Origin of the sequence: Vibrio aquimaris, assembly GCF_009363415.1 — a bacterium.
Classification (GTDB): Bacteria; Pseudomonadota; Gammaproteobacteria; order Enterobacterales; family Vibrionaceae; genus Vibrio; species Vibrio aquimaris.
Genome location: NZ_CP045350.1, coordinates 288,358 through 346,028 on the forward strand (window position 1 = coordinate 288,358; position 57,671 = coordinate 346,028).

Below are 57,671 nucleotides of genomic sequence, written 5' to 3' on the forward strand. Positions count from 1 at the left end.
GAAATGTTCTTCTTGATATTACTCAGAGTCCCCTTCCGTTTCGATTGCTCTTTGGTAAGGCGTCTGCGAGTTTGCTCTTGTTCATCGAGTAAACTGGTAATTTGTTGCTGCTCAAGTTTTAGCTGTGTTTCGCTTTTGGTCAGCTCACTGACGGTTTTTTCTATCTGGGCAATGGTTACAGCTCGTTTCTTGGCTAAGTATTGAAAGTATTGACTTATCCTGTCTTCCTCGACACTTTGATTAAGCATGTTAGCTGATGATTTCGCTCTTTGTGTTGCATAATAGGTTTGCAAAAGCTCTGCAAGAACTTCAGTTTGTTGTCGTTTTTGCTTTTCTAATGAAGCGATACGCTTTTCCAGCGCAGAGATACTTTGATTGGTTTTATGCAGCGATGCTTTGGCTTTCTTGATCTCTTTTTCTAAGCGGACAATACTGAGTTCTTGCCTTTTTAGAGATTTATTAAGAGTGTCGAGCTTTTTCTGTTGAGAGCTGAGCGACTGCCTCTGCCTTGAAATTTCATTGCTGACCCCTTTAAGCTCATTGGGTGAGGCAGACCATGTTGGAAAGGCGAGTGAGACCAAAATGAGACATACCAATCCAGCAAGTATAGGTAAGGCTAGTGTTTGTCTTGATTGCCGTATTGCCATGCGAAAGGGGAAATCCTCAGTCCTTGTTTGACAGTCAGTATAACCAAACACGTTCCCACGAAGAAAGAGTAATGTCAAAACTTGTTTATCGGCAGATAAAAACGAGATATTGGTGAGATATAAAGTGCTTCTTCGGGCATTTAAATATTGAATTTTGGTCAAAAAAGAGTGCTAACTCACTCAGCACTGCACGATGGGCAGTATGGCGCAAAGGCCTGCATCCGGCATGAATAATATTTAGGTCAGCAGGCCTTTGTTTTGAGTCTTAAAGGTTATTTGATTAACACTTCACCTGTCATTTCTTGAGGAATAGAAAGGCCAGCAAGTGACAGCATAGTTGGAGCTAGATCAGAGAGTTTACCTCCCTGTTTAAACTCAATCTGTTTGTCGCCAACATAAATCAGTGGTACAGGAAGATTGGTATGCGCAGTGTGGGTCCCGCCTGTCTCTGGATCTACCATCATCTCGGCGTTGCCATGGTCTGCGGTGATGAGCATTTGTCCACCGACTTTTTGTATCGCTTCAACAACTTTACCTAAGCTGCTATCAAGCGCTTCAATAGCTGATTTAGCTGCTTCATATACACCTGTGTGGCCAACCATATCTGCATTTGGGTAATTGCATATGATGGTATCGTAGTTCCCAGAATTAATAGCCGCGACCATTTTCTCTGTCAATTCTGCTGAGCTCATTTCAGGTTGTAAGTCGTAGGTTGCGACCTTAGGAGAAGCGACTAGTTGTCGTTCTTCACCTTCAAATTCTGTTTCAACACCACCGTTGAAGAAAAAAGTAACGTGAGCGTATTTTTCTGTTTCTGATATGCGCAATTGAGTATGACGTTGCTTCGATAGCCACTCACCATAGGTGTTTTCCAAAGATGCTGGTGGGAAGGCGATAGAAAGTGGAATATCCGCTGCGTATTGTGTAAGCATCACAAAGTGGATGTTAGGGAAAACGTTGCGAGTGAAACCTTCAAACTCTGGAACAAAAGCACGGGTAATTTGACGGGCTCGGTCGGCTCTGTAGTTCATAAAGATGACCGCATCTCCCTCTTGCATCAGTGCTTCTTCTTGCTCTGCTGTTTTGATTGATGTTGCTTTAACAAACTCGTCATTCTCGCCACGTTCATACGCAGCTTGTAACCCTGCAACAGCCGAACTGGATTGGAATTCAGCTTTCGCTTGTGTTAATAGATCGTAAGCTACCTCAACACGTTCCCAGTTGTTGTCACGATCCATAGCGTAGTATCGGCCAACGAGAGAAGCGATTCTCCCTTTGCCGAGGCGTTCGAATAGTTCGTCAAAACGCTTAAGTGAGTTTTCTGCACTTCTTGGCGGGGTATCACGGCCATCTAAGAAACAATGTAGGTAAATTTTATTTGCGCCTTGTTTGGCAGCCATTTCTACTGCGGCATAGATGTGATCTTCGTGAGAATGGACACCGCCAGGAGACATGAGTCCCATAATATGAACCGCTTTATCCGCTTTTACCGCTGCATTGATGACTTCAACGAGTGCTGGAGTGTGCTCAAATTCACCATCAGCGATAGATTTTGAGATTCGGGTGAGATCTTGATACACAACTCGTCCAGCGCCAATATTGGTATGGCCCACTTCAGAGTTCCCCATCTGTCCATCAGGTAGGCCGACATCAAGGCCAGACGCTGAAATCAAGGTGTTAGGGTTGTTAGCGAGTAGGCTATCGATTACCGGTGTATGAGCATTCGCAATAGCGTTGCTGGCCGTATCTTCTCGGTGTCCATACCCATCAAGAATTACAAGAGCCAATGGTTTCTTAGCTGACATAGTGATGTCCTCGTCAAATTCAAAGTAACTTAGGAAACAAAATTAGCGTAATTTTACTACACTTTTTAGCCAAAACTGTAGGTAAAGATCAAAGATTATTGGGGAAGTTATGTTGTTATCTTTCACCTATTCTTTTGCTGTGACTTTGGTGAGTTAAGGTTTCCTATCTATAAGGCTATTGTCGCTGAAAAAAAAGAAAGTTAAAGCGGTTATTATCGATTACTCTAATAGAGCTTAACTAATGATACCCATATGATTGAATTTGACTATTAATCAACGTTCTCTGCTTGAGTTTATCATCCTCCCAGTAAGATGACGCCAGTATAAGTGATGAGCAAGCCTAGAATACCCAATATCGCCCCAACTTTTGCCATATCTTTACTTTCGATTAATCCCGTTGAATAAGCGAGTGAATTAGGCGGAGTCGAAACTGGTAGAATCATGCCAAGAGACGCGGAGAAGGCAACTACCACCATAAGCCCTTGTAGACCGCCAATAGAAGTAAGGTTATCCATTGAAGTGCCAATAGCAGCTGCAATTGGCATGAGTAGGTTTGCTGTTGCTGTATTCGACATAAAATTCGCCATTAACCAACAAATGATGGATAAAGTGATCACTAGGCTTATTGGCGCAAGAGACGGGTAATCAACCGCATTGGCAAGCACTTCAGCTAGTCCTGTTTTATCGAGTGCCATACCGATGGCGATGCCTCCGGCCACTAACCAAAGTACATCCCAGTTTATTTGTTGGAGCTCTGTCTTACCTATGATGCCTGTTAATGTAAATATCACCAGAGGAACCATAGCAACCACATACGTATTCATACCGTGAACTTGGGTGGTCATCCAGAGTAAAACAGTGCTGGCGAAGGTTATGTAGACGACAATGGCTTGCCAGCTGCGTTGAAACTGTCCATCGAGTTCTAAAATCAGAAAGTTAACTTGAGACGGAAATAATTTTTGTAATAGAAACCAAGCAGCAATTAGTTGAACAATAACAAAAGGCAGCCCTATCATCATCCAACTGAGGAAATCGATACTGTGTTCTTCAGTTAGGTATTGGAGGGCAATTGCATTTGGAGGTGAGCCAATGGGGGTAGCGATTCCTCCCGTATTTGCTGCGACTGGAATACACAGAATTAACGCCTTGATCCCTACTTGCTCTTTTTGAGCATGGGCAATAATTGGGCCGACGAGAGCGAGCATCATTACTGTGGTTGCAGTATTGGACATAAACATCGAAAAAACGGCAGTAATTAACATTAGACCCAACATTATGAATTTGGGTTGGGCGCCAAAAGGTCGCAGCAGAACACGCGCTAAGTTTTTATCTAAATCGTATTTTGAGGCGGCGATGGCAAGGGTGAATCCGCCCATGAAGAGGATAATAATTGGTGAGGAAAAGGTATTTAAAATATCGCTATATGGGATTAACTCTCCCAAGCTTTGCTCTGGTTTAGTAATACGAAAAAATTGTAATCCTTTGTCTGAAAGCATGATAAGTTCAAGAGCAATAATAAGCACTGAGGTCGCAAATACAGGTACTGGTTCTAGAATCCAAAGAAGCGCTGCTAATAAAAATATACCTAAAAGTCGGTGTTGTACGAGAGTGAGATCCTCGATAGGCATGTGCTCTGTTGGTAAAAGTAAAACAAATAGTGGTAATGCAAAGCAAAATATTAGTTTAGCGGTGAGTATTCGGGCGTGTTTAGGCATGCAGATTTAACCAAGCTAGGTCAACATGTTTCCTAGGATAAAGAATCTTAATGTTAAGGTATTAGACTTGGATAAAAGTTTGCACGTGTGAGCACGCTGTTTGTAGTGACTTTGCCCTAGATCAAAAAACGCCCTGCAAATCAGAGCGTTAATTGTATAGAACTGAGATTACTTATTTGATGTGATTGACGCGTAGGGTGTTCCCATCACGGTAGAGTGGCCGTTGGCCATCGAGTCATCGAACTTAACACTATCTTTTGCGAAGAGATTAATCACAGTCGAGCCTAGTTTAAAGCGTCCCATTTCTTGGCCTTTCTTTAACACAATAGAGCGAGCACCTTCGCTTGGGTAATCCCACTTGTAGACGGTATTGCCGCGAGGAGGAGTGATAGTTCCTGCCCATGTTTGCTCAATACTGCCAACAATGGTAGCACCGACTAAAACTTGAGCCAGAGGACCGAATTCGGTATCAAAAATACACACTACGCGCTCATTACGGGCGAACAAGTTAGGAACATTTTCAGCGGTGAGGGGGTTAACTGAAAATAGGTCACCAGGTACATAAATCATTTGGCGCAGAGTTGCGTCGCATGGCATATGGACTCTGTGATAATCACGCGGCGAAAGATAAATGGTAGCAAAGTTACCATCGGTAAATTCTGTTGCCAGTTTAGCATCTCCACCTAGCAATTCCTGAGTGGTGTAATTGTGTCCTTTGGCTTGAATCAATTTTCCATCGAGGATAGGTCCAAACTGACTTACACAGCCATCAGCAGGATGAGTAAGAATATCTTTTTGAGAACAAATCGGGCGGGCATCTTCCTTTAACTCACGAACAAAAAATTCATTGAAGGTCTTGAAGTGTTTAGGGTCTGAGTACTTCGCCTCATCCATATTGACATTGTATTGTTTGATAAACCAGCGAATAACTGCGGTTGTTAGACCACCAGCTTCGGCCGATGCGAGTTTGCCGACTAAACGCGTCAAAGCGTGTTTAGGGATCCAATACTGTAGTCCAACTTTGATTTTATCCATTGTCATGTATTCCAATGTTAACCGAATGATTACTTGCTTTTGGGCGTGAGATACTACTCAACTTTACTAGTAAAGTCAGCACTCCCAGTCGTTTATTTCGTTTTAGAGGTCTGCTTTTTTGTTCCTTGAATACTGACGATTAGCTTTCACCTCTACCATGCTATCGAGAATTCGATGATAGTTCTCAAATCGTGTTTCACTGATTTCGTTATTATCGACACCTTCTCTCAGTGCGCATCCAGGATCATCTTTATGCTTACAATCTCGAAACTTACATCCACCTAAATAAGGCCTGAACTCAATAAATGCTTTGGTAACTTCTTCTGCTGCTAAATGCCAAAGACCGAACTCTCGAACGCCTGGGGAATCGATCAAATCGCCGCCAGTTGGGATGTGGTACAAACGAGAAGCTGTCGTTGTATGCTGACCTAAACCAGAGTTTTGCGAAATCTCGCCCTCCTCGACATTGAAGTCGGGCATTAATGCATTGACTAAGCTTGATTTACCGACACCTGATTGACCAACGAAAATATTTACTTTATTTTTTAGTTCAGTTTCGAGTTCGGTAATGCCGTCTCCAGTTTGTTTACTTACTAGTAGTACTTTATAGCCAATGCGTTGATATCCTTCTAACCATTGCTGGTATTGAATGCGCTGCTTGGTTTCCAAAAGGTCGATTTTGTTGAGTACCAATAACGGGACTATTTTGAGTGTTTCTGCTGCAACTAAGTAGCGGTCGATGATATTAAGAGACAGCTCTGGAAGCACAGAGGAGACAATTATCATCTGTTCTACATTGGCAGCGACGGGTTTTAAACCATCATAGTAATCCGGACGAGTTAAAACCGAGCTACGTGGTTCCACAGCTTCTACCACACCATTTATGCCTTCCATAGATTCAAGACCTGGCCTCCAGATAACTTTATCCCCCGATACGAGAGTTTCAATGCCGCGTCGTAAATTACAGCGATGCACTTGTCCACTATCAAGATCTTCAATATCGGCGTGTTGACCGAAGCGAGTAATTACCAATCCTTTTTGTGCGGGACACAGCATAGACTCTTCCCACTGAAAGGTCTCTTCTTTGGTCAGTTTGCGTTTTTGATTGTTTCGTACTCGTCGGACTTGACCTTTGGTCAGCTTTTTCTTTTTTGCCACAATTGTCTACTTAACTATATTGAACTAGATGACCCCTAGGTTATCTATCCTGAGGATCAGAATTTGGGTATAGTACCTTTTTTAGCATAAAACCAATAGGCAACGATTTATGTCCTTTAGCGATCAAAATTTAATTTGGATTGATCTAGAAATGACTGGTTTAGACCCTGACACACATAAAGTCATTGAAATTGCTACCATAGTTACTGATAGCGAATTAAACATTCTAGCTCAAGGGCCAGTACTTGCTATCCATCAACCCGAAGAAGAACTTGCCAAAATGGATGAGTGGTGCGTTAGAACACACACAGGTAGTGGGTTAGTGGCGAGAGTCAAAGCGAGTAAAGTCACTGAGCAAGAAGCCAGTGAACAAACTATAAAATTCCTAGAGAAATGGGTTCCTAAAGGCGCTTCCCCTATCTGTGGTAACAGTGTTGGACAAGACAGACGCTTTCTTTACCAACACATGCCACAACTCGAAGAGTATTTTCATTATCGCTATATCGACGTCAGCACCATAAAAGAACTAACACGTCGTTGGGATTCACAAATACTGACCGGCTTTTCTAAATCGGGAAGTCACTTGGCCTTGGATGATATACGTGAGTCAATCGCTGAACTGAAATATTATCGACAAACGGTTTTCAAAATATAACAGACTGTTATTTCACGCTGTTGCAAGTCATTAAACAATCTTTATAGAATTAGATTTACTTAGTTTTGTGTTCTTTTTCATCAAACGGAAAAAAAAACAGTTTTTTTTACTGTAAGGACTTGCATCACAAAAAAATGCTCTTATAATTCGCAGCCCTACACGACGTAAACGTTGTGAATGCGACACTCGCTCAGTTGATAGAGCGCAACCTTGTCAAGGTTGAGGCCACGCCTTTTTATTATGAATAGGGAACCTCGTGTGTCGCTCCAAACTACAGCTGTCATCATGCTTTAATGGTGAAAATACGGACGCGGGGTGGAGCAGCTTGGTAGCTCGTCGGGCTCATAACCCGAAGGTCGTCGGTTCAAATCCGGCCCCCGCAACCAAATTAAGATGTTGTGAATCGCTTACTCTTAGGAGTTTGTAATTCATAAAATCTGCGACACTAGCTCAGTTGGTAGAGCGCAACCTTGCCAAGGTTGAGGTCACGAGTTCGAACCTCGTGTGTCGCTCCAAATTTGTAGTTGTCATCATACTTAATGGTGAAGCAAGCGACACTCGCTCAGTTATTAGAGCGCAACCTTGCCAAGGTTGAGGTCACGCCTTTTTATTATGAATAGGGAACCTCGTGTGTCGCTCCAAACTACAGCTGTCATCATGCTTTAATGGTGAAAATACGGACGCGGGGTGGAGCAGCTTGGTAGCTCGTCGGGCTCATAACCCGAAGGTCGTCGGTTCAAATCCGGCCCCCGCAACCAAATTAAGATGTTGTGAATCGCTTACTCTTAGGAGTTTGTAATTCATAAAATCTGCGACACTAGCTCAGTTGGTAGAGCGCAACCTTGCCAAGGTTGAGGTCACGAGTTCGAACCTCGTGTGTCGCTCCAAATTTGTAGTTGTCATCATACTTAATGGTGAAGCAAGCGACACTCGCTCAGTTATTAGAGCGCAACCTTGCCAAGGTTGAGGTCACGCCTTTTTATTATGAATAGGGAACCTCGTGTGTCGCTCCAAACTACAGCTGTCATCATGCTTTAATGGTGAAAATACGGACGCGGGGTGGAGCAGCTTGGTAGCTCGTCGGGCTCATAACCCGAAGGTCGTCGGTTCAAATCCGGCCCCCGCAACCAAATTAAGATGTTGTGAATCGCTTACTCTTAGGAGTTTGTAATTCATAAAATCTGCGACACTAGCTCAGTTGGTAGAGCGCAACCTTGCCAAGGTTGAGGTCACGAGTTCGAACCTCGTGTGTCGCTCCAAATTTGTAGTTGTCATCATACTTAATGGTGAAGCAAGCGACAGTCGCTCAGTTATTAGAGCGCAACCTTGCCAAGGTTGAGGTCACGCCTTTTTATTATGAATAGGGAACCTCGTGTGTCGCTCCAAATTTGTAGTTGTCATCATACTTAATAGTGAAGCAAGCGACACTCGCTCAGTTATTAGAGCGCAACCTTGCCAAGGTTGAGGTCACGCCTTTTTATTATGAATAGGGAACCTCGTGTGTCGCTCCAAATTTGTAGTTGTCATCATACTTAATGGTGAAGCAAGCGACACTCGCTCAGTTATTAGAGCGCAACCTTGTCAAGGTTGAGGTCACGCCTTTTTATTATGAATAGGGAACCTCGTGTGTCGCTCCAAATTGTAGCTGTCATAATGCTTTAATGGTGAAAATACGGACGCGGGGTGGAGCAGCTTGGTAGCTCGTCGGGCTCATAACCCGAAGGTCGTCGGTTCAAATCCGGCCCCCGCAACCAAATTTCAGGCAAAAATTTTAATAGTAATTTCCTTAGTAGAATGCACTGTTCATTAATAAATGAGCCTGTATTTCTATCAAAATTCTTCTTAGACTCTGAACTCAATGTGGCAGAGTTAGCTGCTCTTTTTCCATGCTGAGAAGCATAAACCCATCAGTGTAATAATTCGTTGAGATTAAAATTAGCGCTTTTCCTATGTGTTAAAGCTCAACAAGATCGGCATATTTTTGTTTTAGTTTAGGCCTTATTTGGACTGGATTTGCTCAAAAGATTAACAGACTTATCCACAGGTTGTTTTTTGTGGATAATCTGGTGAATAACCTGATTATTTACTGATATTTGTAGAGATTTTTGACGATCATTTGTGTTGTGTTTTTTTTCTTTGAGTTCTTAAATCTTTTTTAAATCTATGTATATAAAGGGCTTTGTGGTTTTTTAGGCTGTTTTTGAAGTCTGTTTGCTTGATCAATAATTGCATGTTTCTTGATCTTGGTCATTTGCGGTAAATGTGATTAACTTCTGTATATGAGAGAAAACAATCATTCAAATTTTGCTTTTTCCACATTTCATATCTTTAGACCTAGGTCAAGTTATTACCATTGAAAAAATGAAACATTTACGCGTCTCTTGGTAATCCTTTCTGCACTATTCGTATCAGCCTATCAATCTTAGTCGAAGATATAGGGATTTGTGTGATTTGTTGCTCAATTGCCCAATTAATATGTTCATCCAATATTGTGCTCATCCCGAGCCGTTGTTTGAGGGCATGAATAATATCTGCCGAATACGGAGCATTACCCATAGCAATTGATAAATTCCGTAGCCACTGCATATGACCTATCCTTCTTATTGCTGACCCCTCCATATTTTTTAGGAAGGTTTGCTCGTCCCAATTAAAAAGATTTACTAGATCAGGCGATAACAGAGCTTCTCTGCGATGAAAATCCTCCTCATTAGTCAAGTTAGCAAAACGATTCCATGGGCATACGAGCTGGCAGTCATCACAACCGTATATACGATTACCCATTGGTTTGCGAAATTCCTCTGGAATGACGCCATCATGTTCGATTGTCAGATAAGAAATACAGCGCCTAGCGTCAACGACGCCCTCTGCTACGATAGCTTGGGTAGGGCAGGAGCTGATACAAGAAGAGCATTTACCACAGTCCCCTTTGTGGGGCAGGTCTACTGGTAATGGTAAGTCGACAAGCAGTTCCCCTAAGAAGAACCAAGAGCCACAGTCTTTGTCGAGAAGAAGAGAGTGTTTACCAGTCCAACCTAAACCTGCTTTTTGAGCTAGCGGACGCTCTAGTATCGGAGCTGAGTCGACAAAGGGACGATAGCCGTATTGTCCAACCTCATGCTCTATCTTTTGCCCAAGCTTCTTTAACTGATTTCGCAACAGTTTATGATAGTCTCGCCCAAGTGCGTAACGGCTGATATATGCATGATTTGGTTGTGCTAGATTTGCTGCAAATTGAGCTTCAGGCGGGAGATAATCCATACGAACACTGATCACTCGCAAGGTGCCTGGAACGAGCTCATGAGGGCGAGCTCGCTTCATACCATGGCGAGCCATCCAGTCCATTTCTCCGTGGTATCCTGCATCTAACCAGCTTTGCAAGTTAGATTCATGGTCTTTCAAGTCAACATCACAAATTCCCGCTTTTTGAAAACCAAGCTCTTTTGCCCAGATTTTGATCTTGTTTGCTAGCTCGTGATAGTTCATTCTAATAGCTCTGTGAAACGGGAGGCGGATCTTATCGGATCTTTTTTATTGAATCTAGCAGTCAAAATAGATAATTCATGCCAAAATAACAGGAATTTGTTTTTTACTTACACAATAGACCTTGTCTGACAATTCCAACCCAGTTTACTATTCTTAGTCTTTTATTTTTATACCGTCACCAAGTAGAGATTGACCTTCATGACCACGAAACAGTTTGCCCTCAAAGATGAACATGCCACCATTGCTCTGGGGGCATTAATGGCAAATCTATGTACCAAGCAAACTACCATTTATTTACATGGGGATTTAGGGGCAGGTAAAACCACCTTTAGTCGAGGTTTTGTGTGCGCTCTTGGTCATAAAGGTAATGTGAAAAGCCCGACTTATACCCTAGTTGAGCCCTATGAATTAGGACAATGGCAGGTTTATCATCTTGATCTTTATCGCTTAGCGGATCCTGAAGAATTAGAGTTTATGGGTATTCGTGATTATTTTACCTCAGATGCCATCTGTCTTGTCGAGTGGCCCGAAAAAGGTGAAGGGTTACTTCCATGTGCTGATTTGGATATTGAACTCAGTTACTCCGGTGAGCAGAGAAGGGTAAATGTGATCGCCAACAGTGTTTATGGTTCTCAATTAATTGAACAGTTAGATTTATGACATTGAATAGATTTTCAAAGTTTGCTTACGCTTTTTGGCTTTTGGTCTTGCCTATCTCTGCTTGGGCAAATGCTTTGCAGGGGATACGTGTTTGGCCATCCCCAGATGAAACACGAGTGGTTATTGATCTCGCCTCAGAAGCTGAATATAGCTACTTTTCACTCACGAGTCCGCGAAGGCTGGTGGTTGACCTCAAACAAACGAGCCTAAGCACTCAATTACCCATTAATGTTTCAGATAGTCCTGTTCTAAAGAAAATTCGGCGAAGTTCTCCGCCAGAAAAGGGCACCTACCGATTAGTGCTTGAGTTAAAAAGTCGTGTTGATCCTCAGTTGTTCAAGCTCGCACCGACTCCCGGTGGACAGTATGGACATAGATTGGTCATTGATATGCCTCATACTCGATCATCTTCTGTGCCCAATACTTCCAAATCTAGTGTGCCACGAGTTAGTCGCGACGCCTCACAGTTGTTGGGAACGGCTGATATTATAGTGGCGATTGATGCTGGTCATGGCGGTGAAGATCCAGGCTCAATAGGCCCTTCTCGAAAGTATGAAAAGCACGCGACCCTAGCAATTTCCAAGAAAATTGCGGATCAGATCAACGCTGTACCTGGAATGAAAGCGGTTTTGACTCGACATGGAGACTACTTTGTTAACCTGAATAAGCGTTCTGAAATTGCTCGGACTAATAAAGCACATTTGTTAGTTTCTGTGCATGCTGATGCGTTCAGCTCTCCTCAACCACGTGGTGGTTCTGTATTTGTGCTTAATACTCGTCGTGCTAACTCAGAAATCGCCCGTTGGGTGGAAAACCACGAAGAGCAGTCTCAGTTATTAGGCGGAGCAGGAGAAGTGCTGGCTAAAAATAATAGCGATAAAAATATCAGCCAGACCTTGTTAGATTTGCAGTTCAGCCACTCCCAGAAAGAAGGGTATAAGGTTGCTACCCAAATCTTGCAACAAATGGGAAGAGAAGGCATTAAGTTACACAAAAAGAACCCTGTTAATGCCAGCTTAGCTGTGTTGAAGTCACCAGATATACCTTCTGTGCTCGTCGAAACAGGCTTTATTTCTAATCCGACAGAGGAAAGGTTGCTATTTCAGCGTAGTCACCAAAACAAACTGGCAAGAGCTTTAGCGAAAGCCATTGTGCAGTATTTTGAAGCGAGTCCACCAGAGGGAACCTTATTTGCCAATCGAGATAAGTCTATCAAACACAAAGTGCAGCGAGGTGAATCACTTTCTGTTATCGCTAAAAAATATGGCTCAACCACTCGAGCTATTATGCAAACCAACAAACTTAAAAGCTCGAGCTTGGCAATTGGACAAGTTTTGACTATTCCGGCGGCAAAAGGCTCAGTGCCAGTCCCCAGATTAACTAATCCAATAGAAACGAAAACCATTACTCATAAAGTGGCTAAGGGAGAATATCTCGGTAAGATTGCATCGCGGTATAAAGTTTCTGTTACCGATATTAAACGAGAAAATAACCTTAATTCAGATACGTTGAGATTGGGTCAAAAGCTACGTATTACCGTTAGTATGAAAGATCAGCCTTTAAAGAAGCATAAAGTCAAGCGTGGAGAGTTTCTTGGTAAAATAGCTCGTCAGTATGGTGTTGGTGTCAGTACGCTTCGACAAGCAAATAATTTGCGTTCTGATCAGCTTGCTGTCGGCCAAGTATTGATTATTCCCAACAAGTAGTAACGAGTATGACTATCAAAATCTTGCCTGCTCGTCTGGCAAACCAAATTGCAGCAGGGGAAGTGGTAGAAAGGCCTGCATCTGTCGTCAAAGAGCTAGTGGAAAATAGCTTGGATTCTGGTGCTACCCGGATCGATGTTGATATCGAAAAGGGTGGGGCAAAGCTTATTCGTGTGCGGGATAACGGCAAAGGTATAGCAAAAGAGGAGCTGGGTTTGGCTCTGAGTCGCCATGCCACATCAAAAATTGATTCTCTTGATGATCTCGAGGCAATCATGAGCTTGGGTTTTCGCGGTGAAGCATTGGCTAGTATTAGTTCTGTATCACGTCTCACCTTAACATCCCGCCCAGTCACTCAGGAGCAGGCTTGGTCTGCGTATAGTGAGGGAAGGGATATGCAAGTTAGGCTCCAACCTACAGGTCATCCTATTGGTACAACAGTTGAAGTGTTGGATTTATTCTTCAATACCCCAGCCCGACGCAAATTTCTTCGTACAGAAAAAACAGAATTTACTCATATTGATGAGCTTATCAAGCGTATTGCTTTGAGCCGATTTGAGGTGACGATTAACCTTAAACATAACGGTAAACTTGTTAAGCAATATCGTTCTGCTCAAACAAAAGTACAAGAAGAAAGGCGTATCGCAGCGGTTTGTGGTAGTGCTTTTGTACGCAATATGCTTAATATTGAGCTAGAACATAATGGATTGAAGTTGTACGGCTGGATAACGACTCCAGAAGGTGCCAAGCAGCAAGGTGACCTTCAATACTGTTATGTAAATGGTCGTATGATGCGTGACAAATTAATTAATCACGCAATTCGTCAAAGTTATGAAAATAGTTTGCGTCCCGACCAGTTTGCCACTTATGTATTGTTTATCGATGTGGAGCCTTCTCAAGTCGATGTCAATGTGCATCCAGCCAAACATGAGGTTCGTTTTCACCAGGCACGCCTCGTTCATGACTTTATTTATCAGGCGCTCACTGATGCTTTAGCGCAGAGTGCTTGCATAGATAAGCCAACAATCAATCAATCTGCTTTTCATAAACAAGAATCGGTCACACCAGTGCATCAGGCAAATATGCAACAGAACGATTCTGCCATGGTTTGTGAATCTGTATATGAGGCAGTTGAGAGAGTTCCTGCTTATCCGGGTCGAGTTGATTATGGCAATCAGCCTACATCTAATAATCACGCAGGCCAGATTCAAGAAACTCGCCAAACTAAAGATTGGCTTGGTAGTGACTATGGTAAAAAAGATAAATCACCAGCCAAGGAGCGATATGGTGAGCATTCTCCCAGCAAGCAGCAAGTTGAAGCTTATACTGAACTACTCCAAACGGCTGATGTCAATACCTGTCTAACGGCTGAGTCTGATGCAGAAATATGCCCGATGAGTGATACCTCTCTTAATGCGGCTGGAGAAACGATAGAGGCGCTGGGCAAGGTAATTTGTGTGGTTCATGGTCAATATGTTCTGATGGCAGATAAGCAAGGGGCGAGAGTAGTTTCTCTTACTCAAGCGCAGCGTATACGCATTCTAGGTCAGTTGCGTGTGGGTAATGAAAACCTGAAATCTCAGCCATTACTTGTTCCACTCTCGTTAAGTCTGAGTCCGATTCAGATGCAGGCCGCTGATCATCATAGAAACCTACTAATAAAACTTGGTATTGATATCAAGCCACGCGGTGCTGATTCGCTTATGGTCATGGGTGTGCCTCAACCTCTGCGACAACAAAACTTACAACAACTGCTACCAGATCTGTTATCTTACGCCGCTAAACTGTCAGAGATTGAACAAAACTCATATTTGCCACAGTTGTCTACTTGGTTGACAAATCGAGTTGTATCTCCCAAAAGTGACTACACTTTGTCGGAAGCGATTAATATCGTTGCAGAGATTGAACAACTGTGGCAAAACAAGTTGCCTCTCGATGACCGTAAGTTTGTTTGTCCTGTTGATTTTTCTTCAACCATTGCAGCGATGAAGTTATGACAAAAGAATTACCACTGGCTCTGTTTCTAATGGGGCCGACCGCATCGGGCAAAACGGATTTAGCGATTCGTTTACGTAAGCAGTTTCCTGTTGAGATTATATCGGTTGATTCAGCGCTTATTTATAAGGGTATGGATATCGGCACCGCGAAGCCGAGCAGTGATGAATTGTTGAAGGCTCCGCATCGCCTCATTGATATCTTAGAGCCAACAGAAGCTTATTCTGCTGCAGACTTTCGCCATGATGCACTAAATGAAATGCGTATTATCTCCCAGCAAGGAAAGATCCCGCTTCTTGTTGGAGGGACAATGCTGTACTACAAAGCTCTATTGGAAGGCTTATCACCACTGCCAGCTGCAAATGTCGAAATACGCCAGCAAATAGAACAAGAAGCATTGACGCATGGTTGGGATGTTCTGCATGATCAATTAAAGCAAATTGATCCCGTCGCAGCAGAGCGCATACACCCAAATGATCCTCAAAGATTGTCTCGGGCATTGGAAGTGTATAGAATTTCCGGTAAAACCTTAACTGAACTTACGCAAACAAAAGGCGATAGTCTTCCGTATCGTGTAAGACAGTTTGCGATAGCGCCTAAGGAAAGATCCGAACTTCACCGCCGTATTGAGTTGAGATTTGATCAAATGATGAAGGCCGGATTCGAGCAGGAAGTGAAGGCGTTATATGCTCGACAGGATCTGCATCCCGATCTTCCATCTATACGTTGTGTGGGCTATCGGCAGATGTGGGAATATTTGGATGGGAATAGCACGCTTGTTGAAGCGATCTTCAAAGGTATTTGTGCTACCCGCCAGTTGGCCAAGCGGCAGATTACCTGGTTACGCAGCTGGGATAATTTAACTTGGTTAGATAGCGAAAACATAGAACAAGCATTTGAAACTGTATCAAATACGATAGTATCTGATGGTTTTAGTTGTGTATAATGTGATCGCTTTTGCGTGAATGCACCTTGTAAAAGATCAGTTACTTGAAATTTGGCCTTAAAGCCATCATAACAAGTAACGTCAGGGTGTTTTTTATTCGTTTAGCTCAGATGCAAAGGCGCACCTAGTTTTCGCGCACCACTAGCTAAATAACTAGAACAAAATTACAAAATAAGGAAAATAAAATGGCTAAGGGGCAATCTCTTCAAGACCCATTCTTAAATGCATTACGTCGTGAACGTATTCCAGTATCAATCTACCTAGTAAACGGAATTAAACTACAAGGTCAGATTGAGTCTTTCGACCAGTTTGTGATATTGCTGAAAAACACCGTAAATCAAATGGTTTATAAGCATGCGATTTCGACAGTCGTTCCGGCTCGTCCAGTTAGCCACCATAGTGGTGAACGTCCTCAAGGTGGTGAGCGCCAATCAGAAAAGTCAGAAGATTAGTCCTCTGAACTTAGTTAATTATATTTTAAGGAGTTGATTGCTTGTTTGACCGTTACGAAGCCGGTGAGCGAGCCGTACTTGTTCATATCAACTTCACGCAAGAAGGGGAGTGGGAAGATCTCAGTGAGTTTGAAATGCTGGTATCTTCTGCTGGGGTTTCTAGCTTACAGGTTGTAACTGGGAGTCGTCAGTCACCACACCCCAAATATTATGTCGGTGAGGGCAAAGCTCAAGAAATTGCCCAGATTGTGCGATTGTCGGGAGCAGATATTGTTATTTTTAACCATGCTCTGTCGCCAGCCCAAGAACGAAATCTGGAATCTTTATGTAAGTGTCGAGTGCTTGATCGAACGGGGCTTATCTTAGATATTTTCGCTCAGAGAGCTAGAACCCATGAGGGTAAATTGCAAGTAGAGCTTGCTCAACTCCGTCATATCTCAACTCGTTTAATACGCGGTTGGACCCACCTTGAGAGACAAAAGGGGGGGATTGGTTTACGTGGGCCTGGTGAGACTCAGTTAGAGACAGACCGACGTTTATTGCGTGATCGTATCAAAGCTATTTTGCGCCGTTTGGAAAAAGTCGCGAAACAGAGAGAGCAAGGTCGGCGGGCTCGAAGTCGAGCGCAAATTCCGACAATTTCTCTGGTAGGCTATACCAATGCTGGTAAGTCGACCATGTTTAACCGTATCACTCAGGCTGGTGTATACGCTGCAGATCAGTTGTTTGCCACACTCGACCCTACGTTGAGGAAAATCGACCTTGCTGATGTAGGACCTGCCATTTTAGCGGATACGGTTGGTTTTATTAGGCATTTACCCCATGATTTGGTTGCTGCGTTTAAGGCGACACTGCAAGAAACGCAAGAAGCTGACATTTTGTTACATGTTGTGGATGCCAGTGATGAGCGTTTTCGTGAGAATATTGGCGCTGTTCACGAAGTCCTAGAAGAAATTGATGCTCATGAAGTGCCAGCTCTTCTAGTCATGAATAAAATTGATAACCTTGAATCCCAGTCTCCTCGCATTGAACGAGACGAAGATGGTGTGCCGCGAGCCGTGTGGGTTTCGGCTATGGAAGGTGTGGGTATTGAACTATTGTTTGACGCTTTGACTGAAAGGTTAGCCAGTCAGATGGTTCAATATCATTTGCGCATCCCACCTCAACATCAAGGTCGGATACGCAGTACATTCTTTCAAATGAAGTGTATTCAACAAGAAGACTATGATCAGGACGGCAATTTGTTGATCGATGTTAGGATGCAACAGGTTGACTGGTCTAGACTCGAAAAAAGAGAAGGGGCAGTTTTTCGTGACTTTATAGTTACTTAAATGACTGCTACAGTATAACGTCATATCAAATGATGGAGCTTTCTAATGGCGTGGAATGAGCCTGGTAATAATAACGGCAACAATGGCCGCGATAATGACCCTTGGGGCAACAATAATCGTGGTAACAAAGGTGGCCGTGATCAAGGACCGCCAGACTTAGACGAAGTCTTTAATAAACTGAGTCAGAAACTGGGTGGAAAGTTTGGTGGTGGAAAAGGTGGCAATGGGGCCTCTATCGGTGGCGGAGGCGGAGCACTTGGTTTTGGTGTTATCGCTATTATCGCTATCGCTATTTGGGTCTTTGCTGGTTTCTATACCATTGGTGAAGCAGAGCGTGGTGTTGTGTTACGCCTAGGAAAATACGACCGTGTGGTTGATCCAGGCCTCAACTGGCGCCCTCGTTTTATCGACGAAGTGACCCCAGTCAATGTTCAAGCAATACGTTCTTTGCGTTCTTCAGGTCTGATGCTGACCAAAGATGAGAACGTTGTGACGGTGGCTATGGATATTCAATATCGAGTGGCTGATCCATACAAATACCTATTTCGTGTGACAAACGCTGATGATAGCTTACGTCAAGCGACTGACTCAGCACTACGTGCTGTAATAGGTGATTCACTGATGGACAGTATTCTAACTAGTGGACGACTATCAATCAGGCAGAATACGCAAGTCACTTTAGAAAATATTGTTGACAGTTACGATATGGGTATTGAAGTGGTTGCGGTGAACTTTGAAGATGCGCGTCCACCTGAAGAAGTTAAAGATGCATTTGATGATGCGACCGCGTCTCGTGAGGATGCTCAGCGATTTAAGCGTGAAGCTGAAGCCTATCAGAATGACATTATCCCTAAAGCAAAAGGTCGCGCCGAGCGTCTACTTAAAGAAGCGCAAGGTTATAGCGAGCGAGTGGTTAATGGTGCATTGGGTCAAGTTGCTCAGTTTGAGAAACTATTGCCAGAATACCAAGCCTCTCCTGATGTCACGCGTAACCGCCTCTATCTAGACACAATGGAAAAGGTCTACGCCAATACATCGAAAGTTCTTATCGATTCTGAATCGAGTGGCAACCTTTTGTATCTGCCAATCGATAAGCTCAGAGAAGGTCAAACTAAGGCGAAAAGTCGTTCGATAAAAGAAACGTCAACCTATGACCAAATTGAATTGGAGCCGCAATTGAACAGTCAGAATACTGATTCGTCATCTCGTTCTACGTCACGTCAGGGGAGATATTAATCATGCGTAAATTAATGATCCCAGTATTAGTTGTTGGCTTAGTGCTGATGCTTATGTCGTTATTTGTGATTCCTGAAGGCGAACGCGGTATCGTGATTCGTTTCGGACGTGTACTGAAAGACAATAATGAAATTGCGCGTATTTACGAGCCCGGTCTTCACTTTAAGATGCCTTTGTTCGACAAAGTAAAAACGCTAGATGCGAAAATCCAAACTATGGATGGCCGCTCAGATCGTTTTGTTACTTCTGAGAAAAAAGACGTACTGATAGACTCATATGTTAAGTGGCGTATTGAAGATTTTGGACAGTACTATCTTGCAACTGGTGGCGGTAATGCTGGCACAGCGCAAACACTACTAGGCCGTAAAGTGACTGATGTACTTCGTTCTGAAATTGGTGCTCGTGAAATCAAGCAAATTGTTTCAGGTCCAAGAAATAACGATATTCTGCCAGATAGCGCAGATAGCGAAGAAGTGACCACTGAAGCGGCGAAAGAAGCGCTTGAAGTCGACGGTGAGCGCGACATCATTATGAAGAATGTGCTTAATGGAACACGTAAAGATGCGATGGAAGACTTGGGTATCCACATAGTGGATTTCCGGATGAAGAAAATAAACCTTCCGGATAGTATCAACCAGTCGATTTATAATCGTATGCGTGCTGAGCGTGAGTCAGTGGCTCGTCAATTCCGTTCTCAAGGACGTGAGCAAGCAGAGGTTATTCGCGCTCAAGCAGAACTGGAAGTAGCCACCATACTGGCAGAAGCAGATAAAACGGCTCGAGTCACTCGAGGTGGAGCGGATGCTCAGGCAGCGAAAATCTATGCTGAGGCATATAATAAAGACCCAGAGTTCTTTAGCTTTGTGCGATCTTTACGTGCTTATGAAGAATCTTTCAGTGACAAGAGTGATATCCTAGTCTTGGATCCAAACAGTGAGTTCTTCCAGTATATGAATAAAGCGTCTGGTATTGCTGCCAAGTAATACTAGGATAAATTTTTAAAGGCTCCTTAGCGGGAGCCTTTCTTTTTTGAGAGAAAACTATGTCTAGTTCTTTGTGGTTGGCAATCGGATTAGTATTGATTGTTGAAGGCTTAGGGCCTTTGGTTGCTCCTAACGGTTGGCGTAATATGGTCCGTCAACTCAGTGAGCAACAAGATAACCAGTTGCGTAGGATCGGAGGGTGTTTAGTGGTTGCAGGTATAGTGATCGCTTACGTGTTTCACTAACAACTAGTAATGGGGAGGTGGCGTTTCTTGCGCAGGATCAGCTAGGTTTGATGAATCTATATTCTTGACCTTTCCGACTACGTACTTCATCTGATCTTGCATTTTTGAGATCAACAATTGCTGTTGGCTCAATGCTTCATTGAGTGACTCGACAGTTTGTTCCTGAAAAGCAAGCTGACATTCGAGATCGTTGATGCGATTTTCTAATTCTTGTATGTGTTTTTCTGTCATGACTAAAAGTCTACCTTCCAAGCCTGAGCGATCCCAGCTGATGAGCCTGACACCACTCTATTCTTATCATCAAAGGCTGCATCATACACTACCGCACGCGGAGGGCGAGTATCTTTTAGTGGCTCTGCCTCAAATCCATCAACTCTTTTTCCTGACTGAGTACTCCAAACCATTATCCGACTTGAAGGAGTGCCTGTCACAAGGTATTGACCATCATCTGAAAAACGAGCGGTAGAGAAAATGAGTTGACGAGAAAAGCTACGAAGTTTGGACACTTGCTTACCCGTTTTTAAATCCCAAATGATGGCTTGGTTTCCCCCATCCGAGGTAAAAGCAAATAGGCCATCTCTTTGTAATGTGACTCGATTGATCCGCTGTTCGTGTTTAAAGCTTCTGATAATCTGGCCGTTGCGCGTGTCCCATAAATAAGCGGTATAGTCATTACCGCCAGATAGCGCGTATCGTCCATTCGGTGATAAAGCGACCGAATTAACTTTTTCATTATGCGCAAGGAACTCTAACCGTCTTCCGGTGACTAAGTTGACGTAGATGGCTTTGCCGTTGGATAGACCAAGTAATACTTGTTCGCCATTACTGGCAATGTCGATATCGCGAATTAAACCGTCGGAGATGGACCATAATCCCTGTGCTTGTGTCCAGGCAAGATCCCACACCGCAAAGTTTATTTGTGTTGCTGTAACTGCGAATCGTCCGTTATCTGAGATACGTATTCGCGAAACAGTACTTGCCTGAGGATCTTGTTCTCCTAATGAGGCAAGCTCTTTATTTTGGTTCAGATCCCACAAGACCAGTTGATGCTCTTTAGAGTACAATAATGCGAATCGTGCATCTCGACTCAAAGCAAAGCTTGTGGTGCCGAGAGGCTCAATGACCCATCGTTGATCATCTTGAGTGGAGAAAAAGCAACCATTTAACGTAGAGATGACAAACGCAAGTAACAGAGTGTGAAAAATAATTCGCATTAACTACAAAGATCCGCTTCAGTTAACGTTTAATTTAAACGCATATTGGTTATAGTGGTACAACATACTTGCATGCACCAGTCAAAATTGCAGATTTGTGCACAAAGACAAATGGTTAGCCATTAATTGGAGAATTAAATGAAATCTATTTTTAAGGTGTCGTTGCTTGCAGCAACAGTAATGTTAGCGGTTGGCTGTCAAAAAGACGATGAAACAAAAGCAGATGCGGCACCTGCAGCCGATCAAGCAGTCGTAAAGACGGTTGAGTTTAAAACAGACGACGAAAAAGCAGCATATGCAATTGGTGTATCTTTTGCGAATTATCTGAACACCAGCCTAGATAAGCCGAATGAGATCGGTATCAATTTGGATAAAGAGCTAGTTCTTAAGGGCATCGAGCATGTATTCGAAGGTAAGCCAGAACTCAACGAGGAAGAAACTCGTACTGCTCTTGAAGCTCTAGATAAGCGCGTTGCTGAAACCATGCAAAAGCAGTCAGCGGAAAAAGCAGCTGAAGCTAAGAAAGCAGGTGACGACTTCCGAGCAGAATTTGCTAAGCAAGAAGGCGTTAAGAAAACTGAATCAGGTCTTCTTTATCAAGTTGTGACGCCAGCTAAGGGTGAGCAACCTAAAGATACTGACACAGTGCAAGTGCACTACAAGGGCACTCTTATCGACGGCACACAATTTGACAGCTCTTATGATCGCGGTGAGCCTGCAACTTTCCCACTTAATCGTGTGATTTCTGGTTGGACAGAAGGTGTGCAGCTCATGCCTGTAGGTTCTAAGTACAAATTTGTTATCCCACCAGAGCTAGCTTATGGAGAGCAAGATACGCCAAGTATTCCTGCAAACTCCACCTTGGTATTTGAAGTTGAGCTGTTAAAAATCGATAACGCTGAAGAAGCAGAGCAAGCGGTTCAGTAACCTCAGCTTTCACAAAATAAAGGCCTGATTTTGTCAGGCCTTTTGTTTTTTGTCTGATAAATACTTTGTTCTAAATCACTAGCTGACGGTGTAGCTAGGTATTCTATTCAAATTTTCTGATAAACTTACACCAATTTGTTGATTTTTCGCTCGAAGGCTTAAAAAGTGACAACGACAGAAACAGTTAATATGGATATGTTACTTGAAATGGAATCGGTTAATGTGATGCCATTTAGTGAGCATGATAAAATTATTCTTAGATCTTATGAGGCCGTAGTGGATGGGATTGCCAGTTTAATTGGCCCATTTTGTGAAATCGTGCTTCATTCCTTGGAAGATCTTAATACCTCGGCAATCAAAATTGCTAATGGTGAAAATACAGGACGTCAGGTAGGATCGCCGATTACTGATCTTGCATTAAAGATGCTACGTGATATTGAAGGATCCGAACGAAACTTTTCTCGTTCTTATTTCACTCGTGCTAAAGGTGGTGTCTTAATGAAATCGATCACCGTTGCCATCCGTAATGGAGAAAACCGGGTGATAGGCTTGCTATGCGTTAACGTCAACCTAGATGCACCTTTCTCCCAAGTGTTGCAATCTTTCATGCCATCAGAAGAAGCTAAACAAGCGGCATCTTCGGTGAACTTTGCCAGCGATGTTGAAGAATTGGTCGATAAAACGGTTGAACGCACCATCGAAGAAATTAATGCTGATAAATCAGTATCAAACAATACCAAGAATCGTCAAATTGTCATGGAATTATACGCTAAAGGTATTTTCGATATCAAAGATGCGATTAATCGGGTGGCTGATAGGTTGAATATTTCTAAACACACGGTTTATCTTTATATCCGCCAGCGCAAAACAGAGGATGAAGAGAGTTGAACCCTTTAACCTATACCCTAGTAGTCAATGGCTCAGTGTATGGAGACCAATCCCCACGTACTGCGTACCAATTTGCTGTGAGTTTGATCAATCAGGGACACCAATTAGTGAGTGTGTTTTTCTACCAAAATGGTGTAACCAATGGCTGTTCACTGACTGTACCCGCAAACGATGAGTTTGACCTCGTTAAGGCGTGGCAAGTATTAGCTCAAAAACATAATATACGTTTGGAAACTTGTGTGGCTGCAGCATTGCGTCGTGGTGTGGTCAGTCAAGATGAAGCAAATCAGCACAATCTTATGCAAAATAATCTTGCGCAAGGTTTTGAACAAGCAGGGCTTGGAAGTTTAGCTGAGGCGATGTTGACCCAAGATAGAGTGGTGCAGTTTTGAGTTCGTTGACCTACTTATTCAGGACCGCTCCACATGGCTGTGCGTCTGGGCGTGAAGGGGTGGATGCCCTTTTGGCCGCTTCTGCTTATTGTGAAAATATTCGAGTGATATTTATTGGTGATGGTGTGTACCAATTGCTAGCTAGTCAGCAAACCCAAAATATACTCAGCAAAGACTATGCCCCTATGTTTCAGTTGTTCGAGCTTTACGATATTGAGCAAGTGTTTGTTTGTCGTGATTCTTTGGCAGAACGAGGCGTGCAACAGGCCGATCTTGTGATCGATGCTCAAAGGTTAGATGCAGAAGGTATTAAATTGCAGATCCAGTCTTCAGACAAACTTCTCTCATTTTAGGATTGTTATGTTACATATTGTTAAATCAATAACAGCATTGGAAGAAGTAAGAAAAGTGTACGCAGATAACGACGTTTTGCTGCTCATTCAAGATGCTGTGTATGCGGTAAACCCTTTACATAAAATTTTCCCGATACTAAAAAATGTGAATACCTTTGTACTTCAAAGTGATCTAGAGGCGAGAGGTATGGTTAACCGAGTCAGTCCATCAGTACATGTTGTTGATTATGATGGCTTTGTGACACTTACTGCCGAATCTTTTACTTCCCTGACTTGGAACTAAACTCACTTCTTCCTTTTGTTATCAACCAAGCGTTATCAAGATTCATCCGAGTTGGATAAAAAAGATTCGTATATTTCTTGACACACATCTCACTGCTGAATAGAATTTTGCGTCCCTAATTGTCTTTGATGATTGGGGATAGATTTTTCACAAAGCTTACTTTCAAGTAATTCAGGAGCTAGTTAATGGCAACTATTAACCAGTTGGTACGTAAGCCTCGTGCAAAGCAAGTTGTTAAAAGCAACGTGCCAGCACTAGAAGCGTGCCCACAAAAACGTGGTGTATGTACTCGTGTTTACACTACTACACCTAAAAAACCTAACTCAGCACTTCGTAAAGTTTGTCGTGTACGTTTGACAAACGGTTTCGAAGTAACTTCGTACATCGGTGGTGAAGGTCACAACCTTCAGGAGCACTCGGTTGTTCTAATCCGTGGTGGTCGTGTTAAAGACCTTCCTGGTGTGCGTTACCACACTGTACGTGGTGCACTTGACTGTGCAGGCGTTAATGACCGTAAGCAAGGTCGTTCTAAGTACGGTGTGAAGCGTCCTAAGTCTTAATGCCCTTCTTGTTATAAAGAAGCGTTAAGTAAGGCCAAACACCAAAAATTCATTATTAATTTTTGAAGAAACTGAAAAGTTTTGGATAACCTGAAGAATAAGACAACGGAGAAATACCATGCCACGTCGTCGCGTCATTGGTCAGCGTAAGATCCTTCCAGATCCTAAGTTCAAATCAGAACTGCTGGCAAAATTCGTTAACATCCTTATGGTTGACGGTAAAAAATCTACTGCAGAGAAAATTGTTTACACTGCACTAGACACTATGGCTGAGAAATCTGGTAAAGATCACTTAGCTGTATTTGAAGAAGCTCTTGAAAATGTTCGTCCAGCGGTAGAGGTTAAATCTCGCCGTGTGGGTGGTTCAACTTACCAAGTTCCTGTAGAAGTGCGTCCTGTTCGTCGTAATGCACTTGCTATGCGTTGGGTAGTTGAAGCTGCGCGTAAGCGTGGTGAAAAATCTATGGCTGCTCGCCTAGCTGCTGAAATGCTAGATGCTGCAGACAACAAAGGTACTGCTGTTAAGAAACGTGAAGACGTTCACCGTATGGCAGAAGCGAACAAAGCGTTTGCTCATTACCGCTGGTAATACCTTTCAGTGCCGCGAGACTCCTCGCGGTACTACTCTAGTTCCTATGCGTAAGCTTAGGAACTATTGCTATATCTAGGGCGCTGAAACCTGACATAGTGTCATTTAAGTAAGGCGAAACTAGCAATAGCAATAGTCCCTAATTCAAGAGGATTCAACCGTGGCTCGTAAAACACCTATTGAGCGCTACCGAAATATTGGCATCGTTGCCCACGTAGATGCGGGTAAAACCACTACAAGTGAACGTATTCTTTTCTATACTGGCCTATCTCACAAAATTGGTGAAGTTCACGATGGTGCTGCCACCATGGACTGGATGGAACAAGAACAAGAGCGTGGTATCACAATTACCTCTGCAGCAACCACCACTTTTTGGCGTGGTATGGAAGCTCAATTCCAAGATCACCGTATCAATATCATAGATACTCCTGGACACGTTGATTTTACTATCGAAGTTGAGCGTTCTTTACGTGTGCTTGATGGTGCTGTTGTTGTATTTTGTGGTTCATCAGGTGTAGAACCTCAGTCAGAGACTGTATGGCGTCAGGCTGATAAGTATCATGTTCCTCGTATGGTTTTCGTTAATAAGATGGATCGTGCGGGTGCTGATTTTCTGCGTGTTGTCGATCAAATTAAAAACCGTCTTGGTGCTAACCCTGTACCAATTCAACTCAACGTTGGGGCGGAAGATGATTTCAAGGGCGTCATTGATCTGATTAAAATGAAAATGATCAATTGGAATGCCGAAGATCAAGGCACTACCTTCACCTATGAAGACGTTCCCGCAGATATGGCTGAACTTGCCGAAGAGTGGCGCAACAATCTTGTTGAGTCAGCAGCAGAAGCAAGTGAAGAGTTAATGGATAAATACCTTGAAGAAGGTGAGTTGTCTGAAGCTGAGATAAAGCAGGCATTACGTACACGTACACTTAACAATGAAATTGTTCTGGCTACATGTGGCAGCGCATTTAAAAACAAAGGTGTACAGGCGGTATTGGATGCGGTTATTGAATACCTACCGTCTCCAATTGACGTACCAGCTATCAAAGGTGTTGATGAAAAAGACAACGAAGTTGAGCGTCATGCAGACGACAACGAACCTTTTGCAGCACTAGCGTTTAAAATCGCAACGGACCCATTTGTCGGTACGTTAACTTTCATGCGTGTTTACTCAGGAGTGGTTAACTCTGGTGATGCGGTATACAACTCGGTTAAGCAAAAGAAAGAGCGTTTTGGCCGAATTGTACAAATGCATTCTAATAAGCGTGATGAGATCAAAGAAGTTCGTGCTGGTGATATTGCTGCGGCGATTGGTCTGAAAGATGTGACAACGGGTGATACCTTATGTGATCAAAACCATAAGGTGATTTTGGAACGTATGGAGTTCCCCGATCCGGTTATTCAAATTGCGGTCGAGCCGCGCTCTGTTGCTGACCAAGAAAAAATGGGTATCGCACTTGGTAAGCTTGCTGCAGAAGATCCATCTTTCAGAGTTGAAACGGACGATGAAACAGGTCAAACACTGATCTCTGGGATGGGTGAACTTCATCTTGATATCATTGTTGACCGTATGAAACGTGAATTCAGCGTTGACTGTAATGTTGGTAAACCCCAGGTGGCTTATCGAGAAACTATCCGTGGTAGTGCGGAAGTGGAAGGTAAATTTGTACGTCAATCTGGTGGTCGTGGTCAGTATGGTCACGTATGGATCAAACTGGAGCCATCTGAACCTGGCGAAGGTTTTGTCTTTGTTGACGAAATTGTGGGTGGTGTGGTTCCTAAGGAATACATCAGTTCGGTAGCGAAAGGTATCGAAGAACAAATGAACAGTGGTGTTCTGGCTGGTTACCCAGTGCTAGACATAAAAGCAACCCTGTTTGATGGTTCTTACCATGATGTTGACTCTAACGAGATGGCGTTTAAGATCGCCGGCTCAATGGCATTTAAGAAGGGGTCATTAGAAGCTCAACCTGTACTTCTAGAGCCAATGATGAATGTCGAAGTAACTACTCCTGAAGATTGGATGGGTGATGTTGTTGGTGACTTAAACCGTCGCCGCGGCATGATTGAGGGTATGGACGAAGGCGTGGCGGGCATTAAGATCATTCGCGCTCAAGTACCTCTGTCTGAAATGTTTGGCTACGCAACAGACTTGCGTTCTGCAACTCAAGGTCGAGCATCTTACTCGATGGAGTTCAATGAGTACGCAGAAGTGCCGAAAAACTTTGCCCAAGCAATCATTGCAGAGCGTGGTTACTAATAAAAACGTATTAACCTTTAAAAATAGCAAGACTTTTTTGAAGATCAATACGTCCAAATATTGCGCTGACGGACGTTGGCGCATAAAATAGCAAATTCTGGCGCGTCGTGATCAATAACGTTCGCGGCGAATCATAACTAGGAAGGAACACGATCGTGTCTAAAGAAAAATTTGAACGTACTAAACCGCACGTAAACGTTGGTACTATCGGCCACGTTGACCACGGTAAAACAACTCTAACTGCTGCAATCTGTACTACTCTATCTAAAGTGTACGGCGGTGAAGCGAAAGACTTCGCATCAATCGATAACGCTCCAGAAGAGCGTGAGCGCGGTATCACAATCGCAACATCTCACGTAGAGTACGACACTCCAACTCGTCACTACGCACACGTAGACTGTCCAGGACACGCGGATTATGTTAAGAACATGATCACAGGTGCTGCACAGATGGATGGTGGTATCCTAGTTGTTGCTGCGACAGATGGCCCAATGCCACAGACTCGTGAGCACATCCTACTAGGCCGTCAGGTTGGTATCCCATACATCATCGTATTCATGAACAAATGTGACATGGTTGACGATGAAGAGCTACTAGAACTAGTAGAAATGGAAGTTCGTGAACTTCTATCTGAGTACGACTTCCCAGGTGATGATCTACCAGTAATCCAAGGTTCAGCTCTAGGTGCACTAAACGGTGAAGAGCAATGGGAAGCTAAGATTGTAGAACTAGCAGAAGCGCTAGATTCTTACATTCCAGAGCCAGAGCGTGCAGTAGACATGCCGTTCCTAATGCCGATTGAAGACGTATTCTCAATCCAAGGCCGTGGTACAGTAGTAACAGGTCGTATCGAGCGTGGTATCCTAAACGTAGGTGACGAAGTTGCTATCGTAGGTATCAAAGAGACGACTTCAACGACTTGTACAGGTGTTGAAATGTTCCGTAAGCTTCTAGACGAAGGTCGTGCGGGTGAGAACGTTGGTGCCCTACTACGTGGTACTAAGCGTGATGAAGTAGAGCGTGGTCAAGTACTAGCGGCTCCAGGTTCAATCACTCCACACACTAAGTTTGAGTCAGAAGTCTACGTACTGTCTAAAGATGAAGGTGGTCGTCACACACCATTCTTCAAAGGCTACCGTCCACAGTTCTACTTCCGTACAACTGACGTAACTGGTAACATCGAGCTACCAGAAGGCGTAGAAATGGTAATGCCAGGCGATAACATCAAGATGACTGTAGAGCTAATCGCACCAATCGCAATGGACGAAGGTCTACGTTTCGCGATCCGTGAAGGTGGCCGTACAGTAGGTGCTGGTGTTGTTGCTAAGATCTTCGATTAATTCTCAAGAATTTAACGAAATCTTGCATTGTTTTCTTTTAGCATGAAGAAAGCAGGCATCGAGAAAAAGAGAAGCTTAAGCTTCTCTTTTTCATTATTTGGTTATAAAAAAAATCGTTTTACTTTCTTCTCTAGTGTGTCTCCTTAGTTTTTATTATTCCTATAATTCAAACAGCTAGATTTCAGCCAGAATTAAACAGCCTCCTTGATGCGATAGTAAGTATTCTTGCCATCAGTTCTTGCTGTTTTTATATAACAAATCATTCTTAGCGTATTTTCTACATTATTGGTAATAATAGTAATTATCGTTTGTGTTTGTTTTATGGTTTTTATTATGTATGTTTGTCTATGTCATGGTGTATCAGACAAGAAAATCAAACAATTGGTTTTGGAGGAAGGGTTAACAGATATAAAGCAGATAAAGAAATGCACCGCACTTGGTAGCCAGTGTGGCAAATGCGTAAAAATGGCCAAAGAAATTCTAACCGAAACTGGAGCGATAGAATACTCAGAAGCTAGCTAAGGATAGTTTTACTGTCTTTGACACCCCTTGAATTGGTTCTACAGTTTAAATTGGACCAACAGGAGGCTGTATGTCATGAAAGGCGATCCCATCATCATTCAACATCTCAATAAAATTCTCGGTAATGAATTGGTTGCGATAAACCAATACTTTCTCCACGCACGAATGTACAAGGATTGGGGGCTAAAACATTTAGCAGACAAGGAATATCATGAATCCATTGATGAAATGAAACATGCGGATCATTTGATAGAGCGAATCCTTTTTCTGGAAGGCATCCCTAACTTACAAGACCTTGGCAAACTAATGATTGGTGAAGACACCAAAGAGATGCTTGAATGCGATCTTAAGCTCGAGATGATGGCTATTCCGGATCTCAAGTCTGCCATAGCGTATGCTGAAGACAGCCATGATTATGTATCGCGCGACTTATTTCAAGAAATCCTAGAAGATGAAGAAGAACACGTTGATTGGTTAGAAACACAACTGGGCCTGATTGAAATGACAGGTATACAAAATTACCTTCAAGCTCAGTATGTTGACGAAGAGTAACTCCACAACTCCATCCTAGTGTTAAAAGCAGCCTAAATGATCATCTTTTGATGGTTGGCTGCTTTATTATTTTCCTTGCTTAAATAGCTTTGTTTCTGTACTATTCGTGCTCCTTAATCTCAGTCAATTATCTTTAGTTCCTTGCTTCCTCTGGATGACTGAGCCATTTGTGGAAGCTGAATAATCCGTAAGGAGCAACCAATGCGTCATTACGAAATCGTATTCATGGTGCACCCAGATCAAAGCGAGCAAGTTGCTGGCATGATCGAGCGTTACACTGGTTCAATCACTGAAGCTGGCGGTACTATTCACCGTCTAGAAGACTGGGGTCGTCGTCAACTGGCTTACCCAATCAACAAGCTTCACAAAGCTCACTACGTTCTTATGAACGTTGAAGCTGACCAAGCTGTAATTGATGAACTAGAAACTGCTTTCCGTTTCAACGATGCAGTTCTACGTAACATGATCATGCGTACTAAAGCGGCTATCACTGAGCAATCTATCATGCTTAAGCAGAAAGAAGAGCGTGCTCCTCGTCGCGAAGAGCGTGCTGAAGCTAAGCCAGAAGCAGCTGCTGAGTAATTGATACTCAGATTTAGTACTCAGTCTAGTTAGAGCTAAGAATTTATTCTGACCCTAACCTAGGCAGATAACTTTACTCAAATTTAAGATCAGGAGATAGCCCATGGCTCGTTTCTTCCGTCGTCGTAAATTCTGCCGTTTTACTGCAGAAGGCGTACAAGAGATTGATTACAAAGACGTAGCAACTCTTAAAAACTACATCACTGAAGCTGGTAAAATCGTACCTAGCCGTATCACTGGTACTAGTGCTAAATATCAGCGTCAGCTAGCTCGCGCTATTAAGCGTTCTCGCTACCTAGCTCTACTACCGTACACTGATAAGCATCAGTAATCGGTTCGTTTTATTAAGAAAGAGGATTAAACAATGCAAGTTATTCTACTTGATAAAATCGGTAACCTAGGTGGTCTTGGTGACACTGTAAACGTTAAATCTGGTTACGCTCGTAACTTCCTTATCCCTCAAGCTAAGGCAGTAATGGCAACTAAAGCTAACGTTGAAATGTTTGAAGCACGTCGTGCTGAGCTAGAAGCTAAAGTTGCTGAGCAACTTTCTGCTGCCCAAGCACGTGCTGAGAAAGTTAACGCTCTTGAGGCGGTTGTTATCGCTTCTAAAGCTGGTGACGAAGGTAAACTGTTCGGTTCTATCGGTACTCGTGACATCGCTGACGCAATCACTGCGGCTGGCGTTGAAGTAGTGAAAAGTGAAGTTCGCCTTCCAGAAGGTGCACTACGTAACACTGGTGAGTTCGAAATCAGCGTACAACTTCACTCTGAAGTGTTCGCGACAGTTGCTCTTCAGGTTGTTGCTGCTGAGTAATTCAGTATCAAACTATAAAAAGCACCTTCTAGAAGGTGCTTTTTTTATATAGAAAATAAAATATTGATTGAGAAGATGCTATCAGCGTTTTGCAGACCTTCGGGTACCCGATCATGATACTGCCGAGAATAAGACACTTTTAACGCTATATGTTCTGTTATGCTGTTTGTCGCGTTAAGGTCAGTATCCGTTCTCACATTGCTATCACCGGCTACGAGTGTTACGGCTGCTGATAAATTCAGGCTTTTGGTGATATGCCAGTTACTTTTTATGTGGCCACGGAAGATAGCTTCCTCCACCTGTTCGTCAAATGCCAATGTATCATCATCAATTTCGTCAGTATTAGGCTCTTGATAGCGGTAGCCTGGTCCAAGCTCGAGTTCAAGCAGAAACGCTTCTGTGTTGTAAAACTGATAACCTAAACCACTAGAGAGAGTGTAGTCTTTAAAATAAGCGCTGTAACGTGAATCAACACCTTGAAAGTTACCATAAAGGTATGACTTAGGACCAAGTTTGTAGTCACTCTGTGCTAAATACGTTGATTGTCTTTTATCTTCTTCTCCATCTTTGTACAACTGGTAATATTTCCATTCTCCTGTTGTACGGTGACGCCCTGATAGATACTCAGCGCTTAACCTTGAGTTGACCGAACGTGAGTCAGTGTTTCCTGTGTGTGATTGATAACCAAACTCTATTTCACTCTTCCAAGGTGAAGGTACGTCAATCTTGTTTTGGCTTTGTTCTGATTCATCTGCATAGACGACTGAGCTGAGCAGTAGGCTAGTCGTTATGAGCCCAAGTCTTGTCACTCAATGCCTCTTTTTAATCATTGTATTAGGTGAATAGTAGAGAGTTTTTATATAATTTCAGTCAGTTCTAAGTTAATTCTATATGAGATGGATTTAAACCCCTTGTTAAATACAGACATCAGGTTCATTCTAGCTATAATGAGCGATCACAATTTTGTTGTTGAGCAATAGCATGGCAGATTTTAAAACAGACAATCGTAATAAAAAGCCAACCGACGCCCAAGTAGACGCAATCAAAGCGCCTCCTCATTCTATCGAAGCGGAACAATCCGTTATTGGTGGCTTATTACTTGATAACGAGCGTTGGGATACTGTGGCAGAGCGTGTTGTTGCTAAAGATTTCTATAGTCGCCCTCATCGCTTGATGTTTGAGGCGTCTAGAACGATCCTTGAAGAAAGCAAGCCGCTCGATTTAATTACTTTGTCGGAGTACCTAGAGCAGCGTGAGCAATTAGATGATGTTGGCGGATTCGCTTACCTTGCTGATTTGGTGAAAAATACACCGAGCGCGGCGAATATTAATGCCTACGCCGACATTGTTGCAGAGCGTGCTTTGACCCGAGACTTGATCGGTGTTGCAAATGAAATTGCGGATGCCGGTTACGACCCTCAGGGGCGCTCTTCCGAAGATTTGTTGGATATGGCAGAAAGCAAAGTTTTTGCTATCGCTGAATCAAGGGCCAGCGATAGCGATGGTCCACAAAATGTCGATAATATTCTTGAAAAAACGCTTGAAAGAATAGAAATCCTATATAAATCACCCCAAGATGGTGTTACTGGTGTGACAACAGGATTTACAGACCTAAATAAGAAAACCGCAGGTTTGCAAGGCTCTGATTTGGTGATTGTCGCTGCGCGTCCTTCTATGGGGAAAACGACTTTTGCAATGAACTTGTGTGAAAACGCGGCGATGGCGCAGGATAAACCTGTGCTCATCTTTTCTTTAGAAATGCCATCAGAGCAGCTTATGATGCGTATGCTCGCATCGCTTTCGCGTGTTGATCAAACCAAGATACGTACTGGCCAATTAGATGATGAAGATTGGGCTCGTATTTCTTCTACCATGGGATTATTAATGGAGAAGAAAAACATCTTTATCGATGATAGCTCTGGTCTCACTCCAACAGAACTGCGTTCAAGAGCTCGGCGAGTTGCTCGTGATAATGGTGGTTTGTCGATGATCATGGTCGACTACCTTCAGCTGATGCGTGTTCCATCTATTACCGAAAACCGTACACTAGAGATTGCCGAAATTTCCCGCTCATTAAAAGCCTTAGCGAAAGAACTAAATGTCCCAGTGGTTGCTTTGTCTCAGCTCAACCGTTCACTGGAACAAAGAGCAGATAAGCGCCCGGTGAATTCTGACTTGCGCGAATCAGGTTCTATTGAGCAGGATGCTGATTTGATAATGTTTATTTATCGAGATGAAGTTTATAACCCAGATAGTCCGATGAAAGGGACGGCAGAAATTATTTTAGGTAAGCAGCGAAACGGCCCGATAGGCTCAGTTCGACTGACGTTTCAGGGGCAATGGTCTCGTTTTGATAATTATGCAGGTCCTGCATTTGATGTGGATGATGAATAACCTATGAGTTATATGAAAGCCGCAACTGCGTGTGTCGATTTAGGTGCATTAAAACACAATCTTAACCAGCTCAAGTCCCAAGCTCCCAACAGTAAGGTCATGGCAGTGGTTAAAGCCAATGGATATGGTCATGGCCTGCGACATATTGCCACCAACGCCGAAGGTGCTGATGCCTTTGGTGTGGCCAGAATTGAAGAAGCACTGCAGCTGCGCGCTAGTGGTATTGTAAAGGCAATCTTACTTCTAGAAGGCTTTTATTCAGCAGGTGATTTAGCCGTGCTGGTGACTAATAACATTCAAACGGTTGTACACTGTGAAGAGCAGCTTAATGCATTAGAAGCGACAACCCTTGATACTCCTGTTGTAGTCTGGCTCAAAATCGACAGTGGAATGCACAGGCTCGGTGTTAGGCCAGAGCAATACCAAGAGTTTATTGCTCGCTTGAATGCCTGTCCTAATGTTGCCAAACCGCTGCGCTATATGAGCCACTTTGGTTGTGCTGATGAATTAAACAAACCAACCACGACTGAGCAGACAGAACTTTTCATGTCTTTAACTCAGGGCTGTGAAGGGGAGCGCTCTCTTGCTGCCTCGGCTGGTGTTTTGGCTTGGCCTGAAAGTCAATTGGACTGGATACGCCCCGGCATCATTATGTATGGCGTGTCACCGTTTGGGGATAAAACGGCGGAACAAATGAGTTACCTACCTGTGATGACTCTAAAATCCCATTTGATTGCTGTGCGAGAGGTTAAGGCTGGAGAGAGTGTCGGATACGGCGGCGTATGGACTTCACCTAGGGATACAAAAGTTGGCGTAATAGCAATAGGTTATGGTGATGGCTATCCAAGAATGGCGCCTAACGGAACCCCAGTATTAGTGAATGGTCGTAAAGTACCAGTTGCCGGACGGGTGTCTATGGACATGTTAACTGTTGACTTAGGGCCAGATGCGGTTGATAAGGTCGGTGATGAAGCCGTTCTATGGGGACGGGATCTGCCCGTGGAAGAGGTGGCTAACCACATCGGTACTATTGCTTATGAGTTAGTGACTAAGCTCACCTCACGGGTTGAAATGGAATATATTTAAGTGAGTCTTCGCTTGCCTTTTGGTGGTTAACTATTATTTCTATTATGTATAGGTAAGATGTAATTGACATGGACTATGTGAAGTGGTGAATGAGACCAGCAGTACGATGATATCCTGTGAAGAATGCGGGTTGATCGTAGAAATACCACCATTGAGAGGGGGCACTAAAGCTCGATGTCCCCGTTGTAACCATCTTCTCTGCGAGCATCCTAGAAGTCCTTATCAAACAACCATATCTCTCTCAATTGCAACATTGATAATGCTAGTACTGAGTATCTCTTTTCCTTTTATGTCATTCAGTGCTCAAGGAGTTTTACAAGAAATAGCATTGCTTGACGCTGTCACAATGTTGAAGGTTCATGAAAATGCTGCACTAGCCGTAGTACTACTACTAACAGTGATCATTCTCCCAGCTTTATATCTAAGTTGTGTTTTAGTGCTGTTTTTGTTGATGCTTGGACAAGGTCTATACAGGCAGCGAAAAAATAGATTAAAAACCGCTCATATTCTGGCTAGGTTGATTTTCTTTATTAAGCCTTGGATTATGGTAGACGTTTTTTTAATTGGGATATTAGTAAGTCTGATTAAAATAGCGGCACTGGCTGATATTAGCATGGGATCTTCTTTTTGGGCTTTCTGCTTATATGCTCTACTTCTGGTAAAGAGTATTTCATCGATAGACCGAAATTGGTTATGGAGTCAATTATTTGAGCTTAATAAGCTTACAACGGTTAAGCCTAAGATTGAACTTAGAAATATATCAGAGGGTGTAGTCGATTGTCATATGTGCCATCAGTTAAACCGTGTTTCTGAAAGTCAGTGTATTCGCTGTTCCAGTCGTTTGCGTTTAGTCGAGCCGTTAATTACGATACAAAAATCTTCGGCTCTATTGTTGACGGCAATGGTCTTTTACATACCTGCAAATATGTATCCTATTATGTACACGTCTTTTCTGGGAGCTAGCGAGCCATCGACTATTTTGGGGGGGGTAATACTACTGTGGGAACATGGTTCTTATCCTATTGCAATCGTGATATTTGTTGCAAGCGTCTTGATACCATTGGCTAAGATGATAGCCATGTCTTGGTTGCTTTTCTCTATCGGGAAAAAAAACAGCCACTTTGACTCACTCAGAAAGTTGAAACTTTATCGAGTTACAGAGTTCATCGGTCGATGGTCAATGATCGATGTATTTGTTGTCTCTGTGTTAGTCGCTCTTGTACAGTTAAAGGGATTAATGGCGATTTACCCTGGTCCAGCTGCATTCTCATTTGCGATTGTTGTTATCTTTACCATGTTGTCTGCGATGGCATTTGATTCGAAGCTGCTTTGGAGAGATAGACAGCATTTGGAGCATTCAAAAATAAAATAGTGAACGGAACCATTTTATATGGAACACAGTAATAAAGCACACCTATCATCACAGAAACAGATTTCAGCAATTTGGATAGTTCCAGTTATCGCTCTTATTATCGGTATTTGGATGCTTTATCAATACGAAACTTCCAAAGGTAAAGAAGTCAAAATAGTTTTGCCTTCAGCTTCTGGGATTGAAGTAGGGAAAACTCAAATAAAGCTCCGTGATGTTCAAGTGGGCGTGGTGACAGATGTAAAACTAAGTGACGACTATAGTCATATAGTTTTGACCGCTAATATAAACAAAGACGCTGAGCGGATGCTACGAGAGGATACTTTGTTTTGGATCGTCAAACCTCGCATCGGTACTGAAGGTATTTCTGGACTAGAAACCATTCTATCAGGGGCATATATTCAGCTTCAACCAGGGAGTTCATCAACGCCCAGAGATAATTTTCAGATGTTGGATATTCCTCCTGTGGCGCCTCCTGATGCTAAAGGGTTAAGAGTTGTTTTATCACATAAAAAGGCAGGTAAACTTTCAGTTGGCGATCCTGTTATTTATCAGGGATTTACGGTTGGTCGAGTTGAGAAGGTCAGCTTTGATATTAAGAAAGAAAAAGCTTTGTACCAGCTTTTTATTTTTCAACCTTATGATGAGTTGGTTAGAGATTCAACCCACTTTTGGATTGAGTCGGGTATGGATATCGATCTTAATACTCAAGGGTTTAACATCCATTTAGGATCACTTGAAAGTTTGATTTCCGGGGGAGTGAGCTTTTCCGTACCTAAAGGAATGAAATCAGGTGAAACTGTTACTGAGCAGATGAAACAATTCCGCCTTTTCAACAGTGCTAAAGATGTGAATGAATCGCGCTACATTCGCAATATCGAATACGTGATGTTGTTTGACGGTTCAATTAGAGGTTTAAACGAAGGGGCGCCTATTGAGTACCGTGGTATTCGTATCGGAACTGTAGAGAAAGTACCTTTTAGTCAACCAATTATGAGCAATGATTTTCATGCTGACTCTGTACCTGTGTTAATTCGCATAGAACCAAATCGCCTTTTTGAATCCTCAGGAAATTTTGCTACTGACCAGCTAAAAAACAAGATTAAAATTGGTTTTGAAAACGGCCTTTCAGGCAGGTTAAAAACGGGAAACTTTCTCACAGGGGCATTATTTGTGGACATAGGATTTGAAGAATTAAAAGAGCCCTACGTCCATCGAAAGTCAAAAGGGTACGACGTATTTCCTACTCGGCGTGGAGCTCAGGATGAAATTCAGAAACAAGTAATGAGTATTGTGAGTAAATTAGATAAGACTTTGGCTTCTTCTGAAAAAGTTATGAGTGATCTTGAAAAGTTAATTGCTCGTGATGACACGCAACAGTTACCTTCTCAATTGGTTATAAGCTTGCAGAAAGTGCAGGACACGTTAGATAGTATTTCTGAAGGTTCGCCTGTTTATCAAAACTTGAACGATGCATTGGCGGAGTTCGAAAAAGTGATGCGAGAACTCCAACCGCTGATTAAAAAGGTCAATGACAAACCAAACTCTTTAGTATTTGGTGATGATGCTCCTTCAGATCCAACACCAGCAAAAGGGAAATGAGTATGAAAAATGTACTTTTATTGTGCTGTCTATTATTTGTTGGTTGTGTTAACGAATCAGCCCAGAAAGGTCAACAATACCTGCTACCAAACAACTCGCCGGCTATTGTAGCGTCTCAAGAATCTCCAATCTTGACAGTCCAAACAGAGCTGTCAGAGTATCTGAGTGGGGCTGGTATTGTATACCGAACCTCAGATTCGGAAGTTAATGTGGCGCAGTATAATCAGTGGGCTCATGGCATCAAGGAGCAACTGACTACGAATATCATCCATCAACTACGTTCTAAGCAAGTTAAATATTGGCCTATAGAACCCAACTCTTCTATCGACGTCGATAGTATGCAACTTTATGTTCGAGTTCAAAAGTTTAATGGTGTTTACACAGGAATGGCGGAATTTGCCGGAGAATGGCTATTAATTGATGCAAACGGGCACATTGTCATGAATGAATATTTTATGATTGAAACACCATTGGAAAAGGAAGGGTACTACTATCTAGTTGATGCTTTGTCTAAAGGTATAGACAAGCTTACAGAGGACCTAGCGTCTAAACTCAGCCATAATTAACTTTTTTGTTTACCCCACTTTAGATGAGATAAGCATGATTGAATGTTTTATGACATAGTGATGAGGCATGCCATTGTCGTTTACTTCCTTGAACAGTGTTTTATCTTCAACGAGTTCAATTCTATCAAATTATTCAGAAATCGATTGGATAAATAACTGTAATATTCCCACAGAAATTGATGCTAATTCCGGTAATTGTTGTTCTATTTCATCGGTTATAAGATGAAATCCACGAGCTCTCGCTGTGAGTCGAATGGTTTGTTGGCTCCACATACAGTCCCCTCTAAAATCTATTTGGCAAATGACATCATTATCGGTATCGTTATGTGTCAATGTTGTTTTAAGTCGACAAGCTTAATTAGTAACTAATGTGATTTGACTCAATAATCTTACTGTGTGACTGAGTCATAATGTCGACCTGAAAATTTATTACAAGTTTTTGTTCACTTGTTTAGCTTTGAGAACAGAACTACTTTTGCTTAATTGGGACTGCTACTGATCGCAGTTTTCCTCACTATCATGACCAAACCAAGTAGAATTGTATCTACTCTAACACTGGGAACGTCACCATGTTGAAAAATATTAATCCAACACAAACACCAGCCTGGAAAGCGCTTACACAGCACTTTGAGTCGGCACAAGATATGGATCTAAAGGAGCTATTTGCTCAAGATGAGACACGCTTTGAGAAGTTCTCTGCTCGATTTGGCTCTGATATTCTCGTCGACTACTCAAAGAACCTAATCAATGATGAGACACTCAAGCATTTATTTGCTTTGGCAGACCAAACTGAGCTTAAGTCGGCGATTAACGCTATGTTTGGTGGTGAGGCTATCAACAAGACTGAAGATCGCGCCGTATTACACACCGCGCTGCGCAATAGAAGTAGCAATCCTGTGTTGGTTGATGGTGAAGATGTCATGCCTGCGGTCAATACAGTGCTGGCTAAAATGAAATCTTTTACTGATCGCGTCATCGGCGGTGAATGGAAAGGGTACACAAGCAAAGCAATCACAGATATTGTCAATATTGGCATTGGTGGTTCTGATCTTGGCCCTTATATGGTCACAGAGGCGTTGGCACCGTATAAAAACCACCTTAATCTGCACTTTGTATCGAATGTGGACGGTACTCATATCGTTGAGACGTTAAAGTCATTAAATCCAGAAACTACGTTGTTTTTGATTGCTTCCAAAACCTTTACCACTCAAGAGACTATGACGAATGCTCATACTGCTCGTGATTGGTTCCTTAAATCGGCGGGTGACAACCTTCATGTTGCCAAGCATTTTGCCGCACTTTCTACCAATGCAGAGGCTGTGTCTGAGTTTGGTATCGATACTGACAATATGTTTGAGTTTTGGGACTGGGTAGGCGGTCGTTACTCGCTTTGGTCAGCAATTGGTCTATCTATTGCCCTTTCTATTGGTTTTGATAATTTCGTTGAGCTGCTTGAAGGCGCGCATGAAATGGATCACCATTTTGCTTCGGCTGAATTAGAGAGCAACTTACCTGTCATTCTTGCTCTGATTGGCTTGTGGTACAACAACTTCCATGGCGCTGAGTCAGAAGCAATTTTACCTTATGATCAATACATGCATCGTTTCGCTGCTTATTTCCAGCAAGGTAATATGGAATCAAATGGTAAGTATGTTGATCGGGATGGTAAAGCTGTCACCTATCAAACAGGACCTATTATTTGGGGTGAACCAGGCACTAATGGTCAGCATGCTTTTTATCAGTTGATTCATCAGGGCACCAAATTAATTCCTTGTGATTTTATTGCGCCTGCACTTAGCCATAATCCCTCTGGCGATCATCATCAGAAATTGATGTCTAACTTCTTTGCTCAAACTGAAGCACTAGCTTTTGGTAAGAGTGAACCCGCTGTTCGAGAAGAATTTGCAAAAGCGGGTATGAGTGAAGAACAAGTTGCAGATCTGGTTCCTTTTAAAGTCTTTGAAGGTAATCGCCCTACAAACTCTATATTAGTCAAGCAAATCACGCCTCGTACATTGGGCAATCTTATTGCAATGTATGAGCACAAGATTTTTGTTCAAGGTGTTATCTGGAATATCTTTAGCTTTGACCAGTGGGGTGTGGAGTTAGGTAAGCAACTTGCTAACCAAATTCTACCTGAACTTGCTGATGAGTCAGAAGTGGTGACACACGATAGTTCAACCAACGGACTGATCAATGCTTTTAAAGCTTTTAAAGCATAAGGTCTAGCCTTGATTAATAACGCCAGCTAACTCGCTGGCGTTATTATACGGGCATATCAATCTGGTCAGACAGTATGGTCAATACTACCGTGGGAGTCTGTATGAGCGATGAATTTTTGGCCCAATAAGGAAACCAATTGATCATAATATTGCATGTTTGGTTTGTTACCCAGCAGCTTACATAATTCATTACCAGTAGGGCTAAAACGATAGTACAGCAGGCGTACACCTTTAGCATGAGCTTGCAGTGACAGTTGCTTACCTTGGTAATTAAGTGGTAAGGGAGAGTCTAATTCTATTTCTCCAGACTCAAGTTCGGTTCCATGCATTAAACCAAGTTCGAACAAAACTAGCAGACTTGAGTAGGGAAGTTGGAAGCTACCGACATTGATATTGCCAGTAATGTTACGTTTACCAAAGCTAAAAATTCCCCCTTGGGCACGAAAGCCGATTAAGAGTTTACGGCTAGTATCTCCCCCAAAACTGCAGGCTAGAGCAGCCGCTCTTTGTAATACCTGTGCTTCTTTAGGCGACATATCTTTGAGCGTTTTCAGTGCTTTCATCGAGGTAGAGCCTGGGTTAGTTACCTCACGCTTGAGAACTTGAGCCCAAAGGCGCTGCATGGAAGGGTTGTGAACTTCTTGTGCCATATTGAAAAAGCGTTGTAACCAATCATGGTCAGGATCGCCTGCCGTTTCATTTTTACATGATAGATGGGCAAGTTTCAGGATTTGCTCTAGATTTTTTTGCTGTAGTTCTTTTTGTCGTCGCTCTCGGACTAGGGCTCGTTCCAGCGCCGTCTTTTCAGGTGTCTCCTTTTGCAACAGTGCATCAAGCCCATGAGTATGGGCGATGCTCATAATTCGGCTAGCGCTATCCTTGATGTAATTAGGTTTTTTCTCATGTCGAGATTCAGAGTTTGGCTCATGATCGATAACCACGGGTTTTTGCTTCTCAGACATGTGAATACCTAGGCCCTATTGACCGCAATAGAAACGAACATCCCTTAAATCTACCTCTTAACAGGCTTATCTGCCAGAGCAACTCTGTGAGCAACCTTTGAAAATTGATTCTATGCCAAATGATAATAACTTGTTAAAATTGTTATAGATGCTTGGGGGGCTTATGAAGTTTTTAAATGATAACAAACTAAGAAAGCACCTATCAATTACCCTATTGTTTCTCGTATATCTGGCTGTATTAGTCTATTTGTCTAAATACGTGTGAGCAAAGCGGATAATTGACAGGTTGTATTCATGTTATGACATGCACTTTCTAGTAGTCATCGTATTCTTCGATACTGGTGCCTTCTAACATATAACCAGTCTCCGCTAAGTCATGACTCATGGTTACTGTTTTCAGTTTTCCAACCACATAAATGACATCCCATAGCTGTTGTACAGGCGCCCCTTTGGGTAATTTAACATATACGATTTGATTTGGTGGCGGTGGTGGCACATGTATACATGCCCCAAAATAAGGAACGAGTAGAAACTCGGTCACTTTGTTAGCATCACCTTCTAATGGGATAACAAACCCAGGGATTTTGACTGAGCTACCGTTAAGATCCTGACGTACTTTACCCACTAGAGACTGCTTGGCGGCGCTGCCAGAGTGATTTTGAACAGGCATGCCTTGAGCGTTGAACTGGTTACGTTCGCTTTTGGGGATCAAATCTATCCAGTCTAGTTGAAGAACATCGCCTTTCTTATTGTCTGCAGCCTTAATTTGGGTGCTTTTACTCTCGGCCTTTTGGCTTTTTTCAGCTGACGCTTTTGATGCTGTCTGTGTGTTTTCCTGCTTAACACTAGCCGCTTTTTCTTCATTGGCATTCGCCAAGCCTGTTACCAATGAGACTGCTAGTATCATTGGTATAAATAATTGCTTTTTCATAGTTAAACTCTAATTGTCATCCCATCACTTAGTGATTGTTTATAGGCGCGAAAGGCCGGTATGAAGCCTATTACTGTACCTGCTAGTTGCACAGCTGCAAGAAGCTTCCACTCGTAATGAGATAAGGCGACCATTTCAATATTAATTCCATAATTTTGTTGGATGAAAGGAGCAATACTTGCCAATACACCATACAGTATGGTGACCCCAGCGACCAAGCCAAGCAAGGTAAGCGTACTGGCTTCGAGAACAAGTAGGGACAGTATATGTTTTGGCCTTGCGCCCATCGCCCGCAAAATAGCCATTTCGCGGCGACGTTCTTGCAAGCTAGTCAGTAAACTTGACAGCATCCCGAGAAGTCCCGCAATAACAACAAATGCAGAAATGACCATGAGTGCTTGCTCTGCAACTGACATCATCCCCCAAAGTTCATGTAATGCTACGCCAGGAAGAATGGCACTTAGAGGCTCTTTTGGGTAGGTGTTGATTTGTCGCTGTAATGAAAAAGCTTGAATTTTGGACTTTAAGCCGATGAGCATCGCAGTGATTTGCTGTGGCTGAAAATTCTGCTTCTCCAATTGCTGGGCACTTGGAGTGTTACCAAGGTGGGCTCCTGACTCCCAACCTACATGAATAGCTTCAATTGCCTCAAGTGATACATGTACGGTTTTATCAACAGGGGTTCCTGTTGGTGCAAGTATGCCAACCACTTTAAATGGCAGGTTGTCATGACGACTGAATCCAACATCACTGATCCCATGAGCAATAATAATTTCAGTCCCGATTTGGTATCCCAGCTCACGAGCTACATCTGAGCCGATAACTGTCTCGAACAGGCCTGAGAACTCTCTACCTTCTGACAATTTTAATGGGGATTTTTTCCCATAGCGGTAATGTTCAAAATAGCTATGGTTGGTTCCCATAACGCGAAAACCTTTGTGAGAGTCCCCCAAAGAAATCGGAATCGCCCATTTTACTGCTCTGTGCTGACTGAACTCTTGATAACTTTTCCAATCGATATTGTTTGTGGCGTTACCAATTCGAAATACAGAATATAGGAGTAAATTAACTTGGCCTGAACGACCACCAACGATAAGGTCGGTACCGGAAATGGTATTCGCAAAACTGCTTTTGGCTTGAGTACGAACGCGCTCGACACCAAGTAGTAATACTACCGATATCGCAACCGTCATGATCGTTAACATGGCTGTGATTCGGCGGTTACGGACGCTCTTCCAAGCAAGCATAAGTGTTGGGCTCATGATGTCACTCCCGCTCGATTAATTTCATTAAGGTGTAGAGTTCGATCAAACATACTTTCTAGGGTTGGATCGTGACTGACAAACAAAAGGCTTGCTTGTGCTTGTTTGACCTGATCCATCAAAAGCTCGATAAAAGCAGAGCGATTGTCATAGTCCAGCGAGGAAGTCGGCTCGTCGGCAATGACTAAAGCCGGTTTGCCAATTAGTGCTCGCGCCGCGGCTACCCGTTGCTGTTGACCAATACTTAATTCAACCACGGGCTTATGCATTAAATCATGCGGCAAATGAAGGCTATTTAGTAGGTCTTTTGCCTCGTCGACCATAGGTTTGTCCAGTTTGGACTTTCGCAACTTGGAAAACTGACAGGGAAGAGTAACATTTTCAATCACGCTAAGGTAAGGCAATAGGTTAAATTGTTGAAAGATATAGCCAATATTATTGGCACGGAATGTATCTCGTTGGCTACCAGACATTTGTACTAAGTCTTCTCCCAGTACACTTAGTTTTCCAGTATCGATAGTCTGAATACCAGTTAAAAGTCCCAGTAACGTTGATTTTCCACAGCCGCTTGGACCTTTGACAAATAGATGCTCTCCCTCTTGGACAGATAAACTATCTATATTCAGTGTTGGCGTTTGGTTGCCCGGCCAAGTAAAGGACACTTGCTCCAGCTCTACTACGCCGTGATTAGTATTTTTTCTCATCGGACATAACCTGAACAGATAAGCCTGAAGGATATATCTTCAGGCTAATGAGTTTTAAAGTGAAATCTTAGTGGTGCTAGGAGATAGTTCTAGGGCCGTCTGGGCCTTATCCGTTAGTAGATTAACACTGATTGACTTTGTCGATGGGAAGTGAGTAAACCATTGGGTATTGATAGATGAGAGAGCATCAAGATTGTCACACTGGTAGTGATATTCAACCGCAAATTCTCCATGTCCACCCTCATGATCATGATGATGTTCTTCATGCTTATGCTCTTCTTCATGGTCATGATGACCGTCTTGACCGTCTTGACCGTCTTGACCGTCGTGGCCATCGTGACCATCGTGACCATCGTGACCATCGTGACCATCGTGACCATCGTGATCATCGTGATCGTGTTCATCATGTTCATCCGAACTCAAAGTATTGGTGACAGATTGATGCACGATTTTGCAACCGGCACTGGCAGTCAGAGCAAATAGAGAATTAGCATTTTCTAGTTTTGCGATGGTTTGCTCTAATGCTTTTTGTTGCTGCTCATTTTTAGGCGCATGCTCAAAGCCTAACACATCAGCTCCTGGGGCATGAATTTCCATGAGTAACTCATCACCATCTTGGGCAATGTTGAGTTCTACGTGACCATGCTCGTGGGCGTCATGCTGGCGAAACTCTTCATCGGCTAATGCTGAAGTACTTAGAACTAGGCTAATAATTGTTGCGACTTTTGTAATGGAATGCATTGTAAATCCTAATCAATGGTAAATTAAAAATGGGGGGGCTGTGTTTTGAGACAACCGCTTGTATGACATTTCTTTGTTTAGATTAGGTTCACTGGTGGAGAACGAGCGAGGTAACTAAAAACAGCTTTTTGATACAAATCATACTTTTGACTAAAGCTATGCTCATGAGCTAACGGGTTATCAAATAAGGTTATTTGACTATAGTTCGAACCATGCTTCAAACAGGAAAAGAGTTGGCAGTGGTGCTCATCATGGTGTGTGCTGAATTGATACTGATGGAAAATAGAAGCCCAACTCATCCAGAGCACGAGCACGATTGCAATCACAGCCAGTGTGCTTGAATGTCGTGCTGGTGGTCGATGAGTTTGAGTCATAGCGCTTAAAATCGTGTTTAATGTTAAAGTTGTTATGTTATAACAACTAGGCTGCAAGCGCTATGTTCAAATTTGTATTAAATGTTGTCTTTGATTAAAGATAGAACTTGCTCAATTTCGCTTTGGTTTAGCGCGCCTTCCTTGACGAAAAGAACTTTCCCTTGTTTATCTTGTACAATAATTGCCGATGATTCTTCCTGTAGATCCCAGGCTCCAGCCACTTTGCCATCTTCATCGAGTACCATAGAAGACCAAGGAAAATCTTTTTTGCTATCTTCCGCTGAAGACTTTACAAAAGAGCCTGTTCCCCAGATAGCATCATTTTGATTGATGATCGACGTGGTTTGATAGCTGTCCTGAGCAAACTTAGAATCTGTAATGGCTGCCATGAGTGGTTGGTTGAGACCTTTTGAACTGCTGCGGCCTGCAATGGCCTGAATGACCCTTACTTTGCCGATCATATCTTGAGATGACCACTCTTGATAACTAATGTCATCACCTTTAACTAGGATCTCGCCGTAATTTTTAACTTCAACCAGAGGTAATGTCTGATCGACTTTGATGTTGTGTGCTGAAGCTGTAAAACTACATGCCACCGCTAGGGCAACCAGGGTTTTTATTTTCATTTTGTTTTTCCTCTGGGTTGAGTGTATCGATTATATAGTGAAAACTGCTCGCGGGATCAGCGATACATTAATGCAGAAAACTTTGTTGCATAATTGTGATCTCAACTGCAGCTAACTCAGAGTGGGTTTTCTAAAAACGAGGGTTATATTTTGGCGGCGAGCAATAACCCAATATCTAGCTTGATGTTATAGCCAGCATTCTTGCTGGCTAAATAGGACGAAACAGGATTATTCGGTTTATCCATTTTATGGAAAACAGACGCCAGTTCCATTTAAGCCACAATAGCCATTGGGGTTCTTAGCCAAGTATTGTTGGTGATAGGTTTCTGCGAAGTAGTAGTGACTAGCTTTTTCAATCTCTGTAGTAATGTTGGAGCCGCTAGAGTTAAGCAGTCTTTGATACTCGTCTCTGGAATTTATGGCTTGCTCTAGTTGTTGTTCATTGTACGTATAGATGGCTGAGCGATACTGAGTTCCCATATCATTGCCTTGACGCATTCCTTGAGTGGGATTGTGGCGTTCCCAAAAAGTGCGTAGTAATTGCCCAAAGGAGATGATGTTTGGGTCGAAAACGACTCTCACTACCTCTGTGTGTCCCGTTTTCCCAGAGCAGACCTCCTCGTACGTTGGGTTGGGAGTATAGCCGCCAGAATATCCGACAGAGGTGCTGATAACCCCCTCTAACTGCCAAAATAAACGTTCTGCTCCCCAAAAACATCCCATACCCAATAAGACTTCTTGGCAACCTTGAGGAGGTTTTGCTTTGATGTTTGATTGATTCACATAGTGCTTATCATCAACATTTAGTGGTTGATCACGACCAGGAAGGGCTTGTTGGGAGGTGACGGGGATTTGTTTATCGAGCATGACTCATCTCCTTAAAATGATATTCTTGGGAGTAGACCGCTTAATTGACGGTTTTCGTACAGACATCTTTTTGCAGTGACGTTATTATTTCGTAACGACGTATAGGCTACCAATAAACCATGATAAAACCGTTTTTTCCAGCGATTCTACTTTTAAGCAGTATTTCAGCCTTCGGGCAAGAAGTATCGCTGTCGATTCGCGGAGTATCAGGAGAATTGGAGCAAAATGTTGAAACTTATCTGCAGGCAATTCCTAGCCAAGACTATAGTACCAGTTTGCGTTTTCAGGCTCGGGTCGAAAAGCGTTTAACTGAAGCACTCAATGCACTTGGTTATTATCATCCCAACTTTTCATTTGAGACAAACAGTGGAGAGCAGGAATTAGTCATCACTATTGTGCCCGGAGAGCCAGTCTTGATTGCGCTGGTGGACATAGAGTTAAGTGGTGAAGCCCGTGATGATCAAGCCTTTAAGACCTTGATTGAGCGCAGTGGTCTCAAACAGGGGCAAGTATTAAACCATAGTTTGTATGATGGCCTGAAATCGCGCATTCGTAACCTTGCTTTGCAAAGAGGTTATTTTGATGGAGATTACACGGTAAGTCGACTGGAGGTGTCGCCAAATTTAGATCAAGCCTTTATTCGACTTCATTTTGATAGTGGTATTCGTTATGCGTTTGGTCAAAGCTCGATTACCGGTAGCCAAATAGACTTGATGCGTGTTGAATCCTTGTCACCTTACAAACAGGGCGATCCCTATTTGGCTACAGCAGTAGGTGAATATAACCAAAACCTATCCAACACAGAATGGTTCTCATCTGTCTTAGTTGAACCTGATCTTTCTCATCTGGGAGAAGGGAGGGAGTTACCTATGAAGGTCTCTTTAGCGCCGCAGGCGAGAAATCAGCTAGAAACAGGCCTTGGTTACTCAACAGATGTTGGTGCAAAAGGATCGCTCAAATGGAAACAACCTTGGGTCAATAGCAGCGGCCATAGTTTCACTAGCAGTTTTTCAATTTCTGGGCCAGAGCAAACCGTCACAGCAGGCTATAAAGTCCCACTAGAGGATGCTCTAAATGAGTATTATCAGCTTAAGTACGGTATGAAAAATCTAGATAATCGAGATACGCAAAGTTTAGAATCGAATCTAGCCCTAGAGCGTCATTGGTTACTTGATAACGGATGGCACCGAGCCCTTTATATTCGATATTTGTTGGAAAACTACGAGCAAGGTCTACAGGATGATTCAGGACAATTCTTATTGCCTGGTTTTAGTTTTAGCCGCAGCAGAATACGTGGCGGGGCAATGCCAAGTTGGGGAGATAAACAATCACTGAGCCTTGAATTTGGTGATGACAGAGCATTATCAGAGACTAGGGTTATCCGCCTACAAGGTGGGATGACATGGATCCGTAGTGCAGGGCGAAATCATAGAGGGATCTTTCGTTTAGATGGCGGTGCCAACATCACTGAAGACTTTGAACGATTATCACCGTCTTTGCGCTTTTTTGCTGGTGGTGATAACAACTTACGTGGCTATAACTATCAATCTATTTCGCCGACTGACAGCAGTGGAGCCTTGACGGGTGCTAAATATATGGCCACGTCTTCACTGGAATATCAATACCGAATTTATGGCAATTGGTGGGGAGCGGCTTTTTACGACTATGGCGATGCGTTTAATGATGAACCTGACTTCAAACGTGGTACAGGAGTAGGTGTTCGCTGGGAATCTCCCGTGGGACCAGTCAGATTAGACTTTGCTTGGGGGTTAGATGCCACTCCGGGTGATGAGTTTAAAATTCATTTCACATTGGGCCCAGAGCTATGACCCAGCTTGTTATAAGATGCTCTAAGTGGTTTTCAGTTGCGGCAATGACGCTAATAGCAGCTATTGTGCTCGGCCTGTCTGTTATTTTGTTTACCACTTCCGGGTTAAAGTTTGTCATTTGGGCGGCCGAAAAGTCGCTGCCACAGCTTGAAATTGAGTCCTACTCTGGAGCGGTTTTTCCGCGCTTCACTCTCAATAAGGTCTCATATCAAGACCAAGCACTAAATTTAGATGTAGGTGCCAATTCTATCACTCTTGGTGTTGATGTTTCGTGCCTTGTAGGGGCAAGTATTTGTATCGACGAACTGGCCCTTAATGGCCTTAAGTTTTATATGCCTGAAGCATCATCAGACCCTCAAAGCTCCGCTGAGCCTGAAACAGATAGCGAAAGTAGTGTTAGTTTACCGATACCGCTTATTGTTAAACGTTTATCTCTTTCTGATCTTGATCTCAATATTCTTGGTTATCAGGTTCAAGTCGGGGCTTTCACCAGTGGATTGAGCTTGGCGGGACAGAACTTAACTATTGATAAAACCTTGCTAAGTAAGACTCATCTAATCTTGGCGCAAGAAAAAAATACGCCAGAACCAGCTAGCGCCCCATCGACAAGTAGTCAGCATGATATTGAGTTACCTAGTGTCGTTTTACCCTTGGATATAAACCTGAAACGATTAGATATTCATGATTTTACTTTGGTACAAGACACACCTGTTGTGGTAAACAATTTAGCGATTGAAGCAGAGGCGGTAGGTTCAAAAATTAATCTACGAGCCATGCAGCTAGATATGCCTCAACTGGCTGCTAGGCTCAATGGTGAAGTTAATTTGGTAGAAGATTACCCTATCAGTTTGGATCTTAAAACGACCATTAAACAGCCGATTGCTAAAGGTCAAATCATCGACCTTAATGCTTCGGGCAGTGTTGCTAACCTCTCCTTAGACGCCGAGTTAGGTGGTTTAGCTAAGGGTAAAATTCAAGCCTTTGTTCAACCATTGCGTAACAATATTCCATTTGAACTTTCCTTATTGGATGTACAGGCCCAGTGGCCCTTATTGGGAGAGGGAGACTACCTTGTTTCTGTGGATAGTTTGAAGAGTAAAGGCTCTTTAGATCGCTATGATATTGCTCTCGACGCCAGGTTTTCGGGAAAAGAAGTGCCCGAATCCAAGTTAACTATGTTCGGTCAAGGTAATCTTAAACAAATTGATTTAGATACGCTTTCTTTGAAAACATTAGGGGGCGAAGTATCAGGTCAGTTAATGGCGAATTGGCAAGCCCCAATTAACTGGTCTGCCGATCTCTTACTGAAAGATATTCAGCCAGGTATGCAATGGCAAGATGCCGAAGGACAAATCAGTGGCCGTTTGGCCACCTCTGGTGCTTTGACAAATCAAGGTGGATGGAAAATAGCTGTCCCTAAGTTAGATATTGACGGTGTTGTACGTGACTATCCACTCAAGCTTTTGGGTCAACTGTCAGCCTCTGATGAAACTGGAACAGGAGACATCAAGGTGACCACGTCGGGGCTCGCTTTATCTCATGGGCCAAACTTTGTGAAGGCCAGTGGTGTTATTGAGCAAGCGTCGGATATGAAGGTGGAGGTTTCTTTTGCGGACATGTCGCTAACCGTGCCTAATCTACGTGGTAACCTAAAAGGAAACCTAATATTAAAAGACAGTATCCAGCAGCCTAGGGTTGGCGTGATGCTCAAAGCGAGGGATGTCGGCTGGGGTACAGATATCGATGCTAAAACTATTGATCTAGAAGGTGAGTTATCCCCGCTTACTCAAATCGCAGCTAACATAAAACTATCGGTATTTAATGCTCACTATCAGAATTATGTTATCGATCACGTGTTGTTAAATACAAAAGGTAATGAGAAAAGTCATACGCTTAGCTTAGATGTCGTGTCGGATATCGTTTCCACTCAACTCAATCTCCACGGAGAGCTAGAACGTCTTCCAGAGCTGGTTTGGAAAGGCAATTTAGATGGGATGTTTATTAAATCAAAACAAGGGGTATGGACATTAGAGAGCGAGACCCCAGTGGGATACTCAGCTCAATCTCAGCAAGTTTTTGTTGCAGCTCACTGCTGGCAGCAAGAAGGGGCCTCAATTTGTTTGGATAAGGATATAAATGTTGGCCAAAAAGGTGAAGCTAAGGTTTCCATATCCAATATCGACTTTAGTCAGCTGCAACCTATTTTCCCTAAAAAGACAGAGCTTAAAGGCGATCTTAATCTTTCCGCTATGGCGAGTTGGGCTCCTGATACTCCACCAGTCCTCACAGTGGATCTTGGCATGGGGCAGGGCATGGTGAATGATCATGGTGCACATCCAATTCGCTTGGGCTGGGAGAGCGTTAGCTTAAAGGCGGCATTAAAAGATAATGTATTATCAACCAACTGGTTGATTGACTTGGCTGACAATGGGGATTTTTCAGGTCATGCCAAGGTATTCAATGTTGTCGATACAAACAAGTCCTTGGATGGAGAACTGCAATTGACTGAACTCAAATTGGATTTTCTAGAACCATTTTTGGGCGACTATAGTCAGTTTAAATCAACGCTTAATTCTCAATTGTCTTTCGCAGGCCCGATAATGAAGCCCAAATTAAAAGGGCAGTTTGTGCTTGATGATCTCTTTCTAAAAGGCGAAGTAACCCCCGTGGAAATTGAATCTGGAAATATTGATGTCAAATTTTCTGGATACGGTGCAAGCTTGACTGCAGCTGTTGATACGCCGGATGGGCAGTTACAAGCGAAAGGAGAAGCCGATTGGCGAGATCTTAATAAGTGGCAAACTAATCTGCGAGTGTTTGCTGATGAGCTTATGCTAGATCTCCCTCCTATGGTGAAAGTCAAAGTTATACCTGATATGACGATATCAGCCTCGCCAAAACAAGCTCGCATCGACGGTACGATAGCTTTGCCGTGGGGAAAGATTGTGGTTGAAGAGCTGCCTCCTAGTGCTATTGGCGTGTCTAAAGATCAAGTGCTCCTAAACGAACACTTAGAACCAGAAAGTATAGAGCCGACGATTCCGTTTAGTATCGAAACCAATGTTAATATTAGTATCGGCGACGAGCTTAAGTTGTCAGCTTTTGGTCTTGAAGGTAATTTGTCTGGAAACTTAAATGTCTCGCAGAGAGATAAAGGACCGTTTGTGACTGGAGAGGTAAATATTATAAATGGTTCTTATCGGTCTTTTGGTCAGGATTTGATCATCCAACAAGGAAAAATCTTGATGAATGGACCTGTTGATCAGCCTTTTGTGCAAATCACCGCGATACGTAATCCAGATAACACTCAAGACGATTACACTGCTGGAATTAAGGTGATAGGTCCGGTTGATGAGCCAAGCGTGACGATATTTTCAGAACCAAACTTGCCACAAGCGAATGCGTTATCATACTTACTACGTGGTCGAGATATTGATGGAGAGTCTGGCGGTAATTCTGTGACCTCCACTTTAATTGGTCTCAGCTTGGCTAAGAGTGGTCGAGTGGTGGGTGAGATAGGTGAAGCATTTGGTGTTCAGGATCTGCAATTGGATACGGCAGGATCAGGAGACGAATCACAAGTCACGGTTAGCGGTTATGTGCTCCCTGGTTTGCAAGTTAAATACGGTGTGGGTATTTTCGATTCGGTTGGAGAGTTCACAGTTCGCTATCGTTTGATGCAAGATCTTTACGTTGAGGCTATGTCTGGGCTAGATAGCGCGGTTGAGTTACTTTACCAGTTTGAGTTTAATTAATAAGACAGTGAGATTGCAGGATGCAACATTTAGTTTTTGTCTATGGCACATTAAGGCAAGGAGAAAGAAATCATAACTATCTTGCGGGGAATCAATGTTTAGGCCAGTGTGAGACCTTTCCTCATTACGCCCTCTATGATCTTGGCTCATACCCTGCGGTGGTCGAAGGTCATGATTCTATCTTAGGTGAAGTGTACCTTATTGATGATCAAACGCTTAGCCATTTGGATCAATTAGAAGATGTGCCAGTTGAATACCGTCGCGATCAGATTGAAACTCCCTTTGGTCAAGCTTGGATATATATCTACCAAAACAGCAGTAAACTCGATACGCTCATTTCATCAGGAGATTGGTGCCAAAGGGTATAGTCTTGTTAAAAAAGAGCCCAAGAGGCTCTTTTAGCAAAATTACTTTTGTGCGCGTTGGTAAGATTCGAGGATCTCTTTTCTTGCTGATTCGACATCTTCCCAACCATCGACTTTGACCCATTTTCCAGATTCAAGTTCTTTGTAGCGCTCAAAGAAGTGGGTGATTTGTGCTTTAAGCAGTTCAGGTAAGTCTTGAACATCTTGAATATGATCATATTCTTTAGACAGTTTACTATGTGGCACAGCCACCACTTTGGCATCTTCACCAGACTCATCTGTCATTTTCAAAACACCGACAGGGCGGCAGCGAATAACAGATCCTGGCATTAAAGGATGTGGTGTTGGAACTAGTACATCAACTGGGTCACCGTCGAGTGACAATGTGTGGTTAACGTAACCATAGTTACAGGGGTAAAACATAGGTGCAGACATAAAACGGTCGACAAATACAGCCCCTGATTCTTTGTCTACTTCATATTTGATTGGATCTGCGTTAGCTGGGATTTCAATCACCACGTAGATATCATCTGGAAGCGATTTGCCTGCCGGCACGTTATTTAAACTCATTTAGGTAGTTCCTTGTTTGTACTGACTTCTTCTAGGATCGGTTTTCTTATTGCGAAGTGTCGCTTAAAACCTTAAGGTGAGCCTTTGGAAGTACTGGGCTATATAAGATCGCAATACCTTACTGCTAAACTCGGTTTTTTGTAAACTGGATAAGGCGAGATTTGGTTCAAGAAAATGTTAAAAAGGCGCTAACTAGCGCCCTTTAGTTTAATCTTCTTGGTAATTGAGTAAAAATTCTTCTACTTTCTTAACCATGTTTTTAGAGCCTACAAAAAATGGCACACGTTGGTGCAATTCAGTTGGTTTCAGGTCCATGATTCGGTTTTGGCCATCAGATGCTACGCCACCAGCCTGCTCAATAATATAAGCCATAGGATTGCACTCGTAGAGCAGGCGAAGTTTACCACTAGGGTGGCTTTGAGTACTTGGATACAAGTAAATTCCGCCTTTTAGAAGGTTTCGATGGAAGTCTGCGACTAGTGAGCCAATATAGCGAGAAGTGTAAGGCCTGTGTTCAGTTGGCTCGTTTTCTTGGCAATACTTAATGTATTTTTTTACGCCCATAGGGAAGCGAATATAGTTTCCTTCATTGATCGAGTAGATGGTTCCATCGTCAGGTATCATCATATTCTCATGGGAGAGGCAAAAGGTACCTAAAGAAGGATCATAGGTAAAGCCGTTGACTCCTTTGCCTGTTGTGTACACCAACATGGTGGATGAACCATAAATAACATAACCAGCGGCCACTTGTTTATGCCCGGGTTGAAGGAAGTCTTCCTGAGTTGGTGGTGTACCAATAGGAGAAACGCGACGGTAGATAGAGAAGATGGTACCGACAGAGACGTTAACATCGATATTGGATGAACCATCAAGAGGATCCATAAGGACCACATACTTAGCATTTTTGTTGAGCTCTTTATTAAAGGCTACTGCTTCATCTTCCTCTTCACTTGCTACGCCACAAACTTGATCTCTGGCTTCTAATGCTGCTTTGAACTTATCGTTTGCGTAGACATCGAGTTTTTGCTGATCCTCACCTTGGATGTTCTCACTTCCAACGGCACCTGTAATATCGCCTAGACCAGCGGCGTTAATTTCACGGTTAACAATTTTGGCGGCAAGACGGATTGATGAAAGTAGAGATGACAAGTCACCGCTAGCGTGGGGGAAGTCCGCTTGTTTCTCGACGATAAACTCGCCAAGCGTGCGCATACCAGACATGGTTTTTCCTTTAAGTCGCTTCAATAGTAGGGTATTGGCTTTGGTGTTCTCTAACGGAGCACTCTATTGCCAAGCCTTATTCTAAAAGCTATTTCTTTTTATTGGTAATAAACTAATTGACCGAGATCTCGTTTTATCAGTTATGTAACAAAACTTTTCTCTCTAGTTTGCCAAAGTGTTTATTTTTGTTTTCATTATTCTAGATAAAGTCATTCATTTCTGGTTTTGGTATGCTTGCTTGCCTATAGTTGTGGTTTTTCAACCAAAACCTAACCAAAGATTCTCGCATTTACGCGTATAATCACCATAATATCTAGTCAACTCTAACCTGGGGAGAAGGTTGTAGATGCATATTCATATCTTGGGGATTTGTGGCACTTTTATGGGCGGAGCTGCTGTTTTGGCTCGTCAGTTAGGCCACAAAGTTACTGGCAGTGATGCAAATGTTTACCCGCCGATGAGTACTTTACTTGAATCTCAGGGTATCGATATCATTGAGGGTTTTGACCCTTCTCAGCTTGAGCCCGCTCCCGATCTTGTTGTGATTGGTAATGCGATGAGCCGTGGTAACCCTTGTGTCGAACATGTTCTCAATAGCAATATGCGTTACACATCTGGTCCTCAGTGGTTGCAGGAGTTTCTTCTTCATGACCGTTGGGTGCTTGCGGTGTCTGGGACTCATGGCAAAACCACCACTTCAAGCATGCTGGCATGGATCTTAGAGGAATGTGGTTACCAACCCGGATTCTTAGTTGGAGGGGTATTAGGAAACTTTGGTGTTTCAGCTCGCTTGGGCGAAAGTATGTTTTTTGTCGTTGAAGCCGATGAATATGACAGCGCTTTTTTCGATAAGCGGTCGAAGTTTGTCCATTATCATCCTCGCACTTTGGTGATTAACAATCTTGAGTTCGATCATGCAGATATATTCGATGATCTTGAAGCGATCAAGCGGCAATTTCATCATTTAGTCAGAACGGTTCCTGGGAACGGACGTATTCTTGTACCGCAAGATACAGACATTGATGATGTACTTGAGCGTGGATGCTGGAGTGAAAAAGAAGTCACAGGTTTGCAAGGTGATTGGCGAGCAGAAAAAATGCTGGCAGACGGCTCTCAATTTAAGGTGCTTTTCCAAGGTGTTGAGTCTGGTGTGGTTAAATGGGACTTGGTCGGAGATCATAATGTTGACAATGCTCTGATGGCGATTGCTGCTGCTCGCCATGTTGGCGTTGTACCAGAGCTCGCATGTCAGGCACTGGCTAAATTTGTTAATACTCGACGCAGACTGGAGCTAAAAGGCGAGGTCAATCAAGTTCGAGTCTATGATGATTTTGCTCATCACCCAACAGCGATTGAACTTACCCTTGGTGGATTACGTAATAAGGTTGGCAGTCAGCGTATTTTTGCTGTGCTCGAGCCGCGTAGTGCTACGATGAAAAAAGGCGTGCATAAAGATTCACTGGCTGCTTCACTCGACCAAGCTGATCAGGTCTTCTTATATCAACCAGACAATATTGATTGGCCTGTTGCCGATATCGCAGAGCAGTGTCATCAGCCAGCGTATACGTCAAACAGCGTCGATGACTTGGTTGATATGGTGATAGAGCGAAGTATGCCAGGCGATCAAATCCTAGTAATGAGTAACGGCGGTTTTGAAGGCATACAAGAAAAGTTGTTGGCCAAACTTGCCGAGTAAATGAACCTAGTAGTATGAATCAAATAAACAACAAAGCGATAACATTAGCCTTTACAGGTGCGTCGGGCGCACCATACGGACTGAGGCTTCTGCAATGCTTACTAGCCGCAGAGTATCAGGTTCACTTGCTGATATCTTCTGCAGCGAGAGTGGTGCTTGCCACTGAGCATGATATGAAATTGCCCGGTAACCCCCAAGCTATCCAAGAAACCTTGGTGGAATATCTTGGGTGTGATTCAGAACAATTGCAGGTCTATGGTAAAGACGATTGGTTTTCTCCTGTGGCTTCAGGTTCTGCAGCGCCGAAACAGATGGTGGTTTGTCCTTGTTCTTCAGGCAGTGTTGCAGCAATTGCCCATGGAATGTCAGATAATCTTATTGAGCGAGCCGCAGATGTGGTCATAAAAGAGCGCGGCCAATTGATCTTGGTTGTGCGAGAAACACCGTTTTCGACTTTGCATTTGGAAAATATGCTCAAACTGTCTCAAATGGGCGTGACTATCATGCCAGCAGCACCTGGCTTTTATCACCAACCGTCTTCAATTGAAGATTTGGTGGACTTTATGGTTGCTCGAGTCTTGGATCATTTAGGTATAGAACAAAAGATGGTTCCACGCTGGGGATATGACTCTAGATAAATAGCTCAATTCCCATTACAATTCGGTCAACACTCAACGGGGAGCTGGTTATCACTATTGGTGATAAGGCTGAGATTAGGTATTGCCTAGGACCCGTATACCTGAACCAGATAATACTGGCGTAGGAATTGAGTCAAAATATTTGTGATAAATGTTTGCTCAAACCTGTGCCGCTCAATCAAGGAGAGCGAGCAGTGAAAACCCTTCATAGCACTATAGCTTTAGCGCTATTTGCATCATTTTCAGCATCATCAGCGGATAATACATTAACCGTATATACCTATGATTCTTTTGCGGCTAAATGGGGCCCTGGTCCTAAAATAGAGCAAGCATTTGAGGAAAAATGTCACTGCGACCTGAATTTTGTTGCTCTAGATGATGGTGTATCAATTCTTAATCGCTTGCGCTTAGAAGGTAAAAATAGCAAGGCAGATATCGTACTTGGCTTAGATAAGAACTTAATGCCTGAAGCAAAGAAAACTGGCTTGCTCACCAAGCATCATGTTGATACCAAAACAGTCGACTTGCCTAATGGCTGGAGTGACTCAGTATTTCTGCCC

General features: G+C 43.0%; 55 protein-coding genes, 9 tRNA genes, 1 pseudogene and 1 riboswitch (2 of these 66 only partly in view). Of the genes and pseudogenes, 45 read left to right on the forward strand and 20 right to left on the reverse strand.

What is annotated here, in order from left to right; translation table 11 throughout:
• From FIV01_RS01350 to rsgA, 5 genes are all read right to left on the reverse strand, one after another.
• Positions 1 to 647, reverse strand: the 5' portion of a protein-coding gene (locus FIV01_RS01350) for a murein hydrolase activator EnvC family protein (protein WP_152429406.1). The gene continues 493 nt to the left of window position 1, outside the view; 647 of the gene's 1,140 nt are visible here — the first part of the coding sequence; the start codon lies at positions 645 to 647; its stop codon lies beyond the left edge, outside the window.
• Between the two features lie 272 nt (positions 648 to 919).
• Positions 920 to 2,452 carry a 2,3-bisphosphoglycerate-independent phosphoglycerate mutase gene (gene gpmM / locus FIV01_RS01355; RefSeq protein WP_152429407.1) on the reverse strand — a complete coding sequence of 511 codons (1,533 nt, stop codon included), beginning with the start codon at positions 2,450 to 2,452 and terminating at the stop codon, positions 920 to 922.
• 296 nt (positions 2,453 to 2,748) lie between these two features.
• Positions 2,749 to 4,167: an SLC13 family permease gene (locus tag FIV01_RS01360; RefSeq protein WP_152429408.1), complete on the reverse strand. Its 1,419-nt coding sequence runs from the start codon at positions 4,165 to 4,167 to the stop codon at positions 2,749 to 2,751.
• A gap of 168 nt (positions 4,168 to 4,335) precedes the next feature.
• The gene (gene asd / locus FIV01_RS01365; RefSeq protein ID WP_152429409.1) at positions 4,336 to 5,202 is read right to left on the reverse strand and encodes an archaetidylserine decarboxylase; all 867 of its coding nucleotides are present in this window, start codon (positions 5,200 to 5,202) and stop codon (positions 4,336 to 4,338) included.
• 102 nt (positions 5,203 to 5,304) lie between these two features.
• Complete coding sequence (gene rsgA, locus FIV01_RS01370) at positions 5,305 to 6,360, reverse strand: small ribosomal subunit biogenesis GTPase RsgA (RefSeq protein ID WP_152429410.1); 1,056 nt, start codon at positions 6,358 to 6,360, stop codon at positions 5,305 to 5,307.
• Positions 6,361 to 6,469: 109 nt separating this feature from the next.
• On the opposite strand from rsgA, the gene orn reads away from it, so the two are divergent.
• The 10 genes from orn to FIV01_RS01420 all read left to right on the forward strand — a co-directional run bounded on the left by orn (position 6,470) and on the right by FIV01_RS01420 (position 8,769).
• The gene (orn, locus tag FIV01_RS01375) at positions 6,470 to 7,015 is read left to right on the forward strand and encodes an oligoribonuclease (protein ID WP_152429411.1); all 546 of its coding nucleotides are present in this window, start codon (positions 6,470 to 6,472) and stop codon (positions 7,013 to 7,015) included.
• Positions 7,016 to 7,194: 179 nt separating this feature from the next.
• Positions 7,195 to 7,284, forward strand: a tRNA-Asp gene (locus tag FIV01_RS01380).
• A 40-nt stretch (positions 7,285 to 7,324) separates the two neighbouring features.
• Positions 7,325 to 7,401 (forward strand) — tRNA-Met (locus tag FIV01_RS01385).
• Positions 7,402 to 7,454: 53 nt separating this feature from the next.
• A tRNA-Gly gene (locus FIV01_RS01390) sits at positions 7,455 to 7,530 on the forward strand.
• A gap of 166 nt (positions 7,531 to 7,696) precedes the next feature.
• Positions 7,697 to 7,773, forward strand: a tRNA-Met gene (locus FIV01_RS01395).
• Positions 7,774 to 7,826: 53 nt separating this feature from the next.
• Positions 7,827 to 7,902: transfer RNA gene (locus FIV01_RS01400), tRNA-Gly, on the forward strand.
• Positions 7,903 to 8,068: 166 nt separating this feature from the next.
• Positions 8,069 to 8,145: transfer RNA gene (locus FIV01_RS01405), tRNA-Met, on the forward strand.
• Between the two features lie 53 nt (positions 8,146 to 8,198).
• Positions 8,199 to 8,274 (forward strand) — tRNA-Gly (locus tag FIV01_RS01410).
• Positions 8,275 to 8,310: 36 nt separating this feature from the next.
• A tRNA-Gly gene (locus tag FIV01_RS01415) sits at positions 8,311 to 8,400 on the forward strand.
• A 292-nt stretch (positions 8,401 to 8,692) separates the two neighbouring features.
• Positions 8,693 to 8,769: transfer RNA gene (locus tag FIV01_RS01420), tRNA-Met, on the forward strand.
• Positions 8,770 to 9,385: 616 nt separating this feature from the next.
• Here the strand turns inward: FIV01_RS01420 and queG are convergent.
• On the reverse strand, positions 9,386 to 10,498 hold the full coding sequence (gene queG, locus FIV01_RS01425; protein ID WP_152429412.1) for a tRNA epoxyqueuosine(34) reductase QueG: 1,113 nt from the start codon (positions 10,496 to 10,498) through the stop codon (positions 9,386 to 9,388).
• A gap of 198 nt (positions 10,499 to 10,696) precedes the next feature.
• Here queG and tsaE point away from each other — a divergent pair, with 198 nt between their 5' ends.
• The 9 genes from tsaE (at position 10,697) to FIV01_RS01470 (ending at position 20,052) form a co-directional block, all read left to right on the forward strand.
• Positions 10,697 to 11,158 carry a tRNA (adenosine(37)-N6)-threonylcarbamoyltransferase complex ATPase subunit type 1 TsaE gene (gene tsaE / locus FIV01_RS01430; RefSeq protein ID WP_152429413.1) on the forward strand — a complete coding sequence of 154 codons (462 nt, stop codon included), beginning with the start codon at positions 10,697 to 10,699 and terminating at the stop codon, positions 11,156 to 11,158.
• Entirely contained in the window at positions 11,155 to 12,864 is a 1,710-nt protein-coding gene (locus tag FIV01_RS01435; protein WP_152429414.1) for a LysM peptidoglycan-binding domain-containing protein, read from the forward strand. The genes tsaE and FIV01_RS01435 overlap by 4 nt, the downstream gene beginning before the upstream one ends.
• 8 nt (positions 12,865 to 12,872) lie before the next feature.
• Complete coding sequence (gene mutL / locus FIV01_RS01440; RefSeq protein ID WP_152429415.1) at positions 12,873 to 14,861, forward strand: DNA mismatch repair endonuclease MutL; 1,989 nt, start codon at positions 12,873 to 12,875, stop codon at positions 14,859 to 14,861.
• A complete protein-coding gene (gene miaA, locus FIV01_RS01445) occupies positions 14,858 to 15,805 on the forward strand; it encodes a tRNA (adenosine(37)-N6)-dimethylallyltransferase MiaA (RefSeq protein ID WP_152429416.1) in 948 nt (315 codons plus the stop codon). Before mutL ends, miaA begins: the two co-directional genes overlap by 4 nt.
• Before the next feature lie 185 nt (positions 15,806 to 15,990).
• A complete protein-coding gene (hfq, locus tag FIV01_RS01450; protein ID WP_114787991.1) occupies positions 15,991 to 16,257 on the forward strand; it encodes an RNA chaperone Hfq in 267 nt (88 codons plus the stop codon).
• A gap of 41 nt (positions 16,258 to 16,298) precedes the next feature.
• Positions 16,299 to 17,588 (forward strand): ribosome rescue GTPase HflX, encoded by a 1,290-nt coding sequence (gene hflX, locus FIV01_RS01455; protein WP_152429417.1) that lies wholly within the window; start codon positions 16,299 to 16,301, stop codon positions 17,586 to 17,588.
• A 45-nt stretch (positions 17,589 to 17,633) separates the two neighbouring features.
• Entirely contained in the window at positions 17,634 to 18,824 is a 1,191-nt protein-coding gene (gene hflK, locus FIV01_RS01460; protein ID WP_114787993.1) for an FtsH protease activity modulator HflK, read from the forward strand.
• A 2-nt stretch (positions 18,825 to 18,826) separates the two neighbouring features.
• Positions 18,827 to 19,807 (forward strand): protease modulator HflC, encoded by a 981-nt coding sequence (gene hflC / locus FIV01_RS01465; protein WP_152429418.1) that lies wholly within the window; start codon positions 18,827 to 18,829, stop codon positions 19,805 to 19,807.
• Between the two features lie 59 nt (positions 19,808 to 19,866).
• Positions 19,867 to 20,052, forward strand: coding sequence for a DUF2065 domain-containing protein (locus FIV01_RS01470; RefSeq protein ID WP_152429419.1), 186 nt, complete (start codon positions 19,867 to 19,869; stop codon positions 20,050 to 20,052).
• 3 nt (positions 20,053 to 20,055) lie between these two features.
• On the opposite strand, the gene FIV01_RS01475 is transcribed toward FIV01_RS01470, so the two are convergent.
• Together FIV01_RS01475 and FIV01_RS01480 are read right to left on the reverse strand one after the other, a co-directional pair.
• Positions 20,056 to 20,283: a SlyX family protein gene (locus FIV01_RS01475; protein WP_152429420.1), complete on the reverse strand. Its 228-nt coding sequence runs from the start codon at positions 20,281 to 20,283 to the stop codon at positions 20,056 to 20,058.
• Positions 20,284 to 20,285: 2 nt separating this feature from the next.
• Positions 20,286 to 21,266: a WD40 repeat domain-containing protein gene (locus FIV01_RS01480; protein WP_152429421.1), complete on the reverse strand. Its 981-nt coding sequence runs from the start codon at positions 21,264 to 21,266 to the stop codon at positions 20,286 to 20,288.
• 138 nt (positions 21,267 to 21,404) lie between these two features.
• On the opposite strand from FIV01_RS01480, the gene fkpA reads away from it, so the two are divergent.
• The 14 genes from fkpA (at position 21,405) to rplI (ending at position 31,331) form a co-directional block, all read left to right on the forward strand.
• The gene (fkpA, locus tag FIV01_RS01485) at positions 21,405 to 22,193 is read left to right on the forward strand and encodes an FKBP-type peptidyl-prolyl cis-trans isomerase (protein WP_152429422.1); all 789 of its coding nucleotides are present in this window, start codon (positions 21,405 to 21,407) and stop codon (positions 22,191 to 22,193) included.
• Positions 22,194 to 22,358: 165 nt separating this feature from the next.
• On the forward strand, positions 22,359 to 23,081 hold the full coding sequence (locus tag FIV01_RS01490) for a helix-turn-helix transcriptional regulator (protein ID WP_114787999.1): 723 nt from the start codon (positions 22,359 to 22,361) through the stop codon (positions 23,079 to 23,081).
• Positions 23,078 to 23,473 (forward strand): sulfurtransferase complex subunit TusD, encoded by a 396-nt coding sequence (gene tusD / locus FIV01_RS01495; RefSeq protein WP_152429423.1) that lies wholly within the window; start codon positions 23,078 to 23,080, stop codon positions 23,471 to 23,473. The genes FIV01_RS01490 and tusD overlap by 4 nt, the downstream gene beginning before the upstream one ends.
• Positions 23,470 to 23,826 carry a sulfurtransferase complex subunit TusC gene (tusC, locus tag FIV01_RS01500; RefSeq protein ID WP_152429424.1) on the forward strand — a complete coding sequence of 119 codons (357 nt, stop codon included), beginning with the start codon at positions 23,470 to 23,472 and terminating at the stop codon, positions 23,824 to 23,826. The genes tusD and tusC overlap by 4 nt, the downstream gene beginning before the upstream one ends.
• 7 nt (positions 23,827 to 23,833) lie before the next feature.
• Positions 23,834 to 24,109, forward strand: a complete 276-nt coding sequence (gene tusB, locus FIV01_RS01505; RefSeq protein WP_152429425.1) for a sulfurtransferase complex subunit TusB — start codon at positions 23,834 to 23,836, stop codon at positions 24,107 to 24,109.
• A 185-nt stretch (positions 24,110 to 24,294) separates the two neighbouring features.
• Complete coding sequence (rpsL, locus tag FIV01_RS01510; RefSeq protein WP_004399892.1) at positions 24,295 to 24,669, forward strand: 30S ribosomal protein S12; 375 nt, start codon at positions 24,295 to 24,297, stop codon at positions 24,667 to 24,669.
• A gap of 118 nt (positions 24,670 to 24,787) precedes the next feature.
• A complete protein-coding gene (gene rpsG, locus FIV01_RS01515) occupies positions 24,788 to 25,258 on the forward strand; it encodes a 30S ribosomal protein S7 (protein WP_114788003.1) in 471 nt (156 codons plus the stop codon).
• Positions 25,259 to 25,418: 160 nt separating this feature from the next.
• The gene (gene fusA, locus FIV01_RS01520) at positions 25,419 to 27,518 is read left to right on the forward strand and encodes an elongation factor G (protein WP_152429426.1); all 2,100 of its coding nucleotides are present in this window, start codon (positions 25,419 to 25,421) and stop codon (positions 27,516 to 27,518) included.
• Positions 27,519 to 27,673: 155 nt separating this feature from the next.
• Complete coding sequence (tuf, locus tag FIV01_RS01525) at positions 27,674 to 28,858, forward strand: elongation factor Tu (RefSeq protein WP_152429398.1); 1,185 nt, start codon at positions 27,674 to 27,676, stop codon at positions 28,856 to 28,858.
• 333 nt (positions 28,859 to 29,191) lie between these two features.
• Entirely contained in the window at positions 29,192 to 29,380 is a 189-nt protein-coding gene (locus FIV01_RS01530) for a (2Fe-2S)-binding protein (RefSeq protein ID WP_152429427.1), read from the forward strand.
• Positions 29,381 to 29,455: 75 nt separating this feature from the next.
• Positions 29,456 to 29,932 (forward strand): bacterioferritin, encoded by a 477-nt coding sequence (gene bfr / locus FIV01_RS01535; RefSeq protein ID WP_114787541.1) that lies wholly within the window; start codon positions 29,456 to 29,458, stop codon positions 29,930 to 29,932.
• A 201-nt stretch (positions 29,933 to 30,133) separates the two neighbouring features.
• Positions 30,134 to 30,514 (forward strand): 30S ribosomal protein S6, encoded by a 381-nt coding sequence (rpsF, locus tag FIV01_RS01540; RefSeq protein ID WP_004747103.1) that lies wholly within the window; start codon positions 30,134 to 30,136, stop codon positions 30,512 to 30,514.
• 103 nt (positions 30,515 to 30,617) lie between these two features.
• Positions 30,618 to 30,845: a 30S ribosomal protein S18 gene (gene rpsR, locus FIV01_RS01545; protein ID WP_000090472.1), complete on the forward strand. Its 228-nt coding sequence runs from the start codon at positions 30,618 to 30,620 to the stop codon at positions 30,843 to 30,845.
• A 33-nt stretch (positions 30,846 to 30,878) separates the two neighbouring features.
• Entirely contained in the window at positions 30,879 to 31,331 is a 453-nt protein-coding gene (rplI, locus tag FIV01_RS01550) for a 50S ribosomal protein L9 (RefSeq protein WP_114787539.1), read from the forward strand.
• Positions 31,332 to 31,375: 44 nt separating this feature from the next.
• Here rplI and FIV01_RS01555 read toward each other — a convergent pair whose 3' ends face one another.
• Positions 31,376 to 32,140, reverse strand: coding sequence for a DUF481 domain-containing protein (locus tag FIV01_RS01555; protein ID WP_152429428.1), 765 nt, complete (start codon positions 32,138 to 32,140; stop codon positions 31,376 to 31,378).
• 172 nt (positions 32,141 to 32,312) lie between these two features.
• Here FIV01_RS01555 and FIV01_RS01560 point away from each other — a divergent pair, with 172 nt between their 5' ends.
• The 5 genes from FIV01_RS01560 (at position 32,313) to FIV01_RS01580 (ending at position 38,348) form a co-directional block, all read left to right on the forward strand.
• A complete protein-coding gene (locus FIV01_RS01560; RefSeq protein WP_152429429.1) occupies positions 32,313 to 33,725 on the forward strand; it encodes a replicative DNA helicase in 1,413 nt (470 codons plus the stop codon).
• Positions 33,726 to 33,737: 12 nt separating this feature from the next.
• The gene (gene alr / locus FIV01_RS01565) at positions 33,738 to 34,811 is read left to right on the forward strand and encodes an alanine racemase (protein ID WP_152431623.1); all 1,074 of its coding nucleotides are present in this window, start codon (positions 33,738 to 33,740) and stop codon (positions 34,809 to 34,811) included.
• 106 nt (positions 34,812 to 34,917) lie between these two features.
• Complete coding sequence (locus tag FIV01_RS01570; RefSeq protein ID WP_152431624.1) at positions 34,918 to 36,183, forward strand: paraquat-inducible protein A; 1,266 nt, start codon at positions 34,918 to 34,920, stop codon at positions 36,181 to 36,183.
• Between the two features lie 18 nt (positions 36,184 to 36,201).
• A complete protein-coding gene (gene pqiB, locus FIV01_RS01575; protein ID WP_152429430.1) occupies positions 36,202 to 37,782 on the forward strand; it encodes an intermembrane transport protein PqiB in 1,581 nt (526 codons plus the stop codon).
• Positions 37,783 to 37,784: 2 nt separating this feature from the next.
• Positions 37,785 to 38,348 carry a PqiC family protein gene (locus FIV01_RS01580; protein WP_172971803.1) on the forward strand — a complete coding sequence of 188 codons (564 nt, stop codon included), beginning with the start codon at positions 37,785 to 37,787 and terminating at the stop codon, positions 38,346 to 38,348.
• Positions 38,349 to 38,483: 135 nt separating this feature from the next.
• On the opposite strand, the pseudogene FIV01_RS20685 reads toward FIV01_RS01580, so the two are convergent.
• Positions 38,484 to 38,621, reverse strand: a pseudogene (locus FIV01_RS20685) (secondary thiamine-phosphate synthase enzyme YjbQ); the annotation flags it as partial.
• A gap of 296 nt (positions 38,622 to 38,917) precedes the next feature.
• On the opposite strand from FIV01_RS20685, the gene pgi reads away from it, so the two are divergent.
• Positions 38,918 to 40,570: a glucose-6-phosphate isomerase gene (gene pgi / locus FIV01_RS01590; RefSeq protein WP_152429432.1), complete on the forward strand. Its 1,653-nt coding sequence runs from the start codon at positions 38,918 to 38,920 to the stop codon at positions 40,568 to 40,570.
• 65 nt (positions 40,571 to 40,635) lie between these two features.
• Here the strand turns inward: pgi and FIV01_RS01595 are convergent, their stop codons facing one another.
• The 8 genes from FIV01_RS01595 to msrA all read right to left on the reverse strand — a co-directional run bounded on the left by FIV01_RS01595 (position 40,636) and on the right by msrA (position 47,037).
• Positions 40,636 to 41,532, reverse strand: coding sequence for a TIGR03899 family protein (locus FIV01_RS01595; RefSeq protein ID WP_152429433.1), 897 nt, complete (start codon positions 41,530 to 41,532; stop codon positions 40,636 to 40,638).
• 313 nt (positions 41,533 to 41,845) lie between these two features.
• Complete coding sequence (locus FIV01_RS01600) at positions 41,846 to 42,463, reverse strand: DUF3299 domain-containing protein (protein ID WP_415846761.1); 618 nt, start codon at positions 42,461 to 42,463, stop codon at positions 41,846 to 41,848.
• A 2-nt stretch (positions 42,464 to 42,465) separates the two neighbouring features.
• Positions 42,466 to 43,725, reverse strand: a complete 1,260-nt coding sequence (locus FIV01_RS01605) for an ABC transporter permease (protein WP_152429434.1) — start codon at positions 43,723 to 43,725, stop codon at positions 42,466 to 42,468.
• Complete coding sequence (locus tag FIV01_RS01610) at positions 43,722 to 44,429, reverse strand: ABC transporter ATP-binding protein (protein ID WP_152429435.1); 708 nt, start codon at positions 44,427 to 44,429, stop codon at positions 43,722 to 43,724. Before FIV01_RS01610 ends, FIV01_RS01605 begins: the two co-directional genes overlap by 4 nt.
• Positions 44,430 to 44,483: 54 nt before the next feature.
• A complete protein-coding gene (zrgA, locus tag FIV01_RS01615) occupies positions 44,484 to 45,170 on the reverse strand; it encodes a zinc uptake protein ZrgA (protein WP_152429436.1) in 687 nt (228 codons plus the stop codon).
• Between the two features lie 77 nt (positions 45,171 to 45,247).
• Positions 45,248 to 45,544, reverse strand: a complete 297-nt coding sequence (locus tag FIV01_RS01620) for a DUF2607 family protein (protein WP_152429437.1) — start codon at positions 45,542 to 45,544, stop codon at positions 45,248 to 45,250.
• A 77-nt stretch (positions 45,545 to 45,621) separates the two neighbouring features.
• Entirely contained in the window at positions 45,622 to 46,170 is a 549-nt protein-coding gene (locus FIV01_RS01625; RefSeq protein WP_152429438.1) for a YtfJ family protein, read from the reverse strand.
• A 246-nt stretch (positions 46,171 to 46,416) separates the two neighbouring features.
• Positions 46,417 to 47,037: a peptide-methionine (S)-S-oxide reductase MsrA gene (gene msrA / locus FIV01_RS01630; RefSeq protein ID WP_152429439.1), complete on the reverse strand. Its 621-nt coding sequence runs from the start codon at positions 47,035 to 47,037 to the stop codon at positions 46,417 to 46,419.
• A gap of 119 nt (positions 47,038 to 47,156) precedes the next feature.
• Here msrA and tamA point away from each other — a divergent pair, with 119 nt between their 5' ends.
• Genes tamA through FIV01_RS01645 form a run of 3 tightly spaced genes read left to right on the forward strand, consistent with a single transcriptional unit; the run spans position 47,157 to position 52,989 of the window.
• Positions 47,157 to 48,866, forward strand: a complete 1,710-nt coding sequence (tamA, locus tag FIV01_RS01635; protein WP_152429440.1) for an autotransporter assembly complex protein TamA — start codon at positions 47,157 to 47,159, stop codon at positions 48,864 to 48,866.
• Entirely contained in the window at positions 48,863 to 52,621 is a 3,759-nt protein-coding gene (gene tamB / locus FIV01_RS01640; protein ID WP_152429441.1) for an autotransporter assembly complex protein TamB, read from the forward strand. Before tamA ends, tamB begins: the two co-directional genes overlap by 4 nt.
• Positions 52,622 to 52,641: 20 nt before the next feature.
• On the forward strand, positions 52,642 to 52,989 hold the full coding sequence (locus FIV01_RS01645) for a gamma-glutamylcyclotransferase family protein (RefSeq protein ID WP_152429442.1): 348 nt from the start codon (positions 52,642 to 52,644) through the stop codon (positions 52,987 to 52,989).
• Positions 52,990 to 53,028: 39 nt separating this feature from the next.
• On the opposite strand, the gene ppa is transcribed toward FIV01_RS01645, so the two are convergent.
• On the reverse strand, positions 53,029 to 53,556 hold the full coding sequence (gene ppa, locus FIV01_RS01650) for an inorganic diphosphatase (protein WP_152429443.1): 528 nt from the start codon (positions 53,554 to 53,556) through the stop codon (positions 53,029 to 53,031).
• A gap of 207 nt (positions 53,557 to 53,763) precedes the next feature.
• Positions 53,764 to 54,777, reverse strand: coding sequence for a class 1 fructose-bisphosphatase (gene fbp, locus FIV01_RS01655; protein ID WP_152429444.1), 1,014 nt, complete (start codon positions 54,775 to 54,777; stop codon positions 53,764 to 53,766).
• A gap of 346 nt (positions 54,778 to 55,123) precedes the next feature.
• Between fbp and mpl the strand changes: the two genes are divergently transcribed.
• The 3 genes from mpl to thiB all read left to right on the forward strand — a co-directional run.
• Entirely contained in the window at positions 55,124 to 56,473 is a 1,350-nt protein-coding gene (mpl, locus tag FIV01_RS01660; protein ID WP_152429445.1) for a UDP-N-acetylmuramate:L-alanyl-gamma-D-glutamyl-meso-diaminopimelate ligase, read from the forward strand.
• Between the two features lie 14 nt (positions 56,474 to 56,487).
• Positions 56,488 to 57,111 (forward strand): flavin prenyltransferase UbiX, encoded by a 624-nt coding sequence (locus tag FIV01_RS01665; RefSeq protein WP_152429446.1) that lies wholly within the window; start codon positions 56,488 to 56,490, stop codon positions 57,109 to 57,111.
• A gap of 27 nt (positions 57,112 to 57,138) precedes the next feature.
• A riboswitch (TPP riboswitch) is annotated at positions 57,139 to 57,256 on the forward strand.
• Positions 57,257 to 57,305: 49 nt separating this feature from the next.
• On the forward strand, positions 57,306 to 57,671 hold the 5' portion of the coding sequence (gene thiB / locus FIV01_RS01670; protein WP_152431626.1) for a thiamine ABC transporter substrate binding subunit. 627 nt of this gene lie beyond the right edge of the window; the window shows 366 of its 993 coding nt (coding positions 1-366); the start codon lies at positions 57,306 to 57,308; the stop codon falls past the right edge of the window.

Bases quoted from the DNA above. Each gene is read 5' to 3' on its own strand.
- gpmM (WP_152429407.1), bottom strand. From the start codon at position 2,452: ATGTCAGCTAAGAAACCATTGGCTCTTGTAATTCTTGATGGGTATGGA.
- FIV01_RS01360 (WP_152429408.1), bottom strand. From the start codon at position 4,167: ATGCCTAAACACGCCCGAATACTCACCGCTAAACTAATATTTTGCTTT.
- asd (WP_152429409.1), bottom strand. From the start codon at position 5,202: ATGGATAAAATCAAAGTTGGACTACAGTATTGGATCCCTAAACACGCT.
- orn (WP_152429411.1), top strand. From the start codon at position 6,470: ATGTCCTTTAGCGATCAAAATTTAATTTGGATTGATCTAGAAATGACT.
- queG (WP_152429412.1), bottom strand. From the start codon at position 10,498: ATGAACTATCACGAGCTAGCAAACAAGATCAAAATCTGGGCAAAAGAG.
- tsaE (WP_152429413.1), top strand. From the start codon at position 10,697: ATGACCACGAAACAGTTTGCCCTCAAAGATGAACATGCCACCATTGCT.
- FIV01_RS01435 (WP_152429414.1), top strand. From the start codon at position 11,155: ATGACATTGAATAGATTTTCAAAGTTTGCTTACGCTTTTTGGCTTTTG.
- mutL (WP_152429415.1), top strand. From the start codon at position 12,873: ATGACTATCAAAATCTTGCCTGCTCGTCTGGCAAACCAAATTGCAGCA.
- miaA (WP_152429416.1), top strand. From the start codon at position 14,858: ATGACAAAAGAATTACCACTGGCTCTGTTTCTAATGGGGCCGACCGCA.
- hfq (WP_114787991.1), top strand. From the start codon at position 15,991: ATGGCTAAGGGGCAATCTCTTCAAGACCCATTCTTAAATGCATTACGT.
- hflK (WP_114787993.1), top strand. From the start codon at position 17,634: ATGGCGTGGAATGAGCCTGGTAATAATAACGGCAACAATGGCCGCGAT.
- hflC (WP_152429418.1), top strand. From the start codon at position 18,827: ATGCGTAAATTAATGATCCCAGTATTAGTTGTTGGCTTAGTGCTGATG.
- FIV01_RS01470 (WP_152429419.1), top strand. From the start codon at position 19,867: ATGTCTAGTTCTTTGTGGTTGGCAATCGGATTAGTATTGATTGTTGAA.
- FIV01_RS01475 (WP_152429420.1), bottom strand. From the start codon at position 20,283: ATGACAGAAAAACACATACAAGAATTAGAAAATCGCATCAACGATCTC.
- FIV01_RS01480 (WP_152429421.1), bottom strand. From the start codon at position 21,266: ATGCGAATTATTTTTCACACTCTGTTACTTGCGTTTGTCATCTCTACG.
- fkpA (WP_152429422.1), top strand. From the start codon at position 21,405: ATGAAATCTATTTTTAAGGTGTCGTTGCTTGCAGCAACAGTAATGTTA.
- tusB (WP_152429425.1), top strand. From the start codon at position 23,834: ATGTTACATATTGTTAAATCAATAACAGCATTGGAAGAAGTAAGAAAA.
- rpsL (WP_004399892.1), top strand. From the start codon at position 24,295: ATGGCAACTATTAACCAGTTGGTACGTAAGCCTCGTGCAAAGCAAGTT.
- rpsG (WP_114788003.1), top strand. From the start codon at position 24,788: ATGCCACGTCGTCGCGTCATTGGTCAGCGTAAGATCCTTCCAGATCCT.
- FIV01_RS01530 (WP_152429427.1), top strand. From the start codon at position 29,192: ATGTATGTTTGTCTATGTCATGGTGTATCAGACAAGAAAATCAAACAA.
- bfr (WP_114787541.1), top strand. From the start codon at position 29,456: ATGAAAGGCGATCCCATCATCATTCAACATCTCAATAAAATTCTCGGT.
- rpsF (WP_004747103.1), top strand. From the start codon at position 30,134: ATGCGTCATTACGAAATCGTATTCATGGTGCACCCAGATCAAAGCGAG.
- rpsR (WP_000090472.1), top strand. From the start codon at position 30,618: ATGGCTCGTTTCTTCCGTCGTCGTAAATTCTGCCGTTTTACTGCAGAA.
- rplI (WP_114787539.1), top strand. From the start codon at position 30,879: ATGCAAGTTATTCTACTTGATAAAATCGGTAACCTAGGTGGTCTTGGT.
- FIV01_RS01560 (WP_152429429.1), top strand. From the start codon at position 32,313: ATGGCAGATTTTAAAACAGACAATCGTAATAAAAAGCCAACCGACGCC.
- alr (WP_152431623.1), top strand. From the start codon at position 33,738: ATGAAAGCCGCAACTGCGTGTGTCGATTTAGGTGCATTAAAACACAAT.
- FIV01_RS01570 (WP_152431624.1), top strand. From the start codon at position 34,918: ATGATATCCTGTGAAGAATGCGGGTTGATCGTAGAAATACCACCATTG.
- pqiB (WP_152429430.1), top strand. From the start codon at position 36,202: ATGGAACACAGTAATAAAGCACACCTATCATCACAGAAACAGATTTCA.
- FIV01_RS01580 (WP_172971803.1), top strand. From the start codon at position 37,785: ATGAAAAATGTACTTTTATTGTGCTGTCTATTATTTGTTGGTTGTGTT.
- pgi (WP_152429432.1), top strand. From the start codon at position 38,918: ATGTTGAAAAATATTAATCCAACACAAACACCAGCCTGGAAAGCGCTT.
- FIV01_RS01595 (WP_152429433.1), bottom strand. From the start codon at position 41,532: ATGTCTGAGAAGCAAAAACCCGTGGTTATCGATCATGAGCCAAACTCT.
- FIV01_RS01600 (WP_415846761.1), bottom strand. From the start codon at position 42,463: ATGAAAAAGCAATTATTTATACCAATGATACTAGCAGTCTCATTGGTA.
- FIV01_RS01605 (WP_152429434.1), bottom strand. From the start codon at position 43,725: ATGAGCCCAACACTTATGCTTGCTTGGAAGAGCGTCCGTAACCGCCGA.
- FIV01_RS01610 (WP_152429435.1), bottom strand. From the start codon at position 44,429: ATGAGAAAAAATACTAATCACGGCGTAGTAGAGCTGGAGCAAGTGTCC.
- zrgA (WP_152429436.1), bottom strand. From the start codon at position 45,170: ATGCATTCCATTACAAAAGTCGCAACAATTATTAGCCTAGTTCTAAGT.
- FIV01_RS01620 (WP_152429437.1), bottom strand. From the start codon at position 45,544: ATGACTCAAACTCATCGACCACCAGCACGACATTCAAGCACACTGGCT.
- FIV01_RS01625 (WP_152429438.1), bottom strand. From the start codon at position 46,170: ATGAAAATAAAAACCCTGGTTGCCCTAGCGGTGGCATGTAGTTTTACA.
- msrA (WP_152429439.1), bottom strand. From the start codon at position 47,037: ATGCTCGATAAACAAATCCCCGTCACCTCCCAACAAGCCCTTCCTGGT.
- tamA (WP_152429440.1), top strand. From the start codon at position 47,157: ATGATAAAACCGTTTTTTCCAGCGATTCTACTTTTAAGCAGTATTTCA.
- tamB (WP_152429441.1), top strand. From the start codon at position 48,863: ATGACCCAGCTTGTTATAAGATGCTCTAAGTGGTTTTCAGTTGCGGCA.
- FIV01_RS01645 (WP_152429442.1), top strand. From the start codon at position 52,642: ATGCAACATTTAGTTTTTGTCTATGGCACATTAAGGCAAGGAGAAAGA.
- ppa (WP_152429443.1), bottom strand. From the start codon at position 53,556: ATGAGTTTAAATAACGTGCCGGCAGGCAAATCGCTTCCAGATGATATC.
- fbp (WP_152429444.1), bottom strand. From the start codon at position 54,777: ATGTCTGGTATGCGCACGCTTGGCGAGTTTATCGTCGAGAAACAAGCG.
- mpl (WP_152429445.1), top strand. From the start codon at position 55,124: ATGCATATTCATATCTTGGGGATTTGTGGCACTTTTATGGGCGGAGCT.
- FIV01_RS01665 (WP_152429446.1), top strand. From the start codon at position 56,488: ATGAATCAAATAAACAACAAAGCGATAACATTAGCCTTTACAGGTGCG.